The sequence below is a fragment of the Nocardioides sp. REDSEA-S30_B4 genome, assembly GCF_001627265.1.
Classification (GTDB): domain Bacteria; phylum Actinomycetota; class Actinomycetes; order Propionibacteriales; family Nocardioidaceae; genus Nocardioides.
Genome location: NZ_LUPI01000028.1, coordinates 1 through 42,693 on the forward strand (window position 1 = coordinate 1; position 42,693 = coordinate 42,693).

Genomic DNA, 42,693 nt, shown 5'->3' on the forward strand with positions numbered 1-42,693 from the left:
CGAACCGGCGCGTCCTTCCGGAAGGACGCGCCGGTTCGGCGTGGGTGACCGGGTGGGTCAGCCGCCGGCGACGGCGGGGATGACCGAGACCTTGGTGCCGGCCGGGGTGGGGGTGGCCAGCTCGTCGAGGAAGCGGACGTCCTCGTCCCCGACGTAGACGTTCACGAAGCGGCGCAGCGCGCCGTTGTCGTCGAGGATGCGCGCCTTGATCCCGGGGTAGGAGGCGTCCAGGTCGTCGATGACCTCCGCGAGGGTCGCGCCGGTGGCGCTGACCTCGGACTCACCCCCGGTGTAGGTGCGCAGGATGGTGGGGACGCGGACGGACACGCTCACTTCGGGACTCCTGGGAGGTGGGGGGTCAGACGAGGCCGGCGTCGGAGAACGCGGCGTACGTCGGCTTGATGGTCGCCGCGGGGCCGACCTCGTCGGCCACGGCGTCGAGGGTCTTCAGGCCCATGCCGGTGTTGATGACGACGGTCTCCAGCGAGGTGTCGAGCTGGCCGGTCTCGACGAGCTTCTTCAGCACGCCGACGGTGGTGCCGCCGGCGGTCTCGGTGAAGATGCCCTCGGTGCGGGCGAGGAGCAGGATGCCCTCACGGACCTCGTCGTCGGTGATGTCCTCGACCGCGCCGCCGGTCTCGCGGCAGATGTCGAGGACGTAGATGCCGTCGGCGGGGTTGCCGATGGCCAGCGACTTGGCGATGGTGTCGGGCTTGACCGGGCGGATGGCGTCGGTGCCGGACTTGTAGGCCGAGGAGACCGGCGAGCAGCCGGTGGCCTGGGCGCCGAAGATCTTGACCGGCTTGTCCTCGACGAGGCCGAGCTTCACCAGCTCCTGGAAGGCCTTGTGCACCTTGGTCAGCTGCGAGCCGGAGGCGACCGGGATGACCACCTGGTCGGGCAGCCGCCAGCCGAGCTGCTCGGCGATCTCGTAGCCCAGGGTCTTGGAGCCCTCGGCGTAGAAGGGGCGGACGTTGACGTTCACGAACGCCCAGCCGTCCTCCTCGCCCGCGATCTCCGAGGCGAGCTTGTTGACGTCGTCGTAGTTGCCGTCGACGGCGACGAGACGGTCGGTGTAGACCGCGGAGTTGACCTGCTTGGGCTTCTCGAGGTTGCTGGGGATGAAGACCACGGTCTTGATCCCGGCACGGGCACCGGCAGCGGCCACGGCGTTGGCGAGGTTGCCGGTCGAGGGGCAGGCGAAGACCTTGGCGTGCAGCTCGGTGGCGGCGCTCAGCGCACAGGCCACGACCCGGTCCTTGAAGGAGTTGGTGGGGTTGGTGGAGTCGTCCTTGACCCAGAGCTTCTCCAGGCCGAGCTCCCGACCGAGGTTGCGGGCCTCGAGCAGACGGGTGAAGCCGGGCTCGGTGTTGGGGCTCTGCTCGATGTCGGTCGGCACCGGCAGCAGCGCCTTGTAGCGCCAGATGTTGCGCGGGCCGGCCTCGATCTCCTCGCGGGTCACCGTCGGGAAGTCGTAGGCCACCTCGAGGGGGCCGAAGCACTCCGGACAGGCGTAGTGCGGGCCGAGCTCGACCTCGTGGCCGCACTCGCGACACGAGAGACAGCGCGCGTTGCCGAAGGCACCCTCGCGCAGGCCGGTCTGGTTCGTCGACTCCGCCGGGCTGGTCGCCTCGGTCGCGCTGGTGTCGGGCTGGGTGATGGTCGCAGCGCTCACTGAGTCCTCCTCCTCATCTTCCCCACCGCGTCTCTCGCGCCGGGCCGGAATTAGCACCGTTTCCACGAACGCACGACCAGCGGGTGCCGGCGCGGAGGCTCGTGGCGGTTGCCGGGACTTCGACGGGCCGTTCCCTCAGTCCCTCTCGATGAGCTGATCAGAACTGTACGGGCGGGTTCCGGCCGATCGCGAATCGGGGTCCGGAATGCGGACCGTCGTCTCGGGATGTGGGACATGTGGTGGGCCGCGAGCCTGCGAGGTCTGACTGATGTCGGTCAGGCCTTGCACGTCGCGGTCGAAGGTTCGACCGCCATCGCGAAGGTTGGACTGACATCAGTCAGACCTTCCCCGACGCAGGAGAGCCCCCTGCGCGCAGCACTCCGGCACCCGGGGAGTCAGGAGCGCAGGTCGCGGGCGTCCGCGGTCAGCTGGGCGAGCAGCTGCAGCACGCCGTCGGGGCCCTTGACCACGACGTCAGACATCGGGACCAGGGCGGACTGCTCGCGAGACGCCGAGCACACCCGCAGGGTGGGCAGCCCCGACTCCTGCAGCTCGCCCAGCGCCTCGAAGGCCTCCACGTCGCCGAGGTCGTCGCCGGCGAAGAGGAAGCCACCGGCGTCGAGCTCGTCGGCCAGGGTCCGCACTGCGACGCCCTTGTGCATGCCGGAGGAGCGGATCTCCACGACGTGCCGCCCGGGCTCCACGATCAGGTCGTGCCGCCCGGCGAGCTCGCGCAGCGCCGGGAGCAGCGCCTCGAAGGCACGCTCGGGGTCGGGAAGGCGTCGCGTGTGCACGGCGACGGCGAGCCCCTTGTCCTCGATGAAGGCCTCACCGGCGTCATGGCTGCGCAGCAGCCGGGGCAGCTCACGCTCGAAGGTCGCCAGCCCCCTGGGCGGGCGCGGGGAGACGATACGACGCCGCGAGGAGGACCAGCGCTCGTTGCCGTACTGCCCGAAGAGGTAGAGCTCGCTGCCCGCCTCCCCCACAGCGGCGCCGACCTCCTCCAGCCCGCCGAGGTCGAGCGCCTGCCGCGCCGGTCGACCGGTGATCACGGCGACGGCACGCACCTCGGCGGCCAGCGCGACCAGCACGTCGCGGGCGTCGGGGTGGATGTGCGCCTGCTCCGGGTCGTCGACGATCGGCGACAGCGTGCCGTCGAAGTCGAGCCCGACGACGCTGCTCGCGGCGGCGCGCACGAACGCTTCATAGCGCTGCTCACCCTGCCCGGAGGTGAAGTCCATGCCCCCTAGTCCACCATGGGGGCGCTCCACCCGGCGGTGGATGTGAGCCGAAACCCACGTGAACGGGTACGCCGCCGGCGACCCGCCCGGAGTCGGGGTCGGCGGTCGGGCGTCAGCCCAGCTCGCCAGTGAGGATCAGCGTCAGCCGGTCCATCCGCATCGGCTCGACGGCCGGCGCGGTGCGCTCGATGCCCAGGTCGAGGGCCAGCAGCTTCGCCGCCCGCTCGAGCTTCTTGGGGTAGTAGACCGTGGAGGTGGGGATGGTGCCGTACCAGTTGTCGGCGCCGACGACCTGCCACCCGACATTGCCGGCCTTCTGGGCGACGCGTCCGGCCAGGCCGGTGACGGCGGAGTTGTTGTAGACCTCGACGTAGACCTTGCCGCGCTCCACCGCCGGCTCCGGCGCCTTGGTGGGCTTCGGCTCCTTGGTCGGCTCGGCGGTGGCGCTCGGCTCGGCCGACTCGCGCGCGGCCGGGGTGATCTCGCGCTCGGTGGGCTCCCCGCCGCGGGTGGCGACGAAGGCGATCGCGGCCATGGCGACCGCGATGACCGAGAGCATCACCAGCGGCGAGGGCAGGACCACCCCGCGCTGGTCGCGCACGCGCACCTCAGACCTCGAAGCCGAGACGGCGCGCGGAGCGCTGGCGCTGACGGGCGGCGCGCAGCCGGCGCAGGCGACGCACCAGCAGCGGGTCGGCCTCGAGCGCCTCGGGACGGTCGATGAGCGCGTTGAGGACCTGGTAGTAGCGCGTGGAGCTCATGTCGAACTTCTCGCGGACCGCGGTCTCTTTGGCGCCGGCGTACTTCCACCACTGACGCTCGAACTCCAGGATGTCCCGGTCCCGCTCCGACAGCGCGTCGGCGCCGGTCGGCGTCTCGAGGCTGGCGTGGGCCTGTGGCTCCATGGCGATCTCTCCGCACGTGTGGTCTGGTGGTCCGGGCCCACTGTAGTGCACGGAACTACACGGATGTCATTAGCCCGTCGGCCGCGTCGCTGGCAAGTCCGCGCGGGTGGGGCCCGGCGCCCGGGGCGGTTCGTAGGGTGGGCCGGTGACCTCCTCGGACCCCGCCCACGAGCCCAGCACCGACGAGCCCGGCACCGGCGATCCCACCCCCGCCGGAGAGCCCGTCCGCTGGGGCTTCCTGGCCACCGGCAAGATCGCACGCTCCGTGGCCGCCGACCTCGCCCTGGTCCCGTCCGCGCGCCTGGTCGCCGTCGGCGCGCGCCGCCTGGAGTCGGCCGAGGCCTTCGTGGCCGAGCACGCGCCCGGTGCCCGCGCCCACGCGTCGTACGCCGACCTGGTCGCCGACCCCGACGTCGAGGTCGTCTACGTCGCCTCCCCCCACGCCCTGCACCTCGAGCACGCCCGGATGGCGATCGAGGCCGGCAAGCACGTGATGTGCGAGAAGCCGCTGACCCTCAACGCCCGCGACGCGGAGGAGATGGTGCGGCTGGCCCGCGAGCACGACGTCTTCCTCATGGAGGCGATGTGGAGCGCGTGCCACCCGGTGGTCCGCGAGCTGCGCGAGCGCCTGCACGCCGGCGACTTCGGCACCCCGCGCCAGCTGCGTGCCGAGCTCGGCTTCGTGGTCTCCGCCGGCCCCGACGACCGCCTCCTCGACCCCGCGCTGGGCGCCAGCGCCCTGCTGGACATGGGGATCTACCCCCTCACCTTCGCCCACCTCATGCTCGGCGCACCCGAGCAGCTGACCGCGACCGCCTCCCTGTCCGAGAGCGGCATCGACCTCGACGTCGCGCTCACCGGCCGCTACCCCGGCGGCGCCCTGGCCACCATGAGCGCCTCGATGACCAGCTGGTCGGACCGCTCGGCCGCGATCGCCACCGACACCGGCCGCGTCGAGCTGCACGGACAGTTCCACCACCCCGACAAGGCGGTCTTCCACCCCTTCGACCCCGGCTCGACCAACGACGTCAGCGGGCAGGCCGAGCCGGTCGAGGTCCTCGGCCGCGAGCCCGTCCTCGGCCGCGGCTACGCCCACGAGATCGCCGAGGTCGACCGTTGCGTGCGCGCCGGCCTGCGCGAGAGCTCCCTGGTCCCCCACGACCAGACGCTCGCGATCATGCGCCAGCTCGACGACGTACGCCGCCAGCTCGGCGTCACCTACCCCGCCGACGACTGAGGGCCGGACGACGGGGCCGGACGACGGGGCCCGACGACGGGGCCCGACGACGGGGCCCGACGACGGGGCCGGACGACGGGGCCGGACGACGGGGCCGGACGACGGGGCCGGACGACGGGGCCCGACGACGGGGATGACCATCGGCGGAGGGTGGATGGGCCTGGCCCCCCTGCAGCGACGAAGGAGCGGAAGGGGTGGTTCCCCTCCGCCGATGGTCATCCCCGGCGGGAGGCCCCGGCGGGAGGCCCCGACGGGAGGCCCCGGCGGGAGGCCCCGACGGGAGGCCCGGGCGGGAGGCCCGACACCGGGAGCCGCTCAGGGAGCGACCTCACCCCGATGAGGGGCTGGCGCCGATCACTAGGGTGGGTGGCGTGTCCTACGACCTCGTGATCGTTGCCAACCGCCTGCCGGTGGACCGGGTCGAGCTGGCCGACGGCACCAAGGGCTGGCGGACCTCCCCCGGCGGGCTCGTGACCGCCATCGAGCCGGTGATGCGCGCCAACCACGGCGTGTGGATCGGCTGGCCCGGCGGCACCGACCCCGAGCTCGAGCCCTTCGAGAGCGACGGCATGGAGCTGGCGCCGATGTCGATGTCGGCCCAGGACATCGAGGAGTTCTACGAGGGCTTCTCCAACGGCACCCTGTGGCCGCTCTACCACGACCTGGTCGCCAAGCCGGAGTTCCACCGCGAGTGGTGGGACTCCTACGTCCGGGTCAACGAGCGGTTCGCCGAGAAGGCCGCGTCGCTGGCCGCCGAGGGCGCGACCGTGTGGGTGCACGACTACCAGCTGCAGCTGGTGCCGCAGATGCTGCGGACGCTGCGCCCGGACCTGCGCATCGGCTTCTACCTGCACATCCCCTTCCCCCCTGCCGAGCTGTTCCAGCAGCTGCCCTGGCGCCGCCAGATCCTCGAGGGTCTGCTGGGCGCCGACCTGGTCGGCTTCCAGCTGCCCGGCGCCGCGCAGAACTTCGTGCGTCTGGTCCGCCAGCGGGTGGGCCACAAGACCCACCGCGACCTCGTCTACCTCCCCGACGGGCGCACCGTGCGCGCCGCCCCGTTCCCGATCTCGATCGACGCCGCGGGCTTCGAGGAGATGGCGCGCTCGGACGCGGTGCGCTTCCGCTCGGCGGAGATCCGCGAGGCCCTGGGCCGACCGCGCAAGGTGTTCCTGGGGGTCGACCGGCTCGACTACACCAAGGGCATCTACGCGCGGCTGCGCGCCTTCGCCGAGCTGATGGGCGAGGGCCACATCGACGTCGAGGACGCGGTGTTCATCCAGGTCGCAGTGCCCAGTCGCGAGCAGGTCGAGCAGTACCGCATCCTGCGCGACGAGATCGAGCGCCTGATCGGACGCATCAACGGCGACCACGGCCGCATCGGCCGCCCCGCGGTCCACTACCTCCACTCCTCCTACCCCCGCGAGGAGATGGCGGCGATGTACCGCGCCGCCGACGTCATGGTCGTCACCCCCTACCGCGACGGCATGAACCTCGTCGCGAAGGAGTACGTCGCCTGCCGCTACGAGGACGACGGCGCCCTGGTGCTCTCGGAGTTCGCCGGGGCGGCCGACGAGCTGCGCCAGGCGTGGCTGGTCAACCCCTACGACATCAACGGCATGAAGTCCGCCCTCCTCGAGGCCTACCAGGCCGACGACAAGGAGGTCACGCGACGGATGAAGGCGATGCGCAAGCAGGTCACTCAGCACGACGTGAAGGCGTGGGCGGCCTCGTTCATGACCGAGCTGTCCGACGTGGGCGGCGGGCACGCCAAGGACGTCCGGGCCCCGGGCGGGGAGTGAGGCCCGACCGGCGTACGCCGGCGCGGCGACCGCCCGCGCGGCGCCGGTGAGCCGGCCCACGCGTAACCCCCGGGCCCAGGGGTAGTTTTCACCGGTGGAGGTGGAAGCGGTGGATCGGATCCCCAAGCCTGACCAGGTGGTCGCGGCGGCGAGCAACGTGGCGCAGAAGGTGCTCTACGGAGGACTCGCGGACCTGCGACCGATGCCGCGGACCCTCATCGACGAGGGCGAGCTGCGCGAGGTCTACCACTACCGGCCCGCCGCCTCGGCCCAGGTGGAGGGCGACCCCGTCCTCCTCGTGACGCCGCTGGCGGCCCCCTCGATCTGCTACGACCTGCGTCGCGGCTGCTCGGTGGTCGAGCACCTGGTGACGAGCGGGCGACCGACGTACCTCGTGGAGTACGGCGAGGTGTCGTTCAAGAACCGCAACCTCGGCATGGAGCACTGGATCGAGGAGGTCGTCCCGACCGCGATCCGCGAGGTCTCCGCGCACGCCGGCGGCCGTCCGGTGCACGTCGTCGGCTGGAGCCTCGGCGGCATCTTCAGCCTGCTGGCCACCGCCGACGGCACGGACCTGCCGATCGCCTCGCTCACGGTCGTGGGCTCGCCGTTCGACGTCTCCCTGGTGCCCCTGGTGGCGCCGCTGCGTCCGCTGCTCAACATGGGGCTGACCCTGGGTGGCGGCCGCGGCGCGATCACGCGCGGCTACCAGATGCTGGGTGGGGCGCCGAAGCCGCTGGTGAAGTGGGCCTTCCAGCTCTCGTCGTTCCAGAAGCTGGTGACCAAGCCGATCGCCCTGGCCACCCACCTCGACGACGCCGACTTCCTCGCCCAGGTCGAGGCGGTCGACCGGTTCACCGCCAACATGATCGCCTACCCCGGCCGCACCTTCGGGCAGCTCTACCACCGGTTCGTGAAGGCCAACGCGCTCAAGGGCGGCACCTTCGAGCTCGAGGACCGCACCATCGACATCGGCGCGATCGACGTGCCGGTGCTGGTCTTCGCCGGCTCCACCGACGGGATCGCCCCGGTGCAGGCCGTCCGGGCCGTCACCCCGCTGCTCAAGGGGTCGCCCGAGGTGCGCTTCGAGATCGTGCCCGGCGGCCACCTCGGCATGCTGACCGGCCGGGCCGCCCGCGGCACGACCTGGGCGGTGCTCGACGAGTGGCTCGACCAGTGGTCGACCGACGCGGAGCCCGCGCAGGCCCCGGCGAAGAAGGCGGCTGCCAAGAAGGCTCCGGCCAAGAAGCCGGCTGCAAAGAAGACGCCTGCCGAGAAGACGCCTGCGAAGAAGGCTCCGGCGAAGAAGGCTCCGGCGAAGAAGGCTCCGGCGAAGAAGCCTGCCAAGAAGTCGGCGAGCAAGGAGACGATCGGCTCCAACCCGAGCCGTCGCTACTCCTCGCAGGGCTCGCGCAGCCTGGCCCGCTGACACCCCGGTCGGGGCCCGCCCGGCCCCCCGGTCCAGACGACCGCGAGGCGTCGTGCCCTGGCCCGATCGGGCCATGTCGGCGAGCCCTCTCACCCGGCGCCGGGCACGCCCGGCGGACCTAGGGTCGGTGCTCCGGGGAGGCCGCCAGGTCCGCCCCCGCGAGGAGCACCCTGGAGGGCCGCATGACCACGCCGTTGCTCGGACCAGCGTCCGGGACCACGACGCCGCACGGGGCCCCGTCCGGCCCCACGCACGCCGGAGGGCCGCGGGTGCTGGCCCACGGTCGCGACTCCGGGCTCCCGGACGTCGACGCGCTCGCCGCCGAGACCCTGGCGGCGTACGCCGCCAGCGACGCGTGCTGCCCCGACGGTTTCCCTGAGCTGCCCCGCGCCGAGGCGAGCCTGGTCGGGTTCGGGCTCGACCTCGTCGACGCCCCCGGGGACGCGGTCGGCACGGTGACTGGGGCGCATCGTCCCCCCGTGGACCTTTGCCGTCGCCGGGGTCACCAGCATCTCGATGGAGCTGCACGCGCACGCCCACGCGCCCCGAGGCGCTGCGCTGCTGCTGCACCGTGACGCGTCCGGCCGGCAGCCTGGCGCGACCGGTGCCACCGGCGCCGCCGACCTCGCCGGTCGCCCGCTGGTCAGCCCGACGATCGGTCTCAGCCGCCCGGGGGCGCCCATCGCGGCGGCCGCCCGGGTGGTCTCCGGCATCGGCCACGACGGCTACCTCCGCCTCGCCGCGCAGACGTTCGGGGCCGTGGAGGCGATGGTCGCCGGCGTACGCGCCCTCCCGGGGCTGTCTCTGGCCTGCGAGCCGGACGCCTCGCTCGTGCTGCTGCGAGCCGACGGGGACGCGGACGTGTTCACGGTGGCCGCGGAGCTCCGCTCCCGGGGCTGGTACGCCGACTGCCAGCCCTCGTGGGGCGATCTGCCCGCCCTGCTGCGACTCGGCGTCGGCGCCGGCACGCGGGCCCACGTCGAGGAGCTGCTCGACGCGCTGCGCGAGTCGGCCGCCGCGGCCGAGGTGACGGGCCCGGCGCGACTGCCCGGCCGGGTGACCGACCACCTGCTGCGGCTCAGCCCCGAGCACCTGACGGGCCAGGACGTGCGGACCCTGCTGGAGACGCTCGGCATCGACCCGCTGGGCGACCCGGTCCCGCTGCTGGACGCCCTGGTCGACGCCGCACCGACCCGGCTGCGGCCCGCGATCGTCGGCCGGCTGGCCGACCTGCGCAGCGCTCCGACGCGGGGCTGACCGGGGCTGATCCCGGCTCAGCGCGTGGGTGTGACCGCCATGAACGCTTCGACGGCCGCGAGGTCGTAGGCACCGGCGTCGGTGCCGAGCCCGCCGGCGACCTGGGCGGCGGTGGCGCAGCCGAGGGCGGCGGAGTCGGCCAGCGAGCGACCCTGCGCGCGACCGAGGACGAACCCGGCGGAGAAGGCGTCCCCGCAGCCGGTGGTGTCGACGACGTCGACGGCGTAGGCCGGCACCTCGATCACCTCGTCGCGGGTGACGACCAGCGCACCTCGGGCGCCCTGGGTGACGGCGACGCAGCCGGCCCCGGCCTCCACGAGCGCCCGCGCCCCGGAGGCGAGGTCGGCGGCCCCGGTGAAGCCGAGCACCTGCTCGTCGTTGGGCAGCAGGTAGTCGGTGTGCGGGAGCGCGTCGGCGATCCACGCCAGCATGTCGGGGTCGCCGGGGGCCAGCACGTCGAGGGAGGTCGTGGCGCCGGCCGAGCGGGCGGCGGCCAGCAGCTCGCCCGCGGCCGGGCCGCCGAGGAACTCCGGGCCCCCGAGGTGGACGTGGTCGGCGAGGTGCGCGGCGGCGTCGAGGTCCTCGAGGGTGAAGGCCCCGTTGGCGCCGATGCAGTGCCAGGCCGGGCGCTCCCCCGAGGGCCGCACGGGGATGACCGAGGACGAGGTCTGGTGCTCGGCCTTGCGCACGAGCCCGGCGACGTCGACGCCCTCCTCGGCCAGCAGCGCGAGCAGGGTCACGGCGGTCATGTCGTCGCCGACCGCACCGAAGGAGGAGACCTCGGCGCCGAGTCGGGCCAGCACCAGTCCGGTGCCGCCCGCGGTGCCGGCCGCCGACATCCGGATGGTCTCGACGAGCTGGCCGTCGGAGCCCGACGGGATCGACTCGACCCCGATGACGTGGGTGTCGAGGACGTGCACGCCGACGACGCTGATCCGGGTGCTGATCCGGGCGCTGATCCGGGCGCTGGTCCGGGTGGGGCTCATGCCTGACCTCTCATGGTGCTCATCCTGGGTTGCCGTAGTTGCGGGCGAGGGCCGCGAGCACGACCTCGTGCTGCTGCTCCTCGGTGAGGGTGCGGACCGGGCCCAGGGCGCTGGCCCGGTGGTGCAGGGCGCACAGCCACTCCAGCAGCAGCGCCCGCTCAAGGGCCTGGTCGAGGCTGCTGCCGTGCGCGACCGCGCCGTGGTTGGCCATCAGCGCCACGCTGCGGCCCTCCAGCGCCGCCCGGACGCCGTCGGCCAGCTCGGGGGTCCCGAAGGTGGAGTACGGCGCCACGCGGATCGGGCCGCCGAGCAGCAGCTGCTGGTAGTGGGCGACCGGCAGCTCGTCGAGGACGCAGGCGACCGCGGTCGACCAGGGCGCGTGGACGTGCACGACCGCGGCGCAGCCGCTGTCGGCGTACACGCCGAGGTGGAGGGGGAGCTCGGAGGTCGGCGCTGCGGCGGCCGGATCGCGGGGTGCGCCGTCGAGCCCGACGGCGACGACGTCGTCGGCGGTGCAGCGCGCCAGGTCCACCCCGGAGGCGGTGACGAGGACGTCGTCGCCGTCGCGGACCGACAGGTTGCCTCCGGTGCCGACGACCAGGCCCTCGTCGGCGACGCGTCGCGCGGCGGCGGCGAGCTCCTCGCGCAGGCTGGGACGGTCGCTCACGCCGGCACGCCTGCCAGGCCGGCGTCGGTGGCGTAGCGCTCGAGGTAGGCGGTCATCATCGTGATGCCCTCCTCGACCAGGGCGACGTCGCCGTCGGGGGTGTTCTCGTAGGCCAGCTGGAAGACGCGGTCGCCGACCTCGACGGCGAGCGTGGCCGCGTCGAGCGTGAGGTCCTCGCGGCACAGGCCGCGCTCGAGGGCGAAGCTGCGCAACGCGTCGGCGACCCGCGCGTTGTGGGCCCGGCCGAAGCGGGCCACGGCCACGTTGGTGCGCCCGCGGAGGTAGATCTCGACGAAGGCGGGTCGGCGGCGGTAGACGGTGACGAAGGCCTGCATGGCCACGCGCACCACGCTCCCGACGCTGAGCACCTCCAGCGCGGCGAGGTCCTCGGCGACCTGGGCGTCCATCTCCTCCATGTCGCGCCCGGCGAGCGCGAGGAGGACGGCCTCCTTGTCCCCGAAGTACTGGTAGAGCGAGGCCACCGGCACCTGCGCCTCCGAGGCGATGGCCCTCGTGGTGAGCGACTCGACCCCGTCGGCGAGGACCAGCCGCTCGGCGGCGTCGAGGATGGCCTCCACGCGCTTGCGGCTGCGCTGCTGGCTCGGCACGCGGCGCACGGCACCCGTGACCGGGTCGGGGGCGGTCTCGTTGGACGCCTCGGAGGGACGCGCGGTCGGCACAGCGATCTGCGTCTCAGCTCGTTCCACCGGCATGTGTCGGAGTGTAGGGTACCGATCCTGAAACTGACACATGTTCATGTTTCCACGATCGGAGCGCCATGACCCAGGCCCAGCACTCCCCCACACCCTCGCACGGCTCCTTGCACGCTGCCCGGCACCCTGCACTGTCGCGTCGTCACCTGCTCACCACCGGCGCCGCCGGCACCGCCGCCGCGACCGGGGGGCTGCTGCTCTCCGCGGGCGCGGCCGACGCCCGCTCGGGCGGCGGGGGCGGAGGCCGTCAGGGACGCCTGCCGCGGAAGGTCGACGTCGTGGTCGTCGGCGCCGGCATCTCCGGCCTCGTCGCCACCCGGGAGCTGCTCGAGCAGGGCCTGGACGTCCTGTGCGTCGAGGCTCGCGACCGGGTCGGCGGGCGGGTGCTCAACCACAGGCTGCGCTCCGGCGGGGTGATCGAGGCCGGCGGCGCGTTCGTCGGCCCCACCCAGGACCACATCCTCGCGCTCGCGAAGGAGCTGAAGGTCCGCACGTTCCTGGAGTACAACGAGGGCAACAGCGTCTACATCTCCTCGCTGACCGGCCGTCAGGAGTACTCCGGCACCGTCCCGCCGGACCCCACCATCCTCCCCGACGCCGCGATCCTGCTGACCCGGCTGGACTCGATGGCCGCCGAGATCGACGTCAGCGCCCCGTGGTCGCACCCCAGCGCCCTGGAGTGGGACGCCATGAGCCTGGGCGAGTTCATCCGCCGCAACGCGCTCAACTCCAGCGGCGTCGGCAACCTCATCAAGTCCTGGACCCAGCCCGGCTTCGGCGCCGACCCCGACGAGCTCTCGCTGCTGTTCGTGCTGTGGTACATCGCCTGCTCGGGCAACGAGACCAACGTCGGCACCTTCTCCCGCAACTCCGACACCGCCGGCGGCGCCCAGGAGAGCCGGCTCATCGGGGGCTCCCAGCTCATCCCGCTGCGCCTGGCCCGCAAGCTCGGCGACGCGGTGGCGCTCGACGCCGCCGTGCAGCGCATCGAGCAGAAGGACGGGCGGGTGCTCGTGCGCACCAAGCGCGGCACGGTCCGCGCCAAGCGCGTCGTCGTCGCCTGCCCGCCGCCGATGGTCCTCGACATCGACTGGTTCCCCCGCCTGCCCATGCGCCGCACCCAGCTGCTGCGCCACATGGACATGGGTCAGCTGATGAAGTGCGACGCCGTCTACGAGACGCCGTTCTGGCGCGAGGACGGGCTCAACGGGTTCGGCATCAACGACGCCGGCGCCGCCCGCGCGGTCTTCGACAACTCCCCCGCCTCCGGCGACCCGGGCGTGCTGCTGGCCTTCGTCGGCGGCTCGACCTGGCGCAGGTACGGCCCGCTCTCCCGCAAGGAACGGCGCAAGGCCGTCCTCGAGGGCTTCGCGGCGATGTTCGGCGAGAAGGCGCTCAAGCCGATCGAGTACACCGAGCAGGACTGGACCAAGGAGCGGTGGACCGAGGGCGGCCCCACCGCCTTCCACGCACCCGGCACCCTGACCGACTTCGGCCCGGCGATCCGCCAGGTGTTCGGTCGCGTGCACTGGGCGGGCACGGAGACCTCGACGTACTGGTCGGGCTACATGGACGGCGCCGTCCGCGCCGGCCAGCGCGCCGCGATCGAGGTCGGGGAGCGGCTGTGAGGCGGCTGGTCCTGCGGAGCGTGGCCGGCCTGCTGGCCGGGTCGCTGGCGCTGCTGCTCCCGCCGGTCGCGACCTCGGCTGCCGCGAGGGACGGGGAGGTCCCAGAGAAGTGGACCACCACCGTCTTCGCCCGGGTCCCCTCGCCCGGCGCTCCGGCGTACGTCCACGTCCACACCAACAAGCGGGTGTACGCCGGCACCTACGCAGCCCCCGACGGCCAGCCGTCCAAGGTCTTCGAGTGGACCCGGTCCGGCACCCTGCTGCGCTCCTGGGCGGTGCCCGGTCAGGACCTCGAGGGCGGCGAGCACGGCGTGCAGGTGGCCGCGCAGACCCGGTCGGGTCGCCTGGTCGTGCTGGACACCACCACGTCGCGGATCCTGACGCTGGACGTGACCAGGGGCCGCTGGCGCACGATCGCCACGCTGCCCGAGGGCTCGGTGCCCAACTACGCGACGTGGGCCCCCGGCGGGCTCTACGTCACCGACTACGGCGACGGGGTCGTCCACCGCGTGACCCGGCGAGGCAAGGTCACCGAGTGGCTGCGCGACCCGGCGCTGGACGGCCTGCTCGGCTTCGGCACGACCGGCATCCGCTACCTGCCCGAGGAGCGCAGCTTCCTGCTGACCCAGCAGACCCTGTCGACCGGCGACGCGCTGCCCACCAACGGCGCGCTGCTGCGGGTCCCCCTCGAGGGCCGCGCCCCCGGCGACGTCGAGGTCGTGTGGACCAGCCAGCCCACCGACCTCCCCGACGGCTTCGGCATCGGCCGGCGCACCGGGCACGTGTACGTCGCGATGGTCGGCCTCACCAACCGGATCGCCGAGATCGACCCGGCCACCGGCGAGGAGGTCGACTCCTTCCCCGCCGTCCCGCTCGTGGGCGAGAACGGCTCGGAGATCCCCTTCGACTCCCCGTGCAACGCGACGTTCCTCGGCAAGACGGTGCTGGTCGCCAACCAGTCCGCGATCCAGGGCGACGCCTCGCACCACGCCGTGCTGCGGGTCCACGTGGGCGAGCGCGGTGTCGCGCCGTACCTGCCGAAGAAGGCCCGCTTCCGCTGACCCGGCCCTCGCCGGTCTCGACGCCGGTCTCGACGCCGGTCTCGAGGCCGGTCTCGACGCTCGCTCCGCTCGCACCTCGACCAGCGGACTGGCTAGCCTCCCGGCCATGAGCGCGCTGGCCGGACTCGTGGACAAGGGCCTGATGGCGCCGGACTGGGCCGAGGCCCTGGCGCCGGTGGACCAGCAGGTGGCCGCGATGGGGGCGTTCCTGCGCGAGGAGATCGCTGCCGGCCGCAGCTACCTCCCGGCGGGCGAGAACGTCTTCCGCGCCTTCCGGCGCCCGCTGGCCGACGTCAAGGTGCTCGTCGTCGGGCAGGACCCCTACCCCACGCCCGGCCACCCGATCGGCCTGTCCTTCGCGGTGGAGCGCGACGTGTGGCCGCTGCCGCGCAGCCTGGTCAACATCTACGTCGAGCTGCGCGACGACCTCGGCATCGTCCCGCCGCGGCACGGCGACCTCTCCGGCTGGGCCGACAGCGGCGTCATGCTGCTCAACCGCGCCCTCACCGTCGCGCCCGGGTCTCCCGCGTCGCACCGCGGCAAGGGCTGGGAGCCGATCACCTCGGCCGCCATCGACGCGGTCGTACGCCGCCACGCCGCGGGCCACCCGCTCGTGGCCGTGCTCTGGGGGCGCGACGCACAGTCGTTGCGGCCGGCGCTCGGCGACGTCCCGTGCCTCGAGTCGGCGCATCCCTCCCCGCTCTCGGCGCGGCGCGGCTTCTTCGGGTCGCGCCCGTTCTCCCGGGCCGATGCGCTGCTGCGCGAGCAGGGCGGCGAGCCGGTGGACTGGACGCTGGGGGTCTCACCGGAATAGATTGAAGCCTCAACTACTTGAGGTGACCATGACCCGCATGCCCGCGCTCTACATCGGCCACGGCGCTCCGCCGCTCCTCGACGACCCCGTGTGGTCGGGACAGCTGCGCTCCCTGGCCGCCGACCTGCCGCGCCCCACCGCGATCCTCATCGTCAGCGCCCACTGGGAGTCGGCGCCGGTGTCGCTGACCGCGAGCGGCGCTCCCCTGGTCTACGACTTCGGCGGCTTCGACCCGAAGTACTACCGGATGACCTACGCGACGCCCGACGCCTCGGCGCTGGCCGCCCGCGTGGCCGCGATGATGCCGAGCACCGAGCCGGTGCACCAGCACGCCTCGCGCGGCCTCGACCACGGCGCCTGGGTGCCGCTGAAGATCATGTACCCCGAGGCCGACATCCCCGTGCTGCAGATGTCGCTGCCCACCCAGGACCCGACCCGCCTCCTCGCGCTCGGCGAGCGCCTGCGCGGTCTGCGCGACGAGGGCGTGCTGGTCGTCGGGTCGGGCTTCCTGACCCATGGGCTGCCGTTCCTCCGCGAGTTCCGCATCGAGGCCGACGCGCCCGGCTGGTCGCGCGACTTCGACGCGTGGGCCGGCGAGGCGCTGGCCCGCGGCGACGTGGACGAGCTGGCGGCGTACACCTCCCGCGCGCCGGGCATGCCGTACGCCCACCCGACCGTCGAGCACTACACGCCGCTCTTCGTCACCCTCGGTGCCGCGAGCGACCCCGGACAGGCACCTGAGCAGGTCATCGGCGCCGACGGCGAGTTCTGGATGGGCCTGTCGAAGCGGTCCTTCGCGGTCGCGTGACTACCTGACCCGGAGCTTCCGCATCATCCTCAGCCCGCTGAGCATCCCCTTGACGTACTCGTCGTAGTCCTGGCCCGGACGGGCACCCATGACCTGCTTCTTGAGCACCGCGAGCTGCTGCACGTCGGTGTACTTCAGCAGGCCCTGGTCGCCGTGCCGGGCACCGACACCGGAGGCCTTCACGCCGCCGGACGGGGTGCCCTTGGACGCGAAGGCGGTGGCGAGGATGTCGTTGATGTTGACGTTGCCGGACTCGATGCGCCGGGCGACCGCGGTGGCCGCGTCGAGGTCGGTGCCCCAGACCGACGCGTTGAGGCCGTAGTCGGTGTCGTTGGCCAGGGCCACGGCCTCGTCGACGGTGTCGTAGGCGTACAGGCTCACGACCGGGCCGAAGGTCTCGATGGTCGCGTGGATCGCATCGGGCGGGGTGTTCTCGAGGATGGTCGGCTCGAAGAACGCCGGGCCGAGGTCGGGGCGCGGCCGGCCGCCGGTGAGCACCGTGGCTCCCTTGGCGACGGCGTCGTCGACGTGCGACTTCACCCGCTCCATGTGGTCGACCGAGACCAGCGAGCCGAGGTCGGGGCCGAAGTCGTAGGCCGCGCGGACGTCGAGGGCCTCGGTGGCGCGGACGAACTTGGCCTTGAACTCCTCGTAGCGCGAGCGCGGGAGGTACATCCGCTCGATGTGCATGCAGATCTGGCCGGTGTTGCCGAACGCGCCGAAGATCGCGCCCTGCACGACCTCGTCGAGGTCGGCGTCCTCCAGCACGATCATCGGGTTCTTGCCGCCGAGCTCGAGGCAGCAGCCGATCAGGTTGCGCCCGCAGCGCTCACCGATGACGCGGCCGGTCGCGGTGGAGCCGGTGAACATCACGTAGTTGGCGTTGTCGATGAACGTCGGACCGACGTCGCCGCCCTCGCCGCACACGACCTGGAAGAGCCCCGTGGGCAGGCCGGCCTGCTCGAGCATCTCGATGCCCCACAGCGGCGAGAGCGCCGTCTTGTTGTCGGGCTTGAGCACGATGCCGTTGCCGGCCATCAGCGCCGAGATGGCGTCGGAGATGCCGGTGGCGAAGGGGAAGTTCCAGGGGCCGATGATGCCGACGACGCCCTTGGGGACGCGCACCTCGGTGGAGGTCGTCAGGAACGGCACCGGGCCGCCGCGGGTGGTCGGCGCGAGCAGCTTCTTCGCGCGCTTGAGGTAGTGGCCCATGACCATCGGCGGGTCGCAGGTCTCCTCGATGGCCATCCGGCGGTTCTTGCCGGACTCGACCTGGATCAGGTCGGCGGTCCGCTGCGCGTTGTCGAGGAAGAGCGAGTGCGCCCGCTTGAAGACCGCCAGGCGGTCCTCGACGCTGCGCCGCGCCCACTCGGCCTGGGCGACCCGGGCGGCGGCGAAGGCGCGCTCGATGTCGGCCGGGCTGGACTGCGGCAGCTCGACGAGCTTCTCACCGGTGTAGACCTCGGTAAGCTGCCACGGCGCCATCGAGCCGTCGGAGGAGACGCGGCCGGCCAGGCGGGCCAGCAGCTCGTCGGTCACCGAGGCCGGGCGGTCCAGGCGGGTGGGTGCGGGCATGGTCGTCATGGGTACGTCGTCCTCCGCTGCGTGCTCAGCCGCGACCGAGGACCAGGTCGGCCCCGCGCTCGCCGATCATGATGGCCGGGGCGTTGGTGTTGCCGCCGGTGATGCTCGGCATGATCGAGGCGTCGCACACGCGCAGCCCCTCCACGCCCCTGACCTTGAGGTCCGGGGTGACCACGGCGGTCTCGTCGACGCCCATCTTGCAGGTGCCGACGCCGTGGTAGACCGAGGTCGCCCGGTTGAGGATCGCCTGGCGCAGGTCGGAGCCCTGCAGCGAGCGGCCGGGGTGGATCTCGTCCTTGATCGCGCCCTTGAAGGCCGCGCCGTTGAAGATCTCGCGCACCAGCTCCGAGCCCTCGGTGAGCAGGTCGAGGTCGGCGGACTCGGCGAGGTAGGCCGGGTCGATGAGCGGGGTGGCGGTCGGGTCGGCCGAGGCCAGCCGCAGGGTGCCGCGCGACTTGGGGTAGATCAGCGTGGTGAGCACGGTCAGCGCCGGGCGCGGGTCGACGTCGTGGCGGATCGGCTCGTCCTGGTTGGGCGAGACGTAGGACCACGGCAGCAGGTGCAGCTGCAGGTCGGGCACGTTGTTCGTCGCCTGGCTGGTCTTGAGGAAGGCCAGGACCTCGAAGACCGAGTTGGCCAGGAACGTCGAGCCCGGGCGGGCGACCTCCTTGGCCACGCCCTTGGCGAAGAACCACGCGTTGCCGCGCATCTTCGAGGTGGTCGCGTGGAAGGTCATCGCGTGGAACATGTGGTCGTGCAGGTTGTCGCCGACCGGGAGGTCGGAGACGACCTCGATGCCGTGGTCCTTCAGGTGCTGGGCGTGACCCACGCCCGAGAGCATCAGGATCTGGGCGGAGCCGACGAAGCCGGCGGCCAGGATGACCTCCTTGCCCGCGCGGATGGTGCGCTCGGAGCCGTCCTTGTCGCGGACCCGGACACCCGTGGCGCGACCGTTCTCGATGACGACCTTGGTGACGAGCACCTGGGTCTGGACCTCGAGGGTCGGCGGGGCGAGGTGGTGGATGTAGCCGCGGGCCGAGGAGTAGCGCAGGCCGTCGGCGGCGTTCTGCTGCATCCGCCCGACGCCCTCCTGGGAGGCACCGTTGTAGTCGTCGAGGATCTCGCAGCCGGTGGCGTCCGCGGTCGCCTGCAGGAACTGCAGCGATCCCTCCTGCGGGGTCTTGTTGACCGTGACCCGGATCGGGCCGCCCTCGCCGCGGAACTGGTCGGCGCCGCCCTCGTAGTCCTCCATGCGCTTGTACGCCGCGTTGACGGTGTCGGCGTCCCAGCCGGTGCAGCCCTCGGCGGCCCAGGAGTCGTAGTTCGCGCGGTTGCCGCGCACGTAGACCATGCCGTTGACCGAGCTCGAGCCGCCGAGCACCTTGCCGCGCGGGACCGGCATCTTGCGGTCGAGGATGTGCTTCTGCGGCACCGAGTAGTAGCCCCAGTCGTTGAGCTTCTTGATCTCGGGGACCGCGTGCATCGGGCCGATCATGCCCGGCTTCTTGGTCAGGAACTTCTCGTCGGACTTGCCCGCCTCGAGCACGATGACCTTCGCGCCGGACTGGGCGAGGCGACCGGCGATGGTCGCGCCGGAGGAGCCGGAGCCGACGACGACGTAGTCGGCCTCGTTGGAGTAGGGAGCCTTCTTGGCCATGGGGTGCACCTCGCGCTTGCTGGGACCGACATACCGACGGAATGTGTCGGCGCTCACCCTACGCCAGAACTGGAACCTGTTCTAGTCCGTCTGATCCACTCGGTCGCCCGAGACCTTCGCCTCCGGTGGTCGAGCAGCCGAGGAGCGCCGGCGACGAGGCGGGCGTCGAGACCACCGATACTGGCCGCATGCGCGTGCTCTCCATCCAGTCCTCGGTGGCCTACGGCCACGTCGGCAACTCCGCAGCCGTCTTCCCGCTCCAGCGTCTGGGCCACGAGGTCTGGCCGGTGCTGACCGTGCACTTCTCCAACCACACCGGGTACGGCGCCTGGCGCGGGCCGCTCCTGGACCCGGCCGACGTGGCCGAGGTGATCGCCGGCATCGAGGACCGCGGGGTGCTCGGCACGGCCGACGCGGTGCTGTCGGGCTACCAGGGCGACCCGGCCGTGGGCGGGGTCGTGCTGGACGCGGTGGCGAAGGTCAAGGAGGCCAACCCCGAGGCGCTCTACTGCTGCGACCCGGTGATGGGCGACGTGGGGCGGGGCATGTTCGTGCGGCCGGGCATCCCGGAGTTCATGCGCGACACCGTCGTACCCGCTGCGGACGTGGTGACCCCCAACCACTTCGAGCTCGACTTCCTGGCCGGCACCACCACCCGCACCCTCGACGAGGTCCTCGACGCCGTCGACGTCGTGCGCGCACAGGGTCCCCGGCACGTGCTGGTGACCTCGGTGCTGCACGACGAGGTCCCCGACGGGCACCTCGAGGTCGTCGCGGTCTCCGACGAGGGCGCCTGGGCGGTCACCACGCCGCTGCTCCCGATCACGCCCAACGGCTGCGGGGACGTCACCGCCGCGCTCTACCTCGCGCACCTGCACGAGACGGGCTCGCCCGCCGAGGCGCTCTCCCGCACCACCGGCACCGTCTTCGCCGTCCTCGAGGCGACCCTGGCCTCCGGCCACCGCGAGATCCGCCTCGTCGACGCCCAGGAGCACATCGCCACTCCCCCCACGACCTTCACGCCCCGCCGCCTGCGCTGACCGCCGAACCGTCACTCACGCACGCCCGAACCGTCACTCACGCACGCCCGAACCGTCACTCACGCACGCCCGAGACGTCGCTCACGCACGGCGGAGACAGCGCCGGGAGCGGACCGGAGGGCCTGCCGTGAACCCCTCTCACGCCACCCTCGCCAGTCGCCTGGAGGTCTCGTGGCTCAGCGCTGGCGCGCTTCGCACCTCGACCGGCGGAGGGGTGGAGCCGGTGACAGGAGTCGAACCCGCGACATCCTCTTTACAAGAGAGGCGCTCTACCAACTGAGCTACACCGGCGATGCCCAGCACAGCCGGGCGCGGCGATCCTAGTCGCGCGAGCAGGACCTCAGCCCATGCCCCCGTCGAAGGCGACGACCGAGCCGGTGATCATCCGCGCCTCGGCCGAGGCGAGGTAGACGATCGAGGAGGCGATCTCGTCGGGAGTGATGGCGGCGCCGGGGAGCATCATCAGCAGCCGGTCCTGGACGCGGGCGTCGAGGTCGACGGGGTACGACGCCGCGACGCCGTCCACGAGCGGGGTCGCCACGGTGCCGGGGCAGACCGCGTTGACGCGGATGCCCTCCGGCGAGAGCTCGAGCGCCAGCGCCTTGGTCAGCTGGGTGAGCCCACCCTTGGCCGCGGAGTACGCCGCGGAGTACGGCTGCGGGATCCGACCGGCCACCGAGGAGACGTTGACGATGTTGCCGCCCGCGGCCCGCAGGTGTGGCAGCGCCGCCTGCATCAGGAAGAACGGCCCCTTGAGGTCGATGTCGAGGGTGCGGTCGAAGACCTCCTCGGTGACGCCCTCGAAGCGGCCGAACTGCACGACGCCGGCCACGTTGGCCAGCACGTCGATGCGACCCGACGCTGCGCAGGTCGCGATGGCGGCGTCGACGGCGTCCTTGGAGCCGACGTTGCACTCCACGTAGGTGACCCCGTCGGGCACGGTCGGGGCGATGTCGAGCCCGAACACGGTGTCCCCGAGGTCGCGGAAGCGCTCGGCGGTGGCGAAGCCGATGCCCGACGCGGCACCGGTGACGACGACGACTCTCTCACTCACGCCCGGAATCTAGAACACGTTCTAGTCTCGCGGCAACCACTGCCCCCTGTCCCGGGCGGCGCGGGGTCGGGGAGCATGTCGCCATGAGCCTCCTCCACGAGCCCCACCACGACGGCTCCCCGCTCTACCTCGACACCGAGACCCCGGCGCTGGACAGCACGGTCGGCGTCCGGGTGCGGACCCGCGGCGACGAGGTCGCGCAGGTCTGGCTGCGCACGACGTACGACGCCGAGCCGGTCTTCCACGAGGCCCGGTCGGCCCACGACGGGGACACGACGTGGTGGCACGCCGACCTGCTCGTGCACAGCCCGGTGACGCACTACCGCTTCCTGCTCGTCCTCGTCGACGGCAGCCAGCAGTGGCTGACCGCCGCGGGGCTGGTCGACCACGACGGCCCGGACACCTTCGACTTCCGCGTCAGCACCCACGCACCCGCGCCGGCCTGGGGCCGCGAGGCGGTCGTCTACCAGGTGTTCCCCGATCGCTTCGCACGCAGCGCCGCGGCCGACGACCGCCCCACGCCCGCCTGGGCGGTCCCGGCCGCCTGGGACGACGAGGTCGTCTTCGAGGGCAGCGACCCGCGGACCCCGCTCCAGCTCTTCGGGGGCGACCTCGACGGGGTGACCGAGCACCTCGACCACGTGCAGGCCACCGGGGCGACGGTGCTCTACACGACGCCGGTCTTCCCCGGCGAGAGCAACCACCGCTACAACGCCTCCACCTTCGACCGGGTCGACGACCTGCTCGGCGGCGACGGCGCCTACGCCCGCCTCTCCGACGCCCTCCACGACCGCGGGATGCGGCTGCTCGGCGACCTGACCTCCAACCACACCGGCGACACCCACGAGTGGTTCCAGCAGGCGGTCGCCGACCCCGAGGCGCCCACCCGCAGCTGGTACTGCTTCCGCCCCGACGGCCACTACGAGACCTGGATGGGCCACCACACGCTGCCCAAGCTCGACCACACCAGCGCCGACATGCGCGCCGCGATGGTGGAGGGCCCCGACTCGGTCGTGGCCCGGTGGATGCGCCCGCCCATCGGCCTGGACGGCTGGCGCATCGACGTCGCCAACATGACCGGCCGGCTCGGCGCGGTCGACGTCAACCACGACGTGGCACGCGCCGTGCGGCGTACCGCCGAGGCCGAGCGTGCGGACGCCTGGGTCATCGGCGAGCACAACCACGACGCCTCGACCGACCTAGACGGCGACGGCTGGCACGGCACGATGAACTACTCCGGCTTCTCCTGGCCGGTGTGGTCGTGGCTGCGCGACCCCGACTCCCCCGCCCGGGCGTTCGGCCGACCGGTCCCGGTGGCCCGTCGCGGCGGCCCGCTGGTGCAGCGCACCCTGCGCGAGTGGCTGGCCCGCTACGGCTGGCGCGCCACCTGCCAGTCGTGGAACATCCTCGGCTCCCACGACTCCGCCCGCATCCGCACCGTCACCGGCTCGGCGGTGCTGCACCGGGTCGCCGCCGGCCTGCAGTTCACGCTGCCCGGTGTGCCGATGCTGTTCGCAGGCGACGAGATCGGCCTCGAGGGCGTCGTCGGCGAGGACTCGCGCCGCCCGATGCCGTGGCACCGCCGCGAGCAGTGGGACGAGCAGACCCTGGCGACGTACGCCGCCCTCGCCTCGGCCCGCGCCGCGCACCCCGCTCTCGTGCACGGCGGCCTGCGCTGGGCGCACGTCGACGAGGACTGCCTGGCGTTCCTGCGCGAGCACCCCGACGGCGACGTGCTCGTCGTGGCCCGACGGGCGCCGGGCGAGCCGCTGGACCTCGACCTCCCCCGCGAGCCCGAGCTGATCCTGTCCACCGAGCCCGACGGCTCGACGGACGGGCCGTCGGTCACGCTCTGGCACGTCTGAGGTGGCGCGCGGGGGCGTACGCTGCCGCCCATGCGGATCGTCGCCGCGCGCCCGGACCCCGACCTGGTGCGCCTGCCCTGGTCGACCCCGCTCGAGGAGTGGGGCGACGACGTCGTGGTGCCGCTCCCCCGCGGGCTCTCACGGCACGTGGTGCGGATCGTGCGCCAGGGCGGGCGCGTGTACGCCGTCAAGGAGACCGTCGAGGACATCGCGTTCCGGGAGTACCGCACCCTGCGCGACCTGCACCGCATGGGCCTGCCCGCCGTGGTGCCCCTCGGCGTCGTCACCGAGCGCACCGATCCCGACGGCGAGCCGCTGCCCGCCTGCCTGCTCACCGAGCACCTGCGCTTCTCACTGCCCTACCGCAGCCTGTTCAGCCACGGCGCCACCGCGCAGAACCTTCCCTCGCTCGTCGACGCGCTCGTCGTGCTGCTCGTGCGGCTGCACCTGGCCGACTTCTACTGGGGCGACGTGTCGCTGTCGAACGTGCTGTTCCGGCGCAGCGCCGGCGGATTCGCGGCGTACCTCGTCGACGCCGAGACCGGTGAGCTGAAGGACCAGCTCTCCGACCGGCTGCGCGAGCACGACGTCACCGTCGGCACCGAGAACGTCTTCGCCGAGCTGCTGGACCTGCAGGCCAGCAACGCCGTCGCCGGCGAGGTCGAGGCGCACGACGTCGTGGAGCTGCTGCAGCGCAGGTACGACGAGCTGTGGGGCGAGCTGACCGGCCAGGAGGAGTTCTCCACCGAGGAGATGTGGCGCATCGGCCAGCGCATCGAGCGGCTCAACGAGCTCGGCTTCGACGTGGAGGAGCTCGACATCGTCACCGACCTCGACGGCGACCGGGTGCGCATCCAGCCCCGGGTCGTGGAGCTCGGCCACCACCGGCGCGAGCTGCAGGGCCTGACCGGGCTCGACGTGGAGGACGCACAGGCCAGACGCCTGCTCAACGACCTGGCGTCCTACACCGCCCACCACGACCTGGGTCGCGAGGACCGCGGCATCGTCGCCTCACGCTGGCTGACCGAGATCTACGAGCCGGTCACCTCGATGGTGCCCGCGCACCTGCGGGGGCGGCTGGAGGCCGCGGAGTTCTTCCACGAGGTGCTCGAGCACCGGTGGTACCTCTCCGAGCGCGCAGGCCACGAGGTCGACATCTTCGAGACCGCGCAGGACTACATCGACACCGTGCTGGGCTCCAAGCCCGACGAGGCGCTCGCCGCGGAGTGACCCTCGCTGGTCGGCCAGCGAGCGCAGCGAGCCTCGAGACCCCAGCAAGGCTCACGAGGTCTCGAGGCTCGTCGCTGGCGCTCCTCGCACCTCGACCGACGGAGCGATCAGGGCTTGCAGACCCGGCAGGGGGTGAGATGGGCCGCGTCGGGCCCGGCGGGGCGCAGGTCGTCGCGGTGGGCGATCAGCGAGCAGTCGCGGCGGTGCAGGGTGGTGCCGTCACCGGCGACGACCGGCAGCGCGGCGGCGTCGGTGGCCGGCGCGGAGACCGCGGCGGCACGCGAGGTGACGTCGGCGAGCACCAGCAGGGTGTCGGCCAGGCGCTTGGAGGACTCGCGGCCGTCGTCGGCGATGCGGGCCAGCCAGGCCCCGAAGTAGAGGAACCCACCGGTGAAGGTCAGGCCCAGGCCGAGCAGGCCGCCGGAGACCAGGTAGGAGATCTGGTCGTACTCGTACGGCGTGTTGGCCGCGCCGTACCACCCCAGCACGATCACCACGAGCCCCAGCGGCAGCAGCACGGCGCCGGCCCAGAAGAGCACAACCTGCAGCAGCTTGTAGTGGTTGTTGACCAGCGGGGCCGCACCCGAGCCGCTACCCCGCGAGCCGGCGCGCGGCATCGCGGCGCCGGCGCCGAGGCGGGACCCGGAGGCGGGGGCGGAGACGGTGGTGTCGGTCATCGAGGACTCCGTTTCGGACGGTGTGGCGAGGTGGGGGTGACGAGGGGTCGGTGGAGGGGGCGGTCAGGCCTTGCGGAGGTCCGGCAGACCGGACTCCAGGCCGTGGGCGCAGCTGACTCCGCCGCCGAGGGCGAGCAGGCCGAGCCGGCGCAGGTAGGACCCGAGCACGGTGGCGGCCAGGATGCCGCCGAAGAACAGCGCACCGGGGATGGAGAAGAGCTCGGGCAGGCCGGCTCCGACGGGGCCGGCGTCGGTGAGGGCGCCGTCGTCCCCGATCGCGGGCTCGCCACCACCGGCCGGGGCCGGGTCGCTGGCGGGCAGGTCGCCGCCGCCGAGGTCTCCGCCACCGGTGCCGGTACCGGTGCCGGTGCCGGTGTCGACCGGGCTGGTCGGGTCGTTGTCGGCGTCGCCCGGCTCGACCTCGGGGATCTCGATCTCCGGGCTGGTGTCGACCACCGCCGAGGCGTTGCCCAAGGTGATGACGAACTTGGGGGCGAGGTTCAGCGCGGCGCCCAGCAGGCTCTTGAGCTGGCCGGCCTCCTCCGGGAACGGCAGCCCGGCGATGGCCTCGGCGATCGCGTCGATCGGCAGCCCGCCGTTGACCAGCTGGGTGCGCAGGACGCCGGCGTCGATGACGACCTGGAGGCCGCCGACGGCGACGGTGCCCTTGTCACCCTCGCGCTCCTCGGTCGGCTGGGGCAGCAGCAGCTGGATCCCGAGTGCCTCGAGCGCCTGGTTGGGGTCGGCCGGCAGGCCGGGCAGGTCCTGCGGGGTGCCGGCGGCCTCGAAGCCGTCGGAGCCGTAGCGGAACTTCTGGCCCGCGATGGTGAGCGTGCCGTAGTCGGTGACGCCCTTGACGGTCGCCTTGGCGCCGTCGCTGGTGGTGCGGGCGGTGGAGACGAGGCCGTCGAGGGTGATGATGCCGCCGAGCAGGCTGACCTCACCGACCACCGACCGCGAGACGGCCTTGACCCGCTCGATGCCGTCGTCGTCGGTGCTGCGGGTCACCGTCGAGCTGGCGCCCACGCCACCGAGGTCGATCACCGCGGCGAGCTGGGCCGGGATCGGGCACTCGACCTCCTCCTCGGCCGCCTTCGCGCCGCCCTTCTGGCCCTTCTGACCAGTGGTCGACAGCGCGCCGCCGGTCAGCGTGGTCACGGTCTGGTCCACGGTCGAGGACAGCGCCTGGCCGAGGCCGGGGATACCGGGGAACGGCAGGTCGGGCAGACCGGGCAGGCCTGGGATCGGACCCTCGTCCTCGCCGCCCTCGCCGCCCTCGCCCTCCTCGGCCGGGGCCGCGTCGGGCTGGCCCAGACGGCAGTCGGTGGAGTAGCCGGCCAGCGCCGTGGTCTTCTCCGCCGAGGCGCTGGTGCGCGAGATGCTGCCGGGGAAGTCCTCGCTGGACTCCGACTCCGGGCCGGCCGGGTGGTTGGAGTTCACCTGGACCGGGTAGCCCTGCTCGGCGATCGGGCCGGCCAGCTCGGGCGGGAGGCCGAGGTTCTCGATGATGGTCTTGAAGCCCTGGCCGACCGCGTCGCCGGGCCAGAAGTACGACGCCCGGCCGCGCGAGGTGGAGGAGTCGGCCTTGACGTTGGAGTAGCCGAGGTTGAGCTCGGCCTGGGGGCTGGCCGGGATCGGGATGGTCGGCTCGTAGATCTCCACGCGCACCGGCGTCGCCGTCGTGGTGGCGGCGTACCCGGCGAACTCCGGGTCGGCGGCGCGCAGCGGCGAGCCGGTGGCCGCCTAGACTGCCGAGGGAGCCGCCGGGGCGGCAGTGCCGGTGGTGACCGGCAGCGCCAGCGACACCAGGGCCGCCGCCGCGAGACCGGCGCCCAGGCGGGCCGCCGGGCGGGTGGAAGTGGTGCGTCGGCCGCTCATGCGGCACCTCCCAGGATGACGTCGGACATCGTCTCGAGGATCTCCCCGGGCTCGCCGGTGGCGACCACACGGCCACCGGACATGACGGCGGCGTAGTCGGAGATCTTCAGCGCCGTGCGGGCGAACTGCTCGATGCACAGGATGGAGACGCCGGTCTCGGTGATCCGACCGACGGTCTCGTAGAGCTCGTCCACGATGAGGGGCGCGAGCCCCATGGACAGCTCGTCGAGCAGCAGCAGCGCCGGGTCGGAGGCCAGCGCCCTCGACATCGCGACCATCTGCTGCTCGCCGCCCGACATGGTGCCCGCGAACTGCTTGCGGCGCTCCTTGAGCCGGGGGAAGTAGGCGAAGGCGGTCTCCAGCACGGCCTCGGCCGGCACGCCGGCGTACGACATCAGCAGGAGGTTCTCCTCGACCGTGAGGTTCGGGAAGACCGAGCGTCCCTCGGGGATGGTGCACAGCCCGAGCCGGGCCAGCTCCTCGGGCCCGGAGGCCTTCACGTGCACGCCGCCGAGGTGGATGTCGCCCGAGGTGGGCTTCTTCTGCCCGGAGATCACCTTGACCAGCGTGGACTTGCCGGCACCGTTGGGCCCCAGCAGCGCCATCACCGCCCCCTTGGGGACGACCAGGTCGACGCCGCGCAGCACCTCGATGCGGCCGTAGGCCGCGTGCAGGTCGACGACCTCGAGGATCGGTACGCCGCTCATGCCTCGGCTCCTTCCCGGACCGCCGGGATGACGAGTGTGTCGTCGGTCACAACCGGCAGGTCGGTCCTGGTGTGCCCGTCCGCGTCGCCGTCCTCGTCGGAATAGCCGAGGTAGGCCTTCTGGACGGCGGGGTCGCGACGAATCTCCGCCGGGTCGCCGGAGGCGATGATCGAGCCGAAGTCGAGGACGTGGATGGTGTCGCAGACCGCCATCACCAGGTCCATGTCGTGCTCGACCATGAGGATCGCGCGGCCCTCGGCGGCCAGGTCGCGCAACAGCTCGCCGAACGCGTCGGTCTCGGTCTCGTCCAGGCCCGAGGACGGCTCGTCGAGCAGCAGCAGCTTCGGGTCGCCGGCCAGGCAGCGGGCCAGCTCGAGCAGGCGCGCGGTGCCGGTGGGGATGGAGTCGGCGCGCTCCTGGGCGTACGCCGCGATCCCGACCCGCTCCAGCAGCGCGTCGATGTTCTTCCCGTGGCCCCCGCCGGGCAGCAGGCCCGCCAGCGCACCGCGGTGGATGTCCGCGGCGACCCGGACGTTGTCGCGCACCGACAGCGACCCGAAGGCCTCCAGGCGCTGGAACGTGCGGCCCATGCCCCGCTTCGAGCGCCGGTGCACCGGCATGGACGTGACGTCCTTGCCCTGGAACCGGACCTTGCCCCGGGTCGGCTTCTGCAGCCCGCTGATCACGTTGAAGCAGGTGGTCTTGCCGGCGCCGTTGGGCCCGATCAGGCCGGTCACGGTGCCGGGGTCGGCGGTGAAGCAGGCCTCGTTGACGGCCGTGACACCACCGAACTGGACGACCACGTGGTCGACCTCGAGCAGCGGCCCGCCGCGCACGTCGGCGCGGTGGCCGCCCCCGCTGGGGACAGGACTACTGGACACCGGCGGTCTCCTTCCGGCCTTCGGTCCCCTCGGGACCTGCCTGGTGGGACGCACCGCCGAGACCGACGGTGTCGAGGGTGGCCTCGGCGTGCGCGTTGGCGTCCTGCTCGGCGCGGGCGTGCTCGCGCATCCCCCCGAGGGACCCGCCGGGCACCGGCAGCACGGGTATCCGCTCGCGGATGCGGTTGCCGAAGCGGCGGTCGAGGAGGTGGCCGAGGCGGAAGAGCTGGTTGGCCAGGCCGTTGGGGTCGCGGGCCAGCAGGATCGCGCCGACGGCGATGACCACGAAGAACAGGCCGGCGATCTGGGGGTAGTCGGCCTGGAGGACCGGCAGCATCATCAGGCCGATGCCGCCGAGGGCGGCCCCGGTCACCGAGGTCACGCCGAAGACCACCGCGAGCAGCAGCAGGGTGAAGGACCCGAAGAACTGGAACTCCGCCGCGCCGACGGTGCCGCGGAGCCCGGCGTACAGGGCGCCGGCGACGCCGGCCATGCCGGCCGAGACCGCGAAGAGCCCGACGCGGAACCACCGCTGGTCCAGCCCGAGGGTGCCGCAGGCGGCAGGGCTGTCGCGCAGGGCGACGAGCATGCGGCCCAGCGGTCCCGCGCGGACCACCAGCAGGCCCAGGCCCATCACCACGAAGAAGAGCGCCATCACCCAGACGTAGGCGCTGGTGGACTCGACCTGGAAGGTGAGGATCGAGAGCCGCTCGGCGTTGAGCGAGCCGTTGAAGCCGAACGCGAAGTCGGCCTGGAAGATCATCTTGTCCATGATCACCGCGAAGGCGAGCGTGGCCAGCGCGAGGTAGAGACCGGTCAGCCGGATCACCGGCAGCGCCACCAGGGCCCCGACGCCGGCGGCCACCAGGCCGGCCAGCAGCACGCCGACCAGGTTGGGCTGGTCGAGCTTGACGTAGGCCAGCGCACCGACCCCGACGAAGGTGATCTGGGCGAGCGAGACGTGCCCGCCGTACCCGGTGAGCAGCACCATCGAGAGCATCACGATCGCGTACGTCGCCGCCGTCCCGACCAGCAGCAGGTTGGCCTCGCTCATGCCGCTGGCCAGCAGCATCACGCCCAGCAGCAGGGCGCCGGACCAGCCCAGCGCCTTGAAGGGGCTGGGCAGCGGCGCGGACACGATGCCCTTGACCTGACCGATGCGCAGCTGCGCCTGCGGCATCGCGATGATCACGGCGAAGAGGAACAGCGCCGGCACCACGTTGCGCACGGAGTTGAGCAGGCCCTCGGTGGGCAGGTAGCCCGAGGCGTAGGAGGTGATCAGGCCCAGCGCCATCGCGCCGACGAAGGTGAGCGGGAGGTTCTTCAGCCGACCGAGGATCGCGGCGGCGAAGGCGTTGATCACCAGCAGCAGCAGGGCGTAGTAGTCCAGGCCGATGGTGGAGACCAGCAGCACGCCGGCCAGGGCGGCCAGGGAGGTGCCGATCGCCCACGAGAGCGCCGCGACCCTCTCCGGCTGACCGCCGAAGAGCTTGAGCAGCTCGGGGTTGTCGACCGAGGCCCGCATGGCGGTGCCGATCCGGGTGCGGTTGAGCAGGACGTACAGGCCGACGGCCACCACGAGGGACAGGGCGATGGTGAGCACCTGGTGGGCGGTGATGAAGAAGCCGAACATCTCGAAGGAGGTGCCGGCGAAGAACGGCTGCACCGAGCGCGCCTCGGGCGGCCAGACCTGCTGGGCCAGGCCCAGCGTGGCCACCAGGATCGCCACGGTCACCACCAGGGAGACCGAGACGGGCGCGTCACCGAGGTCGCGGGCGACGAAGCGCTGGAGGAACCATCCGATGCCCGGCGCCACCACGAACAGCACCAGCGCCAGGGCGAGCAGCGTCGGCATGCCCTGCCGGACGCTGAAGTCCCAGAAGACGAAGGACAGCAGCATGCCCAGCGCGCCGTGGGCGATGTTGAACACCCGCGTCGTGGAGTAGGTCAGCACCAGTCCGGAGGCCGCGATGGCGTAGGCCGCCCCCGAGACCAGTCCGAAGATGGTGAAGGCGAGGAACGAGCTCATCAGGAGACCTCCGTGATCCCTGCGCAGGTGTACTTGGTGCCTCCGATCGGCACCCACGTGCCGCCCTTGACCTGCACGAAGCGCCAGCACTCGCCCGTGCGCTTGGGACCGACCTCCTGCGGGCTGTGCATGCCGTTGGCGGTCCACTTGGTGACCCCGCGCATGGCCTGGACCAGCGCCGGTCGGGTCAGCTTGCCGCCCAGCTTGCTGGCCTGCTCGACGAAGAGGCGGGCCGCGGACCAGGCGAAAAGGCCGAAGAAGTCGGGGGTGGCGCCCGGCTTCGTCTGCTGCAGCCACTGGAGGTAGAGCTGCATCTCGGCGTTGCTCGCGGCCTCCTCGAACGGGACGAAGTTGATGAAGGCGACCGTGCCCTCCGCGGCGCTGCCGGCACCCTCGAGGTAGTCGGGGTGGTAGGCGGTGGGGTCGACGACGTAGACGTCGGGCTTGTAGCCCTGCTGCTGCATGGTCTGCGCGAGCCGGACGTACTGCGGGACGCCGCCCAGGAACTGCACGTGGCGGGCGCCGTTGTCCTTGAGGCCCTGGACGTAGGGGGCGTAGTTGAACTCGGCGGTGTCGACGCTCTGCTCGTAGACGAACTTCATGCCACGCGCCTTCATCGCCTTGGGCTGCAGCCGGCCGTTCTCACCGGCCGCACCGGCGTTGAGGTAGACCATGGCGGCCTTCTGCGCGGCCTCGGGGAAGGTTTTCTTCAAAAAGTCGGGCACGGCGTTCTGGAACTGGGTGGCCACCGTGGACTGGGCGCCGAAGCAGGTGTCGCACGAGGAGCGCGCACCGGTCACCGCGGTGGAGCGGATGTCGGGGATCCCGCAGTCCGCGGCGGTCTTGGCGCCGCCGGAGTCGAAGGCCGACATCGAGCCGACGGCGGCGAAGACGTTGTCGCACATGTCGACGTAGTTGCGCTGGTCGGCGCTGGCGTCGGTGCGGCTGTCGTAGTTCTTCAGCGCCAGCGACCGGCCGCAGATGCCGTCGGGGTTGCTGCGGTTGTAGTAGGCCACGAACGCCTTCACCGCGTCCTGCGCGGACTCGAACAGGCCCGGCACCGGACCGGAGATGTCGGAGGCGTTGCCGATGGTGATGGTGTCGTTGCTGATGCCGGTGGAGTTCTTGAACCCGTCGCAGCTGCCGGTCGGGATCGGCTCGTCGGAGCCGCCGTCGGGCGAGGAGCCGCTGCCCGACCCGCCGCCCGAGCTGCTCCCGGAGCCGGAGGAGCCCGAGCCCGAGGACCCGCTGCCGGAGGTGCCGGCGTCCCCGCCGGTGGAGCCGTCGACCGAGCCGGTGGTGCCGCCGTCGGCGCTGATCACCTCGCCGTCGGCCCCCACGACGACCCCGCCGGAGCCGACCGTGCCACCGCCGGCGACGGCCACCTCGTTCGGGTCGAGCTGGGAGCCGCAGGCGGCCAGGAGCAGGGCCAGGCCCGACGCGGCGATCGTCAGCGACGTACGACGGGCGCGGGGGGCGAAGCGGGGGGACCGCACGACGGTCACCGGACCTCCTGAGGGTGAGAACTAGAACGTGTCCTACTGGGTAACGATCGCCACATCGGAAGGTGACGCGACACACACATGCAAAGGTGTGGCGCCCCCGGCCGTATAGACCGTCTCGACAGGTGGAACACGTTCTAGTTCTTCACAGTCGTACGGCCGGATCAAAGTGTCAGACGACTGACAGAACGGCTCCGGCGGTCCTACTGTGCCCGTCATGAGCCACCTGCCGCCGCAGCACGTCGTCGACTCCGCCCTGGACTCCCAGTCCCGCCCGGTCCCCTACCCGCGCCCCACGGAGGGTGCCCCGAACGTGCTGATGATCGTGCTCGACGACGTCGGCTTCGCGCAGCTCGGGTGCTTCGGCTCGGGCATCTCGACCCCGCGCATCGACGAGGTCGCCGACGGCGGACTGCGCTACCAGCGCTTCCACGTGACCGCGGTCTGCTCCTCGACCCGGGCCGCGCTGCTCACCGGTCGCAACCACCACGCGGTCGGCATGGGTGTCACCGAGGAGGCGGCTCTCGGCTTCCCCGGCTACACCGGCCGCATCCCGCGCAGCGCCGCGACGATGGCGCGGCTGCTCAAGGACACCGGCTACAACACCATGGCGGTCGGCAAGTGGCACCTGGTGCCGCGCACGGAGACCTCCGCCGCGGGCCCCTTCGACCGGTGGCCGTTGGGCGTCGGCTTCGAGAAGTACTACGGCTTCCTCGGCTCCGAGACCAGCCAGTGGGCGCCGGAGCTGGTCCGCGACAACCACCACGTCGAGGCGCCGGCGACCCCCGAGGAGGGCTACCACCTCACCGAGGACCTCGTCGACGAGACGATCCGGATGATCCAGGACCAGCAGCAGGCGACGACCCGCAAGCCGTTCTTCGCCTACCTGGCCACCGGCGCCGCGCACGCACCGCACCAGGTCGCCCCGGAGTGGGTCGAGCCCTACCGCGGCGCCTTCGACCACGGCTGGGAGGCCTACCGCGAGGAGGTCTTCGCCCGCCAGGTCGCCGCCGGGGTGGTCCCCGAGGACACCGTGCTCACCCCTCGCCCGTCGTGGGTGCCGGAGTGGTCGACCCTGTCGGAGGACCAGCAGCGGCTCTACGCCCGCTACATGGAGGTCTTCGCCGGCTTCATGACCCACACCGACCACCACCTCGGGCGCCTCTTCGACTTCCTCGAGGAGATCGGGGTCGCCGAGGACACCGTGGTGATGATCCTGTCCGACAACGGCGCGAGCGCCGAGGGCGGACCGACGGGCACCCCCAACGAGGCCGCGGGCTGGGTGGGGCTGCAGGCCGACGAGGAGACCGCCCTCGGCCAGATCGAGGACCTCGGCGGGCACGACGCGTCCAACCACTACCCCTGGGGCTGGGCCTGGGCCGGCAACACCCCGCTGCGGCTGTGGAAGCGCTACTCCTGGCTCGGCGGCGTGCGCGCCCCGCTGGTGCTGCGCTGGCCGGCCGCGGTGCCCGACCCCGGCGCCGTGCGGGGGCAGTTCACCCACGCGGTCGACCTCTTCCCGACCATCCTCGAGGCGGCCGGGGTCGCCCTGCCCGAGGCGGTGGACGGCGTGAGCCAGCAGCCCGTCGACGGCGCGTCTTTCCTGGCCAGCGTGCGCGACGGCGCGGCGGAGGAGCACCGGAGGATGCAGTACTTCGAGATGATGGGCTCGCGCAGCCTCTACCTCGACGGGTGGAAGGCCGTCACCGACCACGTCGCCAACCAGTTCGGCGAGCGCGACCACGTCGAGGGCAGCTTCGACCACGCCACGGACCGCTGGTCGCTCTTCGACCTCTCCACCGACTTCTCCGAGCACCGCGACCTCGCCGCCGAGCACCCCGAGCTGGTACGCCGGATGGAGGGGCTGTGGTGGGCCGAGGCGGGTCGCAACCAGGTGCTCCCGCTCTTCGAGTTCCCGAACTCGATGTTCCACCTGCACCCCGGGGAGTTCCCGCCCCCGCAGGAGGCCACGTACCGACCCGGCGGCTCGCCGGTGATCGAGCCGATGCTCCCGGCGGCCGGGGCCGGCTTCTCGCTGCGCGCGCACGTCGACGTGCCGGACGGCGGCGCCGAGGGCGTGCTCGCCGCCATCGGGGACTCCCAGGGCGGCTGGGGCCTCTACCTCCTCGACGGCCGTCCCACCGCGTGCTTCGCGCTGCTCGACCACACCGACGTCGTGCGGTCGGAGACAGCCGTCCCCGCGGGCAGCCACGTGGTGGGGCTGGACTTCCGTCCCGCCGACGCCGACGGCCCCCAGCGACTGGACCTCTCCATCGACGAGGAGGTCGTCACGACCGGGCCGGTCCGCGGCACGTTCTTCCTCCCCCAGCTGTCCTCGGCCGCCGTGGGGCTGACGATCGGCCACGACCGCGGCCTGCCGCTGTGCCCGGACTACGCGACCCCCTTCGCCTTCACCGGCGAGCTGGACCGCGTGGTCATGCGCAGCGGTGCCGCCGCGACCTTCGAGGTGCCGACCGCGGAGAAGCGGGTCCGGGCCGCCATGTCCGGGGACTGAGGCCGGTGACCTCCGCCCCGACCTCGCCCGGTCGACGCGAGCGGCACAAGCGGACCACCCGCCAGGCGCTGGAGGAGGCCGCGCTCGTGCTCTTCGCGCGCGACGGCTTCGACGCCACGACCGTGGAGGCGATCGCCGAGCGCGCCGAGGTCTCGCCGCGCACCTTCTTCCGCTACTTCGCGGCCAAGGAGGAGGTCCTCGACATGGGGTGGGCCGAGCGCCGCGAGCGCCTGGCCCGGCTCGTGCGCGAGGCCCCGGCCGTCGCCGACGACCTCGCCGCCGCGGTGGCAGCACTGGAGGGCATCGCCGTCGACTTCGAGGCCGAGCGGCACCGGGTCGTGCTGCGCGCGGCCGCCGTCGCGAGCTCCTCGGCGCTGCGCGGGCGCACCGCCGACACCCTCACCGCCTGGGAAGCCACGCTGGCCGAGGGACTGGCCGCCCGGCGCGGTCTCGACGTGCCCGACGAGGAGGCCGGGGTGGCCGCCGCCGTCGCGGTGGCGCTGTGGCGCTGGGCGATCCGCCGGTGGGCTGGGTCGGCCGGGTCGGCCGATGCCGCGACGGACCCGGTCGAGCCGCGCGGCGACGCGCCCGTCGGCGTACCCCTGCGGGAGCTGCTGCGGCGCGCGACCGCCCAGCTGGCCCAGCGCTGAGGTCTGCCCCGCGGCCGGTCAGCTGACGGTGGTGATGCCGTTGCAGGTGTACTTCGTGCTGCCGAGCGGGACGAACTTGCCGCCCTTGACCTGGATCAGCCGGAAGCACTCGCCGGTGCTCTTGGGGCCGACCCGCTGCGGCGCGTGCAGGCCGTTGGCGGTCCAGTTGTCGGTCTTGCGGATCGCGTCGATCAGGCTCTCCCGGGAGAGGTCGCCACCGAGCTTGGCGGCGGTCTCGACGAAGAGCCGCGCGGCCGACCAGGAGAAGACCCCGAAGAAGTCCGGGGTGGCGCCGGGCTTCGTCGCCTGCAGCCAGTCGAGGTAGAGCTTGGTCTCCGGGCTGGTCGAGGCCTCCTCGAAGGGCACGAAGTTCATGTAGATCGTGACCCCCTCGACGTCCTTGCCGCCCTGCTCGAGGAAGCCCGGCTCGTACGCCGTGGGGTCGATCATGAACACGTCGGGGTCGTAGCCCTGCTGGGTCATCGCCTGCGCGAGCCGCACGAACTGCGGGATGGCGCCGGTGATCTGGACGTAGCCCACGCCCTCGTCCTTGAGCTGCTGGACGTAGGGCGCGTAGTTGAACTCCGAGACCTCGATGCCCCGCACGACGGTGAACCGCATGCCGCGCTTGGTCATCGCCTTGGGCTGGAGCTGGCCGTTCTCGGCGGCGGCGCCGGCGTTGATGTAGAGCGACGCGGCGTTCTGCGCGGCGTCGGGGAAGTTCTTCAGGACGTGGTCGGCGACGACGTTGTTGACCTCGCCGGCGATCGTGGACTGCGCACCGAAGCAGGTGGCGCACCGCTGACGCGGACCGGTCACACCGGCCGAGCGCAGGTCCGGCAGCCCGCACTGCTCGGTGACGGCCGCGCCGCCGGAGTCGAAGGCCGACATCGAGCCGACCATGGCGAAGACGTTCTCGCAGGCGTCGGCGTGGTTGCGCTGGTCGGCCGGGTCGTCGGTGCGGGAGTCGTAGTTCTTCAGCACCAGGGTGCGACCGCAGATGCCGTCGGGGTTGGACTTGTTGAAGTAGGCGACGAAGGCCTTCGTGGCGTCCTGCGCCGACTCGAAGAGCCCCGGCACGGGGCCGGAGATGTCGGAGGAGTTGCCGATGGTGATCGTGGTGTCGGTGATGCCGGGGCCGTTCTTGAAGCCGTCGCACGAGCCCGCCTTCACCGGCGGGCCCTCTGGGCCGGCCTGCGGACCGCCGGAGTCGTCGCCCTGCGGAGCGGAGCCGGTGTCGCCGCCGGAGCTGGAGTCGGTGCCCGAGCCGGTGTCCGTGGTGGTGCCCGTGCCGGAGCCGGTGTCCCCGGAGGTCACCGTCCCGTCCTCGCCGACGGCGACCGGCTGGCCGTCGGCCCCGACGACCACGCCGCCGGTGCCGGTGGTGCCGCCCGCGGCGACCACGTCACCCGGGGCGAGCTGGGAGCCGCAGGCGCTGAGCAGCAGCACGGTGAGCGCGACGGAGGCCGTCGCGAGCCGGGAACGGGACCGGGACACCGGACCTCCTCGTGGACGCGTTACCCCCTCAACGACCCACGGGGGGCGAGGTGACGCAGGTCACGAGAACAAGTTCTAGTTACGTTCCCACCCCGCCGAACCGGCTTACTGATGCGCCGGCTCGGCAGGACAGGCACGTCGAACCGGCGTATTGATGCGCCGGCTCGCCGTCAGTCGATGTCGTCGCCGGGATCGGCCGGGCCGCCGGAGCGCGACGGGCCGGTCGCCGGGCCCGAGTCGGGGGCGCGGGTCGGCGTCGGGAGCTCTGTGTCGGCACCCGGCTCCTCGGGCCGCGTCAGCTCGACGTACTCCCCGACGTCCCAGCGGCCGTTGGTCTGCAGGAACACCCCCTGCAGGCCGACCGGTCGCCCGTCGGCGTACGTGACCAGGGTGACCTGGGCCTCGCGGCGCGGCTTGCTGCCCAGCGCGAAGGCGTACGCCGCGCCGCCGGTGGTGCCCATCGTGTAGCGGTAGCCCACCTGCCCGTCGGGTCCGGTGATCGCCTCCGGGCCGTCCTCGACGTGCAGGTGCCCGCCGATCACGAGGTCGGCGCAGCCACGGGTGAGCGTCTCGGTCGCGAGGTTCACGTCGTGGACCAGGACGGTGCCGACCGGCTCGCCGTCCGCCGCGGCCTCGCAGGCGACGTCGGCGAGCCTGCCGCCGACCTCCTCGAAGGACAGCCCGGTCTCGTCGCGCCAGCTGCCCAGGCCGCTGGAGCGAGGGTCGGCCACGCCCAGCAGCGTGCTGCCGCCGGGGCCGTCGACGACCTCGCCGTCGAGCATCGTCCACCCGTGCTCGGCGAGGTAGTCGGCCACGAAGTCGCCGTTGTCGTGGTTGCCGGCGACGCCGAAGCGGTCGTAGCCCTCGAAGGCGGCGCTCACCGAGTCCAGCGAGAAGGCCTCCCAGGTGGAGCCGGTCGAGGTGTCGTCGCCGCCGTCGTAGACGGCGGTCGCGCCCACCCGGTCACCGACCGCGCGGGCGACGCGGTCCATGCCGATGTTGTCGTGACGGTCGGACACGAACACGACGGTCGTCTCGCCCTCCTCGGGCATCCGCAGGTCGAGGTCACCGGCCTCCTCGGCGGCGTCGGCGTAGAAGCCGCGGGACTTCTCGTAGGTGTTGACCGCGCTCTCGACCAGGCGTCGGGTCTGGTTGGTCGTGACGTCGCCCCGCACCTCGACCCCGCTGAGCTCCGCGGGGACCGGCACGTCGTCGCCGAGGAACTGCTCGAGCGTGACCCAGCTCCGGGCGTCGTCGACCCGTTCGACGTCGGGCGTCCACGGCTGCCACCACGCGACGCCGACCGCCACGCCCGCGGTCATCGCGAGGGCGCCGCGCCGGCTCGGCAGGGCGCGCAGCAGCTCGCGACGCCGGCGCGGACCCACCAGCACCCACACCAGGACGGGTACGGCGCCGGCCGCGGCGCCCCGGAGGGCGGCCTGGGTCGCCATGTCGGTCACGGCCTCGCGCACGCGCGCCTGGGCGCCCTCGGGGCTCGACGCGATCACGGCGTAGCGGTCCACGAGCTCGGGGGTGCTGCGGGCGTCGGTCTTGCCGAGCGTGATGTCGACGCCCAGCGGGGCGCCGGAGTCGATGCGCAGGTCGGGCAGCACCGGCCCCGTGCGCACCACGACGTGCCGGTCCAGCGTCGGCCGGACGACCGCGTCGTGGCTGGCCAGCGTCAGCTCGCGCGACGAGCCGAGGAAGAGCGTCAGCCCGGCCAGGACCGCCAGCCCCGCCCAGGCACCGAGCAGCGCCAGGCCGTGCAGCCCGCGACCGGTGTGGTGCCAGAGCGTGCGTGGGGGGCGGTCCGCCCCGGGGTCGGCGGCGGTCATCCGGTCAGTCCCGGGCCCTCGCCACGGCGTACAGAGCGACGCCGCAGGCGACACCGGCGTTGAGCGACTCCACGGAGTTGACCATCGGGATCGAGACGAGCATGTCGCAGGTCTCCGCGACCAGGCGGGAGAGCCCGTCGCCCTCGGAGCCGACGACCAGCACGAGCGGCCCGTCGGCGAGGTCCATCGCGGGCAGCTCGACGTCACCGTCGGCGGCCAGGCCGACGACCATGCAGCCGGCGTCCTGGTAGGCCTTGAGCTGGCGGGTCAGGTTGACCGTCTGGGCGACCGGGATGCGCGCGGCCGCACCGGCGCTGGTCTTCCACGCGGCGGCGGTCATGCCCGCGGCCCGACGCTCGGGGATCACGACGCCGTGGGCGCCGAACGCGGCGGCGCTGCGGACCGCGGCGCCGAGGTTGCGGGGGTCGGTGACGGAGTCGAGAACGACGATCAGCGGCTTCTCGCGCTGCTCGGCGGCGAGGGTCAGCAGGTCGTCGGGGTGGGCGTACTCGTAGGCCGGGATGCGCGCCGCGATGCCCTGGTGGACCGCACCGTTGGTGAGCCGGTCGAGCTCGTAGCGGCTCACCTCGAGCAGGCTGACCCCGCCGTCCGCGGCGAGCTGGAAGGCCTCGCGCAGCCGGTTGTCGCGCTCGGTGCCCTCCGCGACGTAGAGCGCGTTGACCGGCACGCCCTCGCGCAGCGCGTCGACGACCGGGTTGCGCCCGGCGATCCACTCGTTGTCGTTGGTCTTCTTGCGGGGGCGCTGGCCCTGGGCCCTCTCGGCGCGCTTCGCGGCCTTGTGGGCGGCGTGGTACGGGCGGTCCTTGGCCTTCGGGGTCGGCCCCTTGCCCTCGAGCCCGCGGCGCACGCGCCCACCGGACCCGGCGGTCGGGTTGCCCTTCCCCGTCTTCTTGATCGCGCCCTTGCGCTGTGAGTTTCCAGCCACGTCAGTGTCCTATCCGGTGGTCGAGCAGCGAGGAGCGCCAGCGACGAGCGGGCGTCGAGACCGCCATCAGGCGAGGCTCCACTTCTGTCCGTCGGGGGTGTCGGTGATCTCCACGCCGGCCTCCTTGAGGCGGTCGCGGATGGCGTCGGAGGTGGCGAAGTCCTTCTCCGCCCGGGCCGTGGCCCGCTGCTCCAGCAGCCCGGAGACGAGGGCGTCGACGACGGCGCTCATCCGGTCGTCGCCACCACCGGTGGGACCCCAGGCGGGATCGGCGGGGTCGAGACCGAGCACGGCGAGCATGGCGCGGACGGCCGCCGCGTGCCCGGTCGGGTCGGTGGCCTTGTTGCCCTCGCGGACGGTGTCGAACAACACGGCCATCGCGGCCGGGGTCCCGAGGTCGTCGTCCATCGCGGCGGCGAAGGCGTCGGGCACCTCGCCGGGCTCGACGGCCCCCGCCCGCTCCAGGAACGCCTCGATGCGCTGGAAGCCGGTCGCGGCCTCCTCGAGGGAGTCGAAGCTGAACTCGACGTGGCTGCGGTAGTGCGCGGCGACGAGGTAGTAGCGCAGCTCGATGCCGCGGAACCGCTCGAGCACCGAGGGGATCAGCAGGCTGTTGCCGAGGCTCTTGGACATCTTCTCGCCGGCGGTGGTGATCCAGGCGTTGTGCATCCAGTACGACGCGAAGCCATGCCCCGCGGCACGCGACTGGGCCAGCTCGTTCTCGTGGTGGGGGAAACGCAGGTCGACGCCGCCGCCGTGGATGTCGAAGGCCTGGCCGAGGTACTTGCCGGCCATCGCGGAGCACTCGATGTGCCAGCCGGGGCGACCCGGGCCCCACGGGCTCGGCCACGCGGCGGTCTCCGGCTCGGTCGCCTTCTTCCACCCCTTCCAGAGGGCGAAGTCACGCGGGTCGCGTTTGCCTCGGGGGTCGGCGTCCTCGGCCGCCTCCATGTCGTCGATGCGCTGGTGGGTCAGCTCCCCGTAGGAGGGCCAGCTCCGCACGTCGAAGTAGACGTCGCCGGAGCCGTCCTCGGCGGCGTACGCGTGGCCCTTCGCGATGAGGTGCTCGATCAGCTCGAGCATCTCCGGGACGTGCCCGGTGGCGGCCGGCTCGTAGGTCGGCGGGAGGACGTTGAGCGCGGCGTAGGCCGCATCCAGCTCGCGCTTCATGTCGTAGGCGAGGTTGTACCAGGGGCGGCCCTGCGCGGCGGCCTTGGTCAGGATCTTGTCGTCGATGTCGGTGACGTTGCGGATGAACGACACCTCGAGGCCGCGGTGGGTCAGCCAGCGCCGCAGCACGTCGAAGTTGACGGCGCTGCGCACGTGGCCGACGTGCGGCTCGGACTGCACGGTGAGACCGCAGACGTAGACACCGGCCTTCCCCTCCTCGAGGGGTGCGAAGTCACGGACCTCGCGGGTCGCGGTGTCGTACAGCCGGATGCTCACCCCTCCATCGTAGGGACGCGCGGCGCACGGGGCCGAACCCGCGCGTGCGTGACGTGCGTGGCGCCCTCCCGCTCGACCTGTGACTGGTGTGACGGGAGTGACGTACCCTCGTGCGGTGCGTCGCCTGCTCCCCGCCCTCGTGCTCGCCCTGGTCGTCCCCTGGGCCCCGGTCGTGGTGACCTCGGGCGCCCCGGCCGAGGCCCGCTCGGCCTCGAAGATCCAGAGCGACCTGACCGGCTGGACCGGCGAGGAGCTCGCCGGCGGGCGCACGGCCGGCACCGTCGTGCGCCGGGGCCGGGTGTTCCTCAAGAGCCCGGCCACCACGACGCGCATCGACGGCACGACCTACGACGTGGGCCGCTGGGTCTCGCGCTGGAAGCGCCCCGGCTTCGCCTTCACCGAGTTGGTCGCCTCGTGGGAGGCCAAGACGCCCGGCGACTCGCTCGTCGAGGTCGAGGTCCGCGGGCGGGACGCCTCGGGACGCAAGAGCTCGTGGGACAGCCTGGGTCGCTGGTCCTACGGCGACAAGTACTTCTCGCGCACCAGCCTCGGCAGCCAGGACGACGACCTCGCGCGCGTCGCGACCGACACCTGGCGCACGGCCTCCGCGGCCGGCCTGGAGCGGTGGCGGCTGCGGGTCTCGCTGCTGCGGCGTACCGGTGCGAGCACCAAGCCGCCGAGCCTGGGCCACGTCGCCGCGACCACCTCGCGCCGCCCCTCCAACAGCCCGTCGACCTCCAAGCCCGGCAAGGTCGCGCGCGCCGGGGGCGCCGTGCTCGACGTCCCGCGCTACAGCCAGATGGTCCACGAGGGGCACTACCCGCAGTGGGGCAACGGCGGCGAGGCGTGGTGCTCGCCGACGTCGGTGTCGATGGTGCTCGGCTACTACGACGCGCTGCCGAAGGAGAAGGACTACTCCTGGGTCCCCGAGGGCCACACCGCGCCGTGGGTCGACCACGGCGCGCGGATGACCTACGACCACGGGTACGACGGCACCGGCAACTGGTCCTTCAACGTCGCGTACGCCGCCCGGCTGGTCGGCCGCGCCGACGTGTCCCGGCTCCCGGACCTGCGTGCGGTCGAGCGGCTCGTGGCCGACGGCGTGCCGGTGATCATCTCGATCGCCTTCGGTGCCGGCGAGCTCTCGGGCGCCCCGATCTCCTCCTCCAACGGCCACCTGCTCGTGGTCGTCGGGTTCACCGCGGACGGCGACGTGGTCGTCAACGACCCGGCCGCCGACTCCCCCGCCGGTGTCCGCCGCACCTACGACCGGGCCCAGCTCGAGCGCGCCTGGCTGGACGCCTCCACCGGCACCGCCTACGTCCTCCGCGACTGACGACCCTGCCGAGAGGTCACTCGCGCACGAACCAGAGGTCACTCGCGCACGGCCCAGAGGTCGCTCGCGCACGGCCCAGAGGTCGCTCGCGCACGGCCCAGAGGTCGCTCGCGCACGGCCCAGAGGTCACTCGCGCACGGCCCA

General features: G+C 72.6%; 36 protein-coding genes, 1 tRNA gene and 1 riboswitch. Of the genes, 14 read left to right on the top strand and 23 right to left on the bottom strand.

Going from position 1 to position 42,693, the window contains the following annotated elements:
- Positions 1-57: 57 nt before the first annotated feature.
- From A6R01_RS07060 to A6R01_RS07080, 5 genes are all read right to left on the bottom strand, one after another.
- The gene (locus A6R01_RS07060; protein ID WP_292604765.1) at positions 58-333 is read right to left on the bottom strand and encodes a MoaD/ThiS family protein; all 276 of its coding nucleotides are present in this window, start codon (positions 331-333) and stop codon (positions 58-60) included.
- A gap of 25 nt (positions 334-358) precedes the next feature.
- Entirely contained in the window at positions 359-1,594 is a 1,236-nt protein-coding gene (gene thrC, locus A6R01_RS07065) for a threonine synthase (protein ID WP_292604799.1), read from the bottom strand.
- Between the two features lie 91 nt (positions 1,595-1,685).
- Positions 1,686-1,830: riboswitch (SAM riboswitch) on the bottom strand.
- Positions 1,831-2,070: 240 nt separating this feature from the next.
- Positions 2,071-2,916: a trehalose-phosphatase gene (gene otsB / locus A6R01_RS07070; RefSeq protein WP_292604766.1), complete on the bottom strand. Its 846-nt coding sequence runs from the start codon at positions 2,914-2,916 to the stop codon at positions 2,071-2,073.
- Positions 2,917-3,028: 112 nt separating this feature from the next.
- The gene (locus tag A6R01_RS07075) at positions 3,029-3,517 is read right to left on the bottom strand and encodes a LytR C-terminal domain-containing protein (protein ID WP_292604767.1); all 489 of its coding nucleotides are present in this window, start codon (positions 3,515-3,517) and stop codon (positions 3,029-3,031) included.
- 7 nt (positions 3,518-3,524) lie between these two features.
- A complete protein-coding gene (locus tag A6R01_RS07080; protein ID WP_179532067.1) occupies positions 3,525-3,821 on the bottom strand; it encodes a DUF3263 domain-containing protein in 297 nt (98 codons plus the stop codon).
- 145 nt (positions 3,822-3,966) lie between these two features.
- Here A6R01_RS07080 and A6R01_RS07085 point away from each other — a divergent pair, with 145 nt between their 5' ends.
- The 4 genes from A6R01_RS07085 (at position 3,967) to A6R01_RS07100 (ending at position 9,543) form a co-directional block, all read left to right on the top strand.
- Positions 3,967-5,058 (top strand): Gfo/Idh/MocA family oxidoreductase, encoded by a 1,092-nt coding sequence (locus tag A6R01_RS07085; RefSeq protein ID WP_292604768.1) that lies wholly within the window; start codon positions 3,967-3,969, stop codon positions 5,056-5,058.
- Positions 5,059-5,420: 362 nt separating this feature from the next.
- A complete protein-coding gene (locus A6R01_RS07090; protein WP_292604769.1) occupies positions 5,421-6,857 on the top strand; it encodes a trehalose-6-phosphate synthase in 1,437 nt (478 codons plus the stop codon).
- A 109-nt stretch (positions 6,858-6,966) separates the two neighbouring features.
- Complete coding sequence (locus tag A6R01_RS07095) at positions 6,967-8,286, top strand: alpha/beta fold hydrolase (RefSeq protein ID WP_292604770.1); 1,320 nt, start codon at positions 6,967-6,969, stop codon at positions 8,284-8,286.
- A gap of 516 nt (positions 8,287-8,802) precedes the next feature.
- Positions 8,803-9,543 (top strand): hypothetical protein, encoded by a 741-nt coding sequence (locus tag A6R01_RS07100; protein ID WP_292604771.1) that lies wholly within the window; start codon positions 8,803-8,805, stop codon positions 9,541-9,543.
- 17 nt (positions 9,544-9,560) lie between these two features.
- Here the strand turns inward: A6R01_RS07100 and A6R01_RS07105 are convergent, their stop codons facing one another.
- From A6R01_RS07105 to A6R01_RS07115, 3 genes are read right to left on the bottom strand one after another with little or no spacing between them, the layout of a single operon-like run.
- The gene (locus A6R01_RS07105; RefSeq protein ID WP_292604772.1) at positions 9,561-10,529 is read right to left on the bottom strand and encodes a carbohydrate kinase family protein; all 969 of its coding nucleotides are present in this window, start codon (positions 10,527-10,529) and stop codon (positions 9,561-9,563) included.
- A gap of 19 nt (positions 10,530-10,548) precedes the next feature.
- Complete coding sequence (locus tag A6R01_RS07110) at positions 10,549-11,196, bottom strand: class II aldolase/adducin family protein (RefSeq protein WP_292604773.1); 648 nt, start codon at positions 11,194-11,196, stop codon at positions 10,549-10,551.
- Complete coding sequence (locus A6R01_RS07115) at positions 11,193-11,909, bottom strand: TetR/AcrR family transcriptional regulator (RefSeq protein WP_292604774.1); 717 nt, start codon at positions 11,907-11,909, stop codon at positions 11,193-11,195. The genes A6R01_RS07110 and A6R01_RS07115 overlap by 4 nt, the downstream gene beginning before the upstream one ends.
- 65 nt (positions 11,910-11,974) lie before the next feature.
- Here A6R01_RS07115 and A6R01_RS07120 point away from each other — a divergent pair, with 65 nt between their 5' ends.
- The 4 genes from A6R01_RS07120 to A6R01_RS07135 all read left to right on the top strand — a co-directional run bounded on the left by A6R01_RS07120 (position 11,975) and on the right by A6R01_RS07135 (position 16,220).
- Positions 11,975-13,537: an FAD-dependent oxidoreductase gene (locus tag A6R01_RS07120; protein ID WP_292604775.1), complete on the top strand. Its 1,563-nt coding sequence runs from the start codon at positions 11,975-11,977 to the stop codon at positions 13,535-13,537.
- Positions 13,534-14,598 (top strand): hypothetical protein, encoded by a 1,065-nt coding sequence (locus tag A6R01_RS07125; protein ID WP_292604776.1) that lies wholly within the window; start codon positions 13,534-13,536, stop codon positions 14,596-14,598. The genes A6R01_RS07120 and A6R01_RS07125 overlap by 4 nt, the downstream gene beginning before the upstream one ends.
- Positions 14,599-14,704: 106 nt before the next feature.
- A complete protein-coding gene (locus A6R01_RS07130; RefSeq protein WP_292604777.1) occupies positions 14,705-15,412 on the top strand; it encodes a uracil-DNA glycosylase in 708 nt (235 codons plus the stop codon).
- 28 nt (positions 15,413-15,440) lie between these two features.
- Positions 15,441-16,220: a class III extradiol ring-cleavage dioxygenase gene (locus A6R01_RS07135; protein WP_292604778.1), complete on the top strand. Its 780-nt coding sequence runs from the start codon at positions 15,441-15,443 to the stop codon at positions 16,218-16,220.
- Here the strand turns inward: A6R01_RS07135 and A6R01_RS07140 are convergent, their stop codons facing one another.
- Together A6R01_RS07140 and A6R01_RS07145 are read right to left on the bottom strand one after the other, a co-directional pair.
- Positions 16,221-17,804 carry a succinic semialdehyde dehydrogenase gene (locus tag A6R01_RS07140; protein WP_292604779.1) on the bottom strand — a complete coding sequence of 528 codons (1,584 nt, stop codon included), beginning with the start codon at positions 17,802-17,804 and terminating at the stop codon, positions 16,221-16,223.
- A gap of 25 nt (positions 17,805-17,829) precedes the next feature.
- Positions 17,830-19,461, bottom strand: a complete 1,632-nt coding sequence (locus A6R01_RS07145) for a GMC family oxidoreductase N-terminal domain-containing protein (protein ID WP_292604780.1) — start codon at positions 19,459-19,461, stop codon at positions 17,830-17,832.
- 188 nt (positions 19,462-19,649) lie between these two features.
- Between A6R01_RS07145 and pdxY the strand changes: the two genes are divergently transcribed.
- Positions 19,650-20,501 carry a pyridoxal kinase PdxY gene (gene pdxY / locus A6R01_RS07150; RefSeq protein ID WP_292604781.1) on the top strand — a complete coding sequence of 284 codons (852 nt, stop codon included), beginning with the start codon at positions 19,650-19,652 and terminating at the stop codon, positions 20,499-20,501.
- A gap of 215 nt (positions 20,502-20,716) precedes the next feature.
- Here pdxY and A6R01_RS07155 read toward each other — a convergent pair.
- Positions 20,717-20,792, bottom strand: a tRNA-Thr gene (locus A6R01_RS07155).
- 49 nt (positions 20,793-20,841) lie between these two features.
- Positions 20,842-21,555 carry an SDR family oxidoreductase gene (locus A6R01_RS07160; RefSeq protein ID WP_292604782.1) on the bottom strand — a complete coding sequence of 238 codons (714 nt, stop codon included), beginning with the start codon at positions 21,553-21,555 and terminating at the stop codon, positions 20,842-20,844.
- Between the two features lie 83 nt (positions 21,556-21,638).
- Here A6R01_RS07160 and A6R01_RS07165 point away from each other — a divergent pair, with 83 nt between their 5' ends.
- Both A6R01_RS07165 and A6R01_RS07170 read left to right on the top strand, forming a co-directional pair.
- The gene (locus A6R01_RS07165) at positions 21,639-23,420 is read left to right on the top strand and encodes a glycoside hydrolase family 13 protein (RefSeq protein ID WP_292604783.1); all 1,782 of its coding nucleotides are present in this window, start codon (positions 21,639-21,641) and stop codon (positions 23,418-23,420) included.
- Between the two features lie 30 nt (positions 23,421-23,450).
- Positions 23,451-24,650 (top strand): DUF4032 domain-containing protein, encoded by a 1,200-nt coding sequence (locus A6R01_RS07170; RefSeq protein WP_292604784.1) that lies wholly within the window; start codon positions 23,451-23,453, stop codon positions 24,648-24,650.
- Positions 24,651-24,757: 107 nt separating this feature from the next.
- Here the strand turns inward: A6R01_RS07170 and A6R01_RS07175 are convergent, their stop codons facing one another.
- From A6R01_RS07175 to A6R01_RS07205, 7 genes are all read right to left on the bottom strand, one after another.
- Complete coding sequence (locus A6R01_RS07175; protein ID WP_292604785.1) at positions 24,758-25,327, bottom strand: hypothetical protein; 570 nt, start codon at positions 25,325-25,327, stop codon at positions 24,758-24,760.
- 63 nt (positions 25,328-25,390) lie between these two features.
- The gene (locus tag A6R01_RS07180) at positions 25,391-26,989 is read right to left on the bottom strand and encodes a hypothetical protein (RefSeq protein ID WP_292604786.1); all 1,599 of its coding nucleotides are present in this window, start codon (positions 26,987-26,989) and stop codon (positions 25,391-25,393) included.
- An 81-nt stretch (positions 26,990-27,070) separates the two neighbouring features.
- Positions 27,071-27,205, bottom strand: coding sequence for a hypothetical protein (locus A6R01_RS07185; protein ID WP_292604787.1), 135 nt, complete (start codon positions 27,203-27,205; stop codon positions 27,071-27,073).
- The gene (locus tag A6R01_RS07190) at positions 27,202-27,912 is read right to left on the bottom strand and encodes an ABC transporter ATP-binding protein (protein WP_292604788.1); all 711 of its coding nucleotides are present in this window, start codon (positions 27,910-27,912) and stop codon (positions 27,202-27,204) included. Before A6R01_RS07190 ends, A6R01_RS07185 begins: the two co-directional genes overlap by 4 nt.
- Positions 27,909-28,793: an ABC transporter ATP-binding protein gene (locus A6R01_RS07195; protein WP_292604789.1), complete on the bottom strand. Its 885-nt coding sequence runs from the start codon at positions 28,791-28,793 to the stop codon at positions 27,909-27,911. Before A6R01_RS07195 ends, A6R01_RS07190 begins: the two co-directional genes overlap by 4 nt.
- On the bottom strand, positions 28,783-30,822 hold the full coding sequence (locus A6R01_RS07200) for an ABC transporter permease (protein WP_292604790.1): 2,040 nt from the start codon (positions 30,820-30,822) through the stop codon (positions 28,783-28,785). Before A6R01_RS07200 ends, A6R01_RS07195 begins: the two co-directional genes overlap by 11 nt.
- On the bottom strand, positions 30,822-32,327 hold the full coding sequence (locus tag A6R01_RS07205) for an ABC transporter substrate-binding protein (protein WP_292604791.1): 1,506 nt from the start codon (positions 32,325-32,327) through the stop codon (positions 30,822-30,824). Before A6R01_RS07205 ends, A6R01_RS07200 begins: the two co-directional genes overlap by 1 nt.
- A gap of 214 nt (positions 32,328-32,541) precedes the next feature.
- On the opposite strand from A6R01_RS07205, the gene A6R01_RS07210 reads away from it, so the two are divergent.
- Together A6R01_RS07210 and A6R01_RS07215 are read left to right on the top strand one after the other, a co-directional pair.
- The gene (locus A6R01_RS07210; RefSeq protein ID WP_292604792.1) at positions 32,542-34,839 is read left to right on the top strand and encodes an arylsulfatase; all 2,298 of its coding nucleotides are present in this window, start codon (positions 32,542-32,544) and stop codon (positions 34,837-34,839) included.
- A 5-nt stretch (positions 34,840-34,844) separates the two neighbouring features.
- Positions 34,845-35,489 (top strand): TetR/AcrR family transcriptional regulator, encoded by a 645-nt coding sequence (locus tag A6R01_RS07215; protein WP_292604793.1) that lies wholly within the window; start codon positions 34,845-34,847, stop codon positions 35,487-35,489.
- An 18-nt stretch (positions 35,490-35,507) separates the two neighbouring features.
- Here A6R01_RS07215 and A6R01_RS07220 read toward each other — a convergent pair whose 3' ends face one another.
- From A6R01_RS07220 to cysS, 4 genes are all read right to left on the bottom strand, one after another.
- Positions 35,508-36,986 carry an ABC transporter substrate-binding protein gene (locus A6R01_RS07220; RefSeq protein WP_292604794.1) on the bottom strand — a complete coding sequence of 493 codons (1,479 nt, stop codon included), beginning with the start codon at positions 36,984-36,986 and terminating at the stop codon, positions 35,508-35,510.
- A 170-nt stretch (positions 36,987-37,156) separates the two neighbouring features.
- Positions 37,157-38,821: a metallophosphoesterase gene (locus A6R01_RS07225; RefSeq protein ID WP_292604795.1), complete on the bottom strand. Its 1,665-nt coding sequence runs from the start codon at positions 38,819-38,821 to the stop codon at positions 37,157-37,159.
- A gap of 4 nt (positions 38,822-38,825) precedes the next feature.
- A complete protein-coding gene (gene rlmB / locus A6R01_RS07230) occupies positions 38,826-39,767 on the bottom strand; it encodes a 23S rRNA (guanosine(2251)-2'-O)-methyltransferase RlmB (protein WP_292604796.1) in 942 nt (313 codons plus the stop codon).
- A 66-nt stretch (positions 39,768-39,833) separates the two neighbouring features.
- On the bottom strand, positions 39,834-41,213 hold the full coding sequence (cysS, locus tag A6R01_RS07235; protein ID WP_292604797.1) for a cysteine--tRNA ligase: 1,380 nt from the start codon (positions 41,211-41,213) through the stop codon (positions 39,834-39,836).
- A 115-nt stretch (positions 41,214-41,328) separates the two neighbouring features.
- Between cysS and A6R01_RS07240 the strand changes: the two genes are divergently transcribed.
- Positions 41,329-42,549 carry a peptidase C39 family protein gene (locus A6R01_RS07240; protein ID WP_292604798.1) on the top strand — a complete coding sequence of 407 codons (1,221 nt, stop codon included), beginning with the start codon at positions 41,329-41,331 and terminating at the stop codon, positions 42,547-42,549.
- Positions 42,550-42,693 lie beyond the last annotated feature (144 nt).

What these genes read in the sequence shown, in the direction of transcription:
- otsB (WP_292604766.1), bottom strand. Translation starts at nt 2,916, where the DNA reads ATGGACTTCACCTCCGGGCAGGGTGAGCAGCGCTATGAAGCGTTCGTG.
- A6R01_RS07080 (WP_179532067.1), bottom strand. Translation starts at nt 3,821, where the DNA reads ATGGAGCCACAGGCCCACGCCAGCCTCGAGACGCCGACCGGCGCCGAC.
- A6R01_RS07100 (WP_292604771.1), top strand. Translation starts at nt 8,803, where the DNA reads ATGGAGCTGCACGCGCACGCCCACGCGCCCCGAGGCGCTGCGCTGCTG.
- A6R01_RS07105 (WP_292604772.1), bottom strand. Translation starts at nt 10,529, where the DNA reads ATGAGCCCCACCCGGACCAGCGCCCGGATCAGCGCCCGGATCAGCACC.
- A6R01_RS07115 (WP_292604774.1), bottom strand. Translation starts at nt 11,909, where the DNA reads ATGCCGGTGGAACGAGCTGAGACGCAGATCGCTGTGCCGACCGCGCGT.
- A6R01_RS07120 (WP_292604775.1), top strand. Translation starts at nt 11,975, where the DNA reads ATGACCCAGGCCCAGCACTCCCCCACACCCTCGCACGGCTCCTTGCAC.
- A6R01_RS07130 (WP_292604777.1), top strand. Translation starts at nt 14,705, where the DNA reads ATGAGCGCGCTGGCCGGACTCGTGGACAAGGGCCTGATGGCGCCGGAC.
- A6R01_RS07135 (WP_292604778.1), top strand. Translation starts at nt 15,441, where the DNA reads ATGACCCGCATGCCCGCGCTCTACATCGGCCACGGCGCTCCGCCGCTC.
- A6R01_RS07140 (WP_292604779.1), bottom strand. Translation starts at nt 17,804, where the DNA reads ATGACGACCATGCCCGCACCCACCCGCCTGGACCGCCCGGCCTCGGTG.
- A6R01_RS07145 (WP_292604780.1), bottom strand. Translation starts at nt 19,461, where the DNA reads ATGGCCAAGAAGGCTCCCTACTCCAACGAGGCCGACTACGTCGTCGTC.
- pdxY (WP_292604781.1), top strand. Translation starts at nt 19,650, where the DNA reads ATGCGCGTGCTCTCCATCCAGTCCTCGGTGGCCTACGGCCACGTCGGC.
- A6R01_RS07165 (WP_292604783.1), top strand. Translation starts at nt 21,639, where the DNA reads ATGAGCCTCCTCCACGAGCCCCACCACGACGGCTCCCCGCTCTACCTC.
- A6R01_RS07170 (WP_292604784.1), top strand. Translation starts at nt 23,451, where the DNA reads ATGCGGATCGTCGCCGCGCGCCCGGACCCCGACCTGGTGCGCCTGCCC.
- A6R01_RS07175 (WP_292604785.1), bottom strand. Translation starts at nt 25,327, where the DNA reads ATGACCGACACCACCGTCTCCGCCCCCGCCTCCGGGTCCCGCCTCGGC.
- A6R01_RS07185 (WP_292604787.1), bottom strand. Translation starts at nt 27,205, where the DNA reads ATGAGCGGCCGACGCACCACTTCCACCCGCCCGGCGGCCCGCCTGGGC.
- A6R01_RS07190 (WP_292604788.1), bottom strand. Translation starts at nt 27,912, where the DNA reads ATGAGCGGCGTACCGATCCTCGAGGTCGTCGACCTGCACGCGGCCTAC.
- A6R01_RS07200 (WP_292604790.1), bottom strand. Translation starts at nt 30,822, where the DNA reads ATGAGCTCGTTCCTCGCCTTCACCATCTTCGGACTGGTCTCGGGGGCG.
- A6R01_RS07210 (WP_292604792.1), top strand. Translation starts at nt 32,542, where the DNA reads ATGAGCCACCTGCCGCCGCAGCACGTCGTCGACTCCGCCCTGGACTCC.
- A6R01_RS07225 (WP_292604795.1), bottom strand. Translation starts at nt 38,821, where the DNA reads ATGACCGCCGCCGACCCCGGGGCGGACCGCCCCCCACGCACGCTCTGG.